General features: G+C 40.9%; 48 protein-coding genes, 1 pseudogene and 1 other annotated feature (2 of these 50 only partly in view). Of the genes and pseudogenes, 11 read left to right on the forward strand and 38 right to left on the reverse strand.

What is annotated here, in order from left to right:
* From B1K71_RS18710 to B1K71_RS20055, 3 genes are all read right to left on the reverse strand, one after another.
* Nucleotides 1–1,578, reverse strand: the 5' portion of a protein-coding gene (locus tag B1K71_RS18710; RefSeq protein ID WP_077329684.1) for a DEAD/DEAH box helicase. The gene continues 330 nt to the left of window position 1, outside the view; the window shows 1,578 of its 1,908 coding nt (coding positions 1–1,578); its start codon is at nt 1,576–1,578; the stop codon falls past the left edge of the window.
* Between the two features lie 8 nt (nt 1,579–1,586).
* Nucleotides 1,587–4,220 (reverse strand): class I SAM-dependent DNA methyltransferase, encoded by a 2,634-nt coding sequence (locus tag B1K71_RS18715; RefSeq protein ID WP_077329686.1) that lies wholly within the window; start codon nt 4,218–4,220, stop codon nt 1,587–1,589.
* Between the two features lie 118 nt (nt 4,221–4,338).
* A complete protein-coding gene (locus B1K71_RS20055; protein ID WP_175631973.1) occupies nt 4,339–4,497 on the reverse strand; it encodes a hypothetical protein in 159 nt (52 codons plus the stop codon).
* A gap of 676 nt (nt 4,498–5,173) precedes the next feature.
* Between B1K71_RS20055 and B1K71_RS18720 the strand changes: the two genes are divergently transcribed.
* Complete coding sequence (locus B1K71_RS18720) at nt 5,174–5,815, forward strand: amidohydrolase family protein (protein WP_077329688.1); 642 nt, start codon at nt 5,174–5,176, stop codon at nt 5,813–5,815.
* Between the two features lie 166 nt (nt 5,816–5,981).
* On the opposite strand, the pseudogene proA reads toward B1K71_RS18720, so the two are convergent.
* Nucleotides 5,982–6,372, reverse strand: a pseudogene (gene proA, locus B1K71_RS20430) (glutamate-5-semialdehyde dehydrogenase); the annotation flags it as partial.
* 79 nt (nt 6,373–6,451) lie between these two features.
* Here proA and B1K71_RS18730 point away from each other — a divergent pair.
* Complete coding sequence (locus tag B1K71_RS18730; RefSeq protein WP_077329692.1) at nt 6,452–7,135, forward strand: GntR family transcriptional regulator; 684 nt, start codon at nt 6,452–6,454, stop codon at nt 7,133–7,135.
* On the opposite strand, the gene B1K71_RS18735 is transcribed toward B1K71_RS18730, so the two are convergent.
* The 4 genes from B1K71_RS18735 to B1K71_RS18750 all read right to left on the reverse strand — a co-directional run bounded on the left by B1K71_RS18735 (nt 7,111) and on the right by B1K71_RS18750 (nt 15,541).
* Nucleotides 7,111–8,301 carry a saccharopine dehydrogenase family protein gene (locus B1K71_RS18735; RefSeq protein WP_077329694.1) on the reverse strand — a complete coding sequence of 397 codons (1,191 nt, stop codon included), beginning with the start codon at nt 8,299–8,301 and terminating at the stop codon, nt 7,111–7,113. The genes B1K71_RS18730 and B1K71_RS18735 overlap by 25 nt on opposite strands.
* 16 nt (nt 8,302–8,317) lie before the next feature.
* On the reverse strand, nt 8,318–9,727 hold the full coding sequence (locus B1K71_RS18740) for a Na+/H+ antiporter NhaC family protein (RefSeq protein ID WP_077329696.1): 1,410 nt from the start codon (nt 9,725–9,727) through the stop codon (nt 8,318–8,320).
* 281 nt (nt 9,728–10,008) lie between these two features.
* On the reverse strand, nt 10,009–14,244 hold the full coding sequence (locus tag B1K71_RS18745; protein WP_245799350.1) for a GH92 family glycosyl hydrolase: 4,236 nt from the start codon (nt 14,242–14,244) through the stop codon (nt 10,009–10,011).
* 103 nt (nt 14,245–14,347) lie between these two features.
* Nucleotides 14,348–15,541 (reverse strand): ROK family protein, encoded by a 1,194-nt coding sequence (locus B1K71_RS18750; protein WP_077329700.1) that lies wholly within the window; start codon nt 15,539–15,541, stop codon nt 14,348–14,350.
* A gap of 302 nt (nt 15,542–15,843) precedes the next feature.
* On the opposite strand from B1K71_RS18750, the gene B1K71_RS18755 reads away from it, so the two are divergent.
* The gene (locus B1K71_RS18755) at nt 15,844–17,241 is read left to right on the forward strand and encodes an MBL fold metallo-hydrolase (protein WP_077329702.1); all 1,398 of its coding nucleotides are present in this window, start codon (nt 15,844–15,846) and stop codon (nt 17,239–17,241) included.
* Nucleotides 17,242–17,262: 21 nt separating this feature from the next.
* Nucleotides 17,263–18,447: an NAD(P)/FAD-dependent oxidoreductase gene (locus tag B1K71_RS18760; RefSeq protein WP_077329705.1), complete on the forward strand. Its 1,185-nt coding sequence runs from the start codon at nt 17,263–17,265 to the stop codon at nt 18,445–18,447.
* A 151-nt stretch (nt 18,448–18,598) separates the two neighbouring features.
* Here the strand turns inward: B1K71_RS18760 and B1K71_RS18765 are convergent, their stop codons facing one another.
* The 4 genes from B1K71_RS18765 to B1K71_RS18780 form a co-directional block, all read right to left on the reverse strand.
* Complete coding sequence (locus tag B1K71_RS18765) at nt 18,599–19,831, reverse strand: glutamate-5-semialdehyde dehydrogenase (protein WP_077330384.1); 1,233 nt, start codon at nt 19,829–19,831, stop codon at nt 18,599–18,601.
* A gap of 26 nt (nt 19,832–19,857) precedes the next feature.
* Nucleotides 19,858–20,982, reverse strand: a complete 1,125-nt coding sequence (proB, locus tag B1K71_RS18770) for a glutamate 5-kinase (protein ID WP_077329707.1) — start codon at nt 20,980–20,982, stop codon at nt 19,858–19,860.
* A 40-nt stretch (nt 20,983–21,022) separates the two neighbouring features.
* Nucleotides 21,023–21,247, reverse strand: a binding site (T-box leader).
* Nucleotides 21,248–21,392: 145 nt separating this feature from the next.
* Nucleotides 21,393–21,971: a choline uptake/conversion transcriptional regulator CudC gene (gene cudC / locus B1K71_RS18775; protein WP_077329709.1), complete on the reverse strand. Its 579-nt coding sequence runs from the start codon at nt 21,969–21,971 to the stop codon at nt 21,393–21,395.
* Nucleotides 21,972–22,126: 155 nt separating this feature from the next.
* Nucleotides 22,127–23,005, reverse strand: a complete 879-nt coding sequence (locus B1K71_RS18780; RefSeq protein WP_077329711.1) for a glycine betaine ABC transporter substrate-binding protein — start codon at nt 23,003–23,005, stop codon at nt 22,127–22,129.
* Between the two features lie 334 nt (nt 23,006–23,339).
* Between B1K71_RS18780 and betB the strand changes: the two genes are divergently transcribed.
* Both betB and betA read left to right on the forward strand, forming a co-directional pair.
* Complete coding sequence (gene betB / locus B1K71_RS18785) at nt 23,340–24,797, forward strand: betaine-aldehyde dehydrogenase (RefSeq protein WP_077330386.1); 1,458 nt, start codon at nt 23,340–23,342, stop codon at nt 24,795–24,797.
* 304 nt (nt 24,798–25,101) lie between these two features.
* On the forward strand, nt 25,102–26,787 hold the full coding sequence (gene betA / locus B1K71_RS18790; protein WP_077329713.1) for a choline dehydrogenase: 1,686 nt from the start codon (nt 25,102–25,104) through the stop codon (nt 26,785–26,787).
* A 178-nt stretch (nt 26,788–26,965) separates the two neighbouring features.
* Here betA and B1K71_RS18795 read toward each other — a convergent pair whose 3' ends face one another.
* From B1K71_RS18795 to rlmH, 8 genes are all read right to left on the reverse strand, one after another.
* Nucleotides 26,966–28,405: a glycoside hydrolase family 1 protein gene (locus B1K71_RS18795; RefSeq protein ID WP_077329715.1), complete on the reverse strand. Its 1,440-nt coding sequence runs from the start codon at nt 28,403–28,405 to the stop codon at nt 26,966–26,968.
* Nucleotides 28,405–29,301, reverse strand: coding sequence for an ROK family protein (locus B1K71_RS18800; RefSeq protein WP_077329717.1), 897 nt, complete (start codon nt 29,299–29,301; stop codon nt 28,405–28,407). Before B1K71_RS18800 ends, B1K71_RS18795 begins: the two co-directional genes overlap by 1 nt.
* 23 nt (nt 29,302–29,324) lie before the next feature.
* Nucleotides 29,325–30,356 carry a LacI family DNA-binding transcriptional regulator gene (locus B1K71_RS18805; protein ID WP_077329719.1) on the reverse strand — a complete coding sequence of 344 codons (1,032 nt, stop codon included), beginning with the start codon at nt 30,354–30,356 and terminating at the stop codon, nt 29,325–29,327.
* A gap of 26 nt (nt 30,357–30,382) precedes the next feature.
* The gene (locus B1K71_RS18810) at nt 30,383–31,210 is read right to left on the reverse strand and encodes a carbohydrate ABC transporter permease (protein ID WP_245799352.1); all 828 of its coding nucleotides are present in this window, start codon (nt 31,208–31,210) and stop codon (nt 30,383–30,385) included.
* The gene (locus B1K71_RS18815) at nt 31,207–32,172 is read right to left on the reverse strand and encodes a carbohydrate ABC transporter permease (protein ID WP_077329721.1); all 966 of its coding nucleotides are present in this window, start codon (nt 32,170–32,172) and stop codon (nt 31,207–31,209) included. The genes B1K71_RS18810 and B1K71_RS18815 overlap by 4 nt, the downstream gene beginning before the upstream one ends.
* A 116-nt stretch (nt 32,173–32,288) precedes the next feature.
* Nucleotides 32,289–33,572: an ABC transporter substrate-binding protein gene (locus B1K71_RS18820; RefSeq protein ID WP_077329723.1), complete on the reverse strand. Its 1,284-nt coding sequence runs from the start codon at nt 33,570–33,572 to the stop codon at nt 32,289–32,291.
* A 451-nt stretch (nt 33,573–34,023) separates the two neighbouring features.
* The gene (locus B1K71_RS18825) at nt 34,024–35,103 is read right to left on the reverse strand and encodes a hypothetical protein (protein WP_245799353.1); all 1,080 of its coding nucleotides are present in this window, start codon (nt 35,101–35,103) and stop codon (nt 34,024–34,026) included.
* Between the two features lie 169 nt (nt 35,104–35,272).
* Nucleotides 35,273–35,752, reverse strand: a complete 480-nt coding sequence (rlmH, locus tag B1K71_RS18830) for a 23S rRNA (pseudouridine(1915)-N(3))-methyltransferase RlmH (protein ID WP_077329727.1) — start codon at nt 35,750–35,752, stop codon at nt 35,273–35,275.
* Nucleotides 35,753–36,043: 291 nt separating this feature from the next.
* Between rlmH and B1K71_RS18835 the strand changes: the two genes are divergently transcribed.
* A complete protein-coding gene (locus tag B1K71_RS18835) occupies nt 36,044–37,426 on the forward strand; it encodes an amino acid permease (RefSeq protein WP_077329729.1) in 1,383 nt (460 codons plus the stop codon).
* A gap of 91 nt (nt 37,427–37,517) precedes the next feature.
* Here B1K71_RS18835 and B1K71_RS18840 read toward each other — a convergent pair whose 3' ends face one another.
* From B1K71_RS18840 to B1K71_RS18860, 4 genes are all read right to left on the reverse strand, one after another.
* Nucleotides 37,518–37,817, reverse strand: a complete 300-nt coding sequence (locus B1K71_RS18840) for a hypothetical protein (protein ID WP_077329731.1) — start codon at nt 37,815–37,817, stop codon at nt 37,518–37,520.
* A 34-nt stretch (nt 37,818–37,851) separates the two neighbouring features.
* Nucleotides 37,852–38,541, reverse strand: a complete 690-nt coding sequence (locus B1K71_RS18845) for an LrgB family protein (RefSeq protein ID WP_077329733.1) — start codon at nt 38,539–38,541, stop codon at nt 37,852–37,854.
* On the reverse strand, nt 38,534–38,905 hold the full coding sequence (locus tag B1K71_RS18850; protein WP_077329734.1) for a CidA/LrgA family protein: 372 nt from the start codon (nt 38,903–38,905) through the stop codon (nt 38,534–38,536). Before B1K71_RS18850 ends, B1K71_RS18845 begins: the two co-directional genes overlap by 8 nt.
* 381 nt (nt 38,906–39,286) lie before the next feature.
* On the reverse strand, nt 39,287–40,531 hold the full coding sequence (locus tag B1K71_RS18860; protein ID WP_077329738.1) for an MFS transporter: 1,245 nt from the start codon (nt 40,529–40,531) through the stop codon (nt 39,287–39,289).
* A gap of 138 nt (nt 40,532–40,669) precedes the next feature.
* Here B1K71_RS18860 and B1K71_RS18865 point away from each other — a divergent pair, with 138 nt between their 5' ends.
* Entirely contained in the window at nt 40,670–41,098 is a 429-nt protein-coding gene (locus tag B1K71_RS18865; protein ID WP_077329740.1) for a MarR family winged helix-turn-helix transcriptional regulator, read from the forward strand.
* A gap of 79 nt (nt 41,099–41,177) precedes the next feature.
* Entirely contained in the window at nt 41,178–41,537 is a 360-nt protein-coding gene (locus B1K71_RS18870; RefSeq protein WP_077329742.1) for a Lin0512 family protein, read from the forward strand.
* A gap of 56 nt (nt 41,538–41,593) precedes the next feature.
* Here B1K71_RS18870 and dacB read toward each other — a convergent pair whose 3' ends face one another.
* The 3 genes from dacB to B1K71_RS18885 form a co-directional block, all read right to left on the reverse strand.
* On the reverse strand, nt 41,594–43,123 hold the full coding sequence (gene dacB, locus B1K71_RS18875; RefSeq protein ID WP_077329744.1) for a D-alanyl-D-alanine carboxypeptidase/D-alanyl-D-alanine endopeptidase: 1,530 nt from the start codon (nt 43,121–43,123) through the stop codon (nt 41,594–41,596).
* A gap of 207 nt (nt 43,124–43,330) precedes the next feature.
* Nucleotides 43,331–43,726: a helix-turn-helix domain-containing protein gene (locus B1K71_RS18880; protein ID WP_175631974.1), complete on the reverse strand. Its 396-nt coding sequence runs from the start codon at nt 43,724–43,726 to the stop codon at nt 43,331–43,333.
* A 394-nt stretch (nt 43,727–44,120) separates the two neighbouring features.
* Nucleotides 44,121–44,417, reverse strand: a complete 297-nt coding sequence (locus B1K71_RS18885) for a 4a-hydroxytetrahydrobiopterin dehydratase (protein WP_077329748.1) — start codon at nt 44,415–44,417, stop codon at nt 44,121–44,123.
* 192 nt (nt 44,418–44,609) lie between these two features.
* Between B1K71_RS18885 and B1K71_RS18890 the strand changes: the two genes are divergently transcribed.
* Complete coding sequence (locus B1K71_RS18890) at nt 44,610–45,188, forward strand: hypothetical protein (RefSeq protein WP_077329750.1); 579 nt, start codon at nt 44,610–44,612, stop codon at nt 45,186–45,188.
* 30 nt (nt 45,189–45,218) lie between these two features.
* Here B1K71_RS18890 and B1K71_RS18895 read toward each other — a convergent pair whose 3' ends face one another.
* On the reverse strand, nt 45,219–46,934 hold the full coding sequence (locus B1K71_RS18895; RefSeq protein WP_077329752.1) for an ABC transporter ATP-binding protein: 1,716 nt from the start codon (nt 46,932–46,934) through the stop codon (nt 45,219–45,221).
* A 152-nt stretch (nt 46,935–47,086) separates the two neighbouring features.
* Between B1K71_RS18895 and B1K71_RS18900 the strand changes: the two genes are divergently transcribed.
* The gene (locus tag B1K71_RS18900; RefSeq protein WP_077329754.1) at nt 47,087–47,467 is read left to right on the forward strand and encodes a DoxX family protein; all 381 of its coding nucleotides are present in this window, start codon (nt 47,087–47,089) and stop codon (nt 47,465–47,467) included.
* Between the two features lie 2 nt (nt 47,468–47,469).
* On the opposite strand, the gene B1K71_RS18905 is transcribed toward B1K71_RS18900, so the two are convergent.
* From B1K71_RS18905 to B1K71_RS18950, 10 genes are all read right to left on the reverse strand, one after another.
* The gene (locus tag B1K71_RS18905) at nt 47,470–48,300 is read right to left on the reverse strand and encodes an ABC transporter permease (protein WP_077329756.1); all 831 of its coding nucleotides are present in this window, start codon (nt 48,298–48,300) and stop codon (nt 47,470–47,472) included.
* Complete coding sequence (locus B1K71_RS18910) at nt 48,300–49,265, reverse strand: ATP-binding cassette domain-containing protein (protein WP_077329758.1); 966 nt, start codon at nt 49,263–49,265, stop codon at nt 48,300–48,302. Before B1K71_RS18910 ends, B1K71_RS18905 begins: the two co-directional genes overlap by 1 nt.
* Nucleotides 49,249–49,737 carry a MarR family winged helix-turn-helix transcriptional regulator gene (locus B1K71_RS18915; protein WP_077329760.1) on the reverse strand — a complete coding sequence of 163 codons (489 nt, stop codon included), beginning with the start codon at nt 49,735–49,737 and terminating at the stop codon, nt 49,249–49,251. The genes B1K71_RS18910 and B1K71_RS18915 overlap by 17 nt, the downstream gene beginning before the upstream one ends.
* Nucleotides 49,738–49,995: 258 nt before the next feature.
* Entirely contained in the window at nt 49,996–51,204 is a 1,209-nt protein-coding gene (locus tag B1K71_RS18920; RefSeq protein ID WP_077329762.1) for a S1C family serine protease, read from the reverse strand.
* 66 nt (nt 51,205–51,270) lie between these two features.
* Nucleotides 51,271–52,056, reverse strand: coding sequence for an MBL fold metallo-hydrolase (locus B1K71_RS18925; RefSeq protein WP_077329764.1), 786 nt, complete (start codon nt 52,054–52,056; stop codon nt 51,271–51,273).
* A complete protein-coding gene (locus B1K71_RS18930) occupies nt 52,053–52,982 on the reverse strand; it encodes a two-component system regulatory protein YycI (RefSeq protein ID WP_175631975.1) in 930 nt (309 codons plus the stop codon). The genes B1K71_RS18925 and B1K71_RS18930 overlap by 4 nt, the downstream gene beginning before the upstream one ends.
* Nucleotides 52,963–54,300: a YycH family regulatory protein gene (locus B1K71_RS18935; protein ID WP_077329768.1), complete on the reverse strand. Its 1,338-nt coding sequence runs from the start codon at nt 54,298–54,300 to the stop codon at nt 52,963–52,965. Before B1K71_RS18935 ends, B1K71_RS18930 begins: the two co-directional genes overlap by 20 nt.
* Nucleotides 54,297–56,138 (reverse strand): cell wall metabolism sensor histidine kinase WalK, encoded by a 1,842-nt coding sequence (walK, locus tag B1K71_RS18940; RefSeq protein WP_077329770.1) that lies wholly within the window; start codon nt 56,136–56,138, stop codon nt 54,297–54,299. The genes B1K71_RS18935 and walK overlap by 4 nt, the downstream gene beginning before the upstream one ends.
* Nucleotides 56,139–56,144: 6 nt before the next feature.
* Complete coding sequence (yycF, locus tag B1K71_RS18945; RefSeq protein ID WP_077329772.1) at nt 56,145–56,849, reverse strand: response regulator YycF; 705 nt, start codon at nt 56,847–56,849, stop codon at nt 56,145–56,147.
* A gap of 164 nt (nt 56,850–57,013) precedes the next feature.
* Nucleotides 57,014–57,671 carry the end of a M23 family metallopeptidase gene (locus tag B1K71_RS18950; RefSeq protein ID WP_245799355.1) on the reverse strand. 821 nt of this gene lie beyond the right edge of the window, so 658 of the gene's 1,479 nt are visible here — the last part of the coding sequence; its start codon lies beyond the right edge, outside the window — the gene reads right to left on this strand; the stop codon is at nt 57,014–57,016.

Raw genomic sequence — 57,671 nt, forward strand, 5'->3', positions numbered from 1 at the left:
GACCTCTGACTTTGATCCTTTCATCACAGTATCTACGACAACGTGTTCCCTAACTTCTTCAACTTCATCATCCGAAAGGTTTGGGTAAACTTTTTGTATTACCTTTGGTATCAATACTTTGTTTAGAACCTTAGGATCAACTTCACCAGTATATGATTTCTGTACTTGTGAATCTTGCATTATTTTTGCCTTTAAATCATTAATATCATTTTCAATTATCTTTTTCACGTTATCAGTTGACGGCTCTTTCATCCCTTTAACAAACAATTCACCTGCTGTAGATGATTGCTCACTATCATTTCGTCTACGCTTAAATTTAAAGTCAGGTGTTAGAACCTGTTCCATTAGTAGGGAAGCGGAAATAGCTTTTAGCATAGTATTTACAGTATATGTTACTACTTCGTCCTTTGCATCAGGTTGTGCAATTAGGTTAGTGAATTGCGCATAATTTTTGTTGTAACTGTCACGAGTACAACGTCCAATAATTTGCACAATTTCTGTAAGTGAACCACGATAACCAATTGTCAAAGTATGTTCACAGAATGGCCAGTCAAATCCCTCTTTTGCCATTCCAAGAGCTATAATTATGTCTAAATCATCTGGTACCTTAATATTGCCCAAATACCTAGAGACCTTTTCCCGTTCAGCTTGATCATCAACTAAATCTGCAATTTTTAGTATTTCACCATCAATATGTCGTTTAACATAAATGATTCCAGTTTCTTCATCTTGATATTCAACTTCACCAATCAAATCAATAATCTGATTAACTTCATCATATTTATCCTTTGTTGATTCCCCCGAATTCACATTAGGAATGTGAATTATTGTCTTCTTATTTGTATCCAAAACTTCTTTTATTGCAGATGTGTATTTTCCTTGATAGAAATGATATCCAACCCCAAAACCTTTTAGATACTCGTATCCATCTAGTTGTTCATAATACGTATATGTGACCTTATCGAACAATTCCTCATCTTCAGGTAAAAGAATTGGCACGGAATCACCTCGGAAATATGAACCGGTCATCGCAACTATATGTGCTGAAGAATTTCGAATGATATTACGGAGTAAATCACCTAGTCTAGAATTACTGTCTGCCGAAACATGGTGAAATTCATCAATGGCAAGCAAGCAATTATCAAATAATTTATCATCAACCTGTTCGAACGCATAACGTAATGTCGAATGAGTACATATTAATACATTGTCGTCAGATTCAATGAAACGAAGAAAAGCATTAACTTTCGAGCTACCTACAGTTGTTAAATTATTTCTAAGATCAACCTTCCAATCCGCAAAAAAACCATTACTCTTTAAATCAGTATTCTTAAACGAAGAACCAATAGAGCGTTCAGGAACAGCTACAATTACCTTTTTTAATCCTTGGTTTATTAACTTATCCAATGCGATAAACATTAAAGCCCGAGATTTTCCGGACGCTGGTGGTGCTTTAACTAATAAATATTGAGAATTACGCTTTTCAAATGCCCGTATTTGCATTTCACGCATACCGTATTCATTTATTTTTTTACTTTTACCCGTTTGATGGTAATTAATTTCAACTATATTTTCCATGCTTACACCTATCCTTCAGTTAATTCTTGATACATTCTAAGCAATACTTCTAAACGCTCCATATCTGTTTCAAAAGCTTTTTGACGATAGGCTCTATCTACAATTCTGTCTAATTTATCATGGGCTTCTATTAAATCCATTGGCATTGTTTTAGGGTTATATAATTCCGCCAATGTATCCCCTTTCTCTTCCCTAGTATCGATAATTTCAAGTACAGCTTCCTTAATTTCATTCTTTCTTCTTGTTGATAACTCTGGAAGTGGGAATGTATTATAGCAAAGCCCCGCTGAATAATTATAATCAGTTTTTAATCTGCCACCGACTGCCTTAACCCATGTCATGTGCATCCTAGACATTAAAACGCCTAAAATATATATATCTGCACCGTAAATAGCATACACTCGATTTGATAAAATGGTTTTTGAACTTACGATTCCCATTGGTATATAAAACCGATTTTCAGAAGAAACAGCAGGAATAACTATAGCATCCATGTTTTGGTGTCTAACTTCACCAAACGAATAAGGCTTTTCAGCTAATTTTTTCGTTGATGAGCGCTTACTATTTAGTCTTGTTTCCCAAACCTTTTCAACCCTTTTCTTAATTGAAGGATACTTCATTGCTTCAGTGACCTCATTAGGTTCTATCCAAATACAATATCTATAATTCCCTTGAATAAATTCTACTGAACCAACAAACTTTCGTATGAATTTTTCAGCACCTGAATTTTTCAAAAGAAATTCAGGATATTCTTCTTTTGTCAATATCAAATGCCCTCCATCATTAGGCATATTTCCAAAATTCAGCTTAGGTAAATTACTTATAGAAACTTTGGAAGAGTACACCAGAATATTCGATCCTTGGGTTAGGTATGGTGTTATGTTATCAACCATTTGAACTGAATTCTCTAAAAAGAGTTTCTTCTGTTTCTTGACAATGATTTTTGCATTTAATCCAATAACAACAACTGTAACCCCAGCATTATTTTTTGCATTGTTATTCCACTTAAACGACTTATGTGCAAAAGAAATTTCTACCTTTTGTGCAAAAAGTAAAGGCCATAATATTGAAACTTGTTCGCCCTGAGAAATGCTATTAGTTGATACAAATGCTAGCTGTGCATTTGATTCAGTAATGTATTTACTCCCTAGGAAAAACCACCCTGAAATATAATCAAGCATTTTATAGTTTTTTACATCTGAAAATATGGTTTCTAAATGTTGCTTATGTTCCTTATTCTGTTTTTTTGCTCCTAAATATGGAGGATTGCCAAATAAATATACTTCATCATCTTTTTCATGTGGACAAACTTGATTCCAATCTGTCTGCAAAGCATTTTTACAGCATATAAAACCTGCTGTACGAAGGGGTAACGTAGGACGTACTGCGTTATGAACTTCATTATTTAATTCTTCATTCATCTGATGATCTGCAATCCAAAGTGATAGTCGAGCAACGTCATGAGCAAATTCATCAATTTCAATCCCATAAAATTGAGAAAGTGTTATTGACGGTACATAAAGATAACTTCCTAGTAGCTCTTGAAGTCGCTTAATAATTTTAATTTCCAAACGACGCATTTCTTTGTAAGTAATAATCAAGAAGTTCCCTGAACCACAAGCCGGATCAAAGAATTTGATTTTGCTGATACGCGTGAGAAGCTCTTCAAGTTTTTTACCATCATCGTATGCGTCAATATAAGCCTGTTTAAGCTTATCTAAGAAAAGAGGCTTAATAACCTTCATAATGTTAGGAACGCTCGTGTAATGCATTCCTAAGTGACTCCGACTGTCTTCAGTTGCAACAGCTTGAATCATGGAACCAAAAATGTCTGGGTTAATTTTTGACCAGTCGAGCAATTCGCCAGCCTCGACAATTAGTTTTCGACTTTTCTTCGAGAAAACCAAATCACGATGTGGCTCCTTAAACAATTGACCATTAACATAGGGGAATTGTTTCAAATATTCAGGTATGTCACTTGGACGTCTGCTTTCATTCATATCCATAACTTCAAAAGCTTTCTTAAAAAATAAGTTTAAATCCTTTCCATCTTCTCGTGTCAAGGTTTTCACAGCATTTGTAAAACTTATACGCGGGAAAATCCCAGTATCCTCTGCAAACAAACAGAAAAGCAAACGTACTAAAAATAAATCAATTTCATTATTTTCTTTACTTAATACATCATAAAGACGGGCAAAACGTTCAGCTGCCTTGATGTCTGCCGGGTTTTCTTTTTCATACTCAGCCCTTTCAATACCTTTCCATGCAAGAAAAAAATCAAAATGCTTAGGAAGTTCGTCAAAATTAATATCAAGGGCTTCTTCTGTCTTTGTATCCTTCGCCAATAAGCCACTAAAATCAGTAACCAATATATAACGGGGCTTAGCTGACAGCTCAGCCACCTGTCGTTCTACTTCAACATATCCATCAAAAAGTTTTCCTTTATTAACTTCTTTAAACCACACCTTATTTTTTAAGTGAACTTCCCCATCTCGTTTTGTCATATTCTGATTCCCTTTTTTTAACCGAGTAATCGTTGCTCGTGGAATATTATAGGCATCGAGTAATTCATACAAAAAATATGAATGCTTTTCCCGGTTTACAATTTCAACAATTTTATCTTCTAATTCAATTATCTCCATATCTTTTTTCCTCCAACACTCTTTAGTTATTATCTAGGTTATTTAGATTTTAAACCATAACGATTTATGTCTTGCTAAGCAAACACAGAGACGGTTATTCTCAGCTGGGCGGATAAATTTAAAAAAACAAAGGAACCGCACCTGTTCTTTTAATAAGTTGTTCAACCACTTCAAGACTACAATTTTCCACATTATTGACGATGTATTGTTTATATTCCCCTTCTTTCATAAATTTGCTTTTATTTGTGGCATACTTCGTTTGGATAGGCTCAATCATCCTTGATTCACCAATCCCATCTTCCGATATTTACCATTAACAAAATTAATAAATGTTGCCAAATTTCTTTGTGTCTTTTAAAAATCTTAATGACATGGAACCATCTCGCTCTTCTAACTTTTTATACTTTATTTTTATTTTATATGTAGTTCTTTGGTAATACAATAGGGAAAGGAAGACATAATATATTTCCCCAGTCACATGACACACACATGTTTTAGAAGGGGATCCATTTCTTTTACTATCCAATGCAGTATAATTAAATTTGAAAATCTTTTTTTCATAATTTCCAGCAATAACAGCATGAAATGAATGATTTTAAGGTAATTTCCATTATAGTACATATGTCATACAAAAAATTGCTCACCCTTAAAATCACTTTAAATATCAATAATCATACTCCTTGACACTGATACTATATGTGAACGTTAGATTGGGCTCTTACCAAGTTTAATGATTAAAAACCCATACGAACCAATTGAATTAGACCGAAATGCAAAATAAAAAACTCCCTGACGTACAACCACATCCAAATTCACCCAATCTAATCTCCACATAGGCATACACACATTTCCCCCATGAACATAGCCTATACCAAACGTCTAAACATATGGGAGGTATGTTCTATGGTTGATGAAGAAAAAAGTGAATCGGAAGTTCCTCAGAATCGATCGAAATGGCATCTTTACGGGCAGGAGAAATCATCTACACCCTTGATGAACTGAAAGAAATAGTCGGGATCTTCCACCAAAAAGGGAAGGAAATCGGTGTGCATGCTGCCGGTGGAAAAGCAATTGATATGACACTGGATACAGGTGTCGACGTTCTGCATCATGCACATGGTATTACCAAAGAACAAATTGCAAAAACAAAATTACAAGGCACAAAAATCGTCGCAACTCCAATGGGCGGAACACATTTAGAACCGAATTCACCAGAAAATATAGTTAAGTTAGTTGAGAATAATATTGATATCTCCAACGCAACCGACTCCTATTTACCACCTTACCCCGAAGTTGACTGGCTGCCATTTAAAACACAAGCATTACAGGGAGCGGATGTTTTCATGCTGATTGCCCAACCCGGAATGAAACTATTACATGCAAACGGGTATGATGAAAATCAAACACTGGCAATGTTGACCGCAAACCCAGCAACTATTTTAGGAAAAGGGAATCAGTTTGGGAAGCTACAAAAAGGCATGAATGCCAACTTTTTGGTAGCAAACGGCATCCCTGGATTACAAATCACGGATGTAGAGAGTATTCAGCGAGTTTATTTTCGTGGGAAGCTTGTTGTTGATCGTATATTTGGATAGCTTGGTTGAAGATAGTCACTTGCCCGCAGTAATTCAGCGTTATAAACAGGAACTAGCACATTGACGCTGTCCCATGAAGTACTGGGACGGTTTGACTGCTTCCATCCTGTTTTATAAAATGAAGAGGGCCCATGTCCTGTTTCACCTGCCCACTCCTTCTATCTACTTATTTAGTCGATGTCAAAGCTTCCAATCCCATCGGCCCCATGAGCATGATGCTTCTGTGTACTTATCCCAATCTCAGCACCAAATCCAAATTTAAAGCCATCTGTGAAACAGGTTGAAGCGTTGTGATAGACAGCTGCTGCATCAACTTCCGTGAAAAGTTGTTCTACATTTTCTGTCGTGGAAGAAATAATCGCTTCGGAATGTTTTGTTCCATATTGATTAATGTGCTGAATTGCGTCCAACCTTTATTGCAATTTCCACCCCTAAACATTCTGACCATAATCTTCTTTAGTTGCTGGAGTGATATTTGTTCCTGCCTTCTGTACCGTTCCATCTCCATGAATTTGGACTCCTTTTTCCTGCCGTGCGGTTATTAAATGATATAAGTGTCTCTATATGATTTCCTTCCCAATTCTTATATAATAGATATATAATATTAAGAAAATACATTAAACTAGGTGTGTCATTATGAAAAAACAACAATCAATGATTGATTATGTTTACGAATCATTAAAATCTGCTATTTATGAACAGAAACTGGTGCCAGGACAAAAACTGGTGGAGAATGATATTTCAAATTCACTATCAATTAGTCGAACCCCAATTCGTCATGCATTTTCACGGCTGAAGGAGGAAGGATTTCTTACTATACTACCTAATAGAGGAGCCATGGTGATAAATCCCTCAGTCGATGAGATTGCCGATGCTTTTATTCATCGTAAACAGCTTGAATTATTGGCATCGGAAAAAATAATGGAATCCATTTCCGCTGATGATATTACCCGATTGAAGGAACTTATCCAGTTGGAAAAAGAAACGCATACACAAAAAAATCTTGTGAACTATATTAAAGTGAACAAGGAATTTCACTATTTATTAATAAACAGTTGTAATAATAGATTTTTAATAAACCATGCGAAAAAAATGATTGATCAAACACATATTTATCTTGCTTTATATGATCGTTTTTATTTCATCCCTGAAAAAAAAGACATCCGTGGCCCGAATGAGCACCAGATGTTAATTGAGTATATTGAACAAAATAAAGCGGAGGCATTCTTTTCTTTATTAGCAACACATATTACCTCCGCTATTGATGAATATAAAAACAGGGTTCAACATTTTCATCAGGCAAAGGATTTATTTAATTGACGCTTTGTTTCCTTAATTGTAATGCCGCGTTTATTAATTTCGTCAATAAACAACTTATGAGGTATATCTGTAGTTGGTGAAAGCACACCACGTCTGGATATAGTCCCATTCGCAACCATTTGAGCCACGATGCTGGCTGTATAACCAACCGTTCGATTCATGGCAAATAACCCTGTATGCGAATCTCTTTTGTCCAGCATCTCATAGATTATTTCCTGGCTCTGCCCATTCTTTTTACCTCTAATAATATTTTTCATTAGTACAAGATCTTTCTCATCCTTTTTATATTGCAGGCGAGGTTCCAGATGTTTTTTCATAAATTCATACGGTGTAATATGATCTTCTATTCCCTCAACGGGTTCTGTTTCCAATAATCCCAATTCTTTTATATCACGCAAAACCTGAGCGTGCCCGGACCACCGAATAGACCGGCGCTCCATATTAATCACTTCATGATCAATTCCCAATGTTTCCGCAAAACTCATTGCATCACCATTCGGAATTGATTCAAGTCCTTGAATTCCGGATACGGTAATATTGTTTATCCAATCCTTATTATGTTGCTCCTTGGCAGTAATATTAACAATCTCACCATTTCGTTTCATTACAGACGGACGTTTATATGACATCATGATACTATCTAAATTCCAGGAAATTTTATATTTTAATATGTTATCAGCTGCGTTGGCCTCTGGTACACCACCACAATAGGAATACATCTCATGAACTTCATCTAATTGGTTGACACCATAACCACATAGCACCAAATCAATTCCCGGATCTAAACCGGACTCAGGCATTATAGATACCCCTTTTTCCTTTGCTTTCTCAAATACTTCATCTGATAACCCATTGGCATATGAACAATTAACCAGTGACACATCTGTTTTAATGGCTATTTTTGCAATAAAGTCATTAAATTGTTTTGGAAGTAAATCAATCACAATATCAATGTCCTCTGCGAAAAGTATTTCTAATTCTTCCGCTGAGGTAGCATCCACTTCCCTTTTTTCTATTTTCTCCATATTCAAGTGACGACTAAACGAATCTAAGTCTTCAAAAGATACGTCAGCACATATAACTTTCTTTACATCCTCGCTATTACCTAGATCCTGCAATGCTGCCCTGCCTTGTAAACCAGACCCACCTAACACAACAACTTTCATTAGAAAAACCTCCCTCTTAAATTAACAATCCAAGTGCTAAATATATACATAAACCGATAACCCCAACTACCACTGCGTAAGGAATCTGTGTGCGGCAATGGTCAATATGATCAACAGCTGCACCTGTCGAAGCTAGGATTGTTGTATCTGAAAGTGGGGAGCAATGATCGCCAAAGACTCCTCCACCTGCAACTGCAGCAATAGTTGCTAGAACAACCGTATTAACGTCACCCCCTGCAAAACTAAATGCTAAAGGAACTGCAATTGGAATCATGATTCCAAAAGTTCCCCATGATGTCCCAGTAGAGAATGATATCAAGGCTGCAAGCAAAAACGTTATTGCCGGTAACAGCCCCGGGTTAAGCCATGATTCAGTTACTTGAACCAAATAATTGGCCGTTCCCATTTGTTCACTCAGTTCGTTTATCGTATAAGCAAAAACCAGAATCATAACAGCCGGCATTATACCTTTTATCCCATTCATAGCGGTATCCATAATATCTTTCACCGGTATTCCCTGAACCCGCATTACAATGCCTAAAAAAATGGCTGCTGCGAGAAATGCTTCCATTGTTTTTGCAGACCCTAAACCAATATAAGTACCCACTGCAATAACGATAATAAGCAACACGGGCATAAAAAAGTTCCATGTAATGCTTAATAATTTATCCTCGAAATATGGAGCAATATTAGTTAATTCTTTCGAGATTAATGGATCTGAATTATCCCGTATTAATTTCCCCTCCGTAATTGCTCTTTTTTCTGCCTTTTTCATTGGACCAAAATCTTTGATGATGCCGGATGTAATGAGCCCAACCAATAATACAGAGAACACGGCGTAGAAATTGAACGGAATAGATTTAGTAAAAACGTCCAAGGCGGCAGCTTCATTTTGTATCGGACCCATTCCAATTAATAAACCAGATATAAACACAGCCCAGCCGGTAATCGGGACAATGACACTTACCGGTGCAGATGTGGAATCACAAATATAAGCTAACTTTTCACGAGAAATTTTCACCTTATCGGTCACCTTTCTCATCGTGGATCCAACAAACACCGGGCTAAAATAATCACTAAAGAATACAAACAGTCCCATAAACCAAGTGGACATCCCAATACGCTTCCTTGAGTAATTTTTATTACTAATAATGTCGGTAAAACTTTGAATTGCTCCTGTACGTTGAAAGAAAGCAATTAAAATGCCAATAAAAATTTCCAACAAGAAAATCCACGAAAAACTTGCATTTCCCAACGCTTCCTTCATTAAATTCGGAAACCCAAGTAATCCTTCCCCCGCCATAAGAACTCCAACAACACAAGCAATTGCCAAGGACAAAATAGTATCCCTAGTCCAAAAAGCAAGTACAATAGCAATTAACGGAGGCAGTATTGACACAAACCCCACTGTCGTAGCGCCGTCCATCTTTTTTCCTCCTCATCAAAGTTTTGGTAAGCGTTTACATTATTATATTTTGTACTACAAAATTATAGTACAATTATTTATTGAAATTATACATTATTTCTGAATCTTTTCAACCCCCCCCCTCATTTTTCACATATTAAAATAACCAGCCTATAATGGAGCCTAACCATCCAGCCAATGTCAGGTATTACAATACGGTTTTCCAAAAACAAAAGGGTTAAAATACCACCATGTCGGATGGTATTTTAACCCTTTAACGTTTACCTTTTTACTTTTTAATACTATTTCTCAGTTTGCCTCAAAATCAACTCCATCAAAGCATGAATATCTGCACTTAGTTGATCCTCGGCATCATCGGAGACATGACCCGGGTTCTCTTTATTTAAGTGTTTCAAGAATCCCCGCAACTTCTTAATAGCTTGTGGAAAATGTTCTTTATCATATTGGTCTCTTGCTTGCTTCAATTTTTTTGTCAATTGCTTAACCCGCGGTCCCGAGATATCTCCACTTTTTATAAATTCATTCAAAACGTTGTGCACTTTTTCGAATTGGTTACCCATATCTCCATAACCAAGTAATTCAATTTCGGCAAATGAAGTGGAAGAAGCACCTCCATTTTCGTTCACGCTGAGTCTGTAGTACGTATACTTACCTGGATTTTCAATTAAAAAAGGTTTTGTGAACTTTCGCCATTTAAATGATATATCTTCTCTTCTGTCGAGAACCGTCCAATTTTCACCATCATTGGATCCTTGCAATTCCCAACTCCTTGGATCTTGTGATGAATTACCAGCCGTTGTGATGGTATACAGCTGGGCTCTATTCATTTCATGCTTATACTTAAATTGGATCCAAGGCTGGTCACCATTTAAGGTCAGATCTGTCTCTGATGTATTGTCAAATAAATGGGCCGCATTTGATTTATCACTTGTTAAGGTTTTTGCTTTATCCTTTTCAAGTAAGTGATCCGTCAAGTCTCTTAACGGAAATGGGAGCAATGATGACCCATCCGTTGAAGCAGGGGTTATGGAAGATGGTAACGCATTTTCACTTGTTCCCCATTTCGATGGTTCCTGTCCCATTTCAAATTCCAGCGTTGCTCCTTTTGTTAACATCTCGTGGGAGATGGTCAGCTTGTTATATGACTTCCCATTTACTTTTAATCCCTGTACATATTTATTTTTATCACTTACATTCGGTGCTTTGATAACAATATCGTTGCCGTTTTCAAGATGGATTGTCATTTTTTCAAAGTATGGTGCACCAATCGCATATTCCGGTTTCCCCATTTGCAATGGATAAAAACCTGCTGCACTGAAGATATACCAGGCTGACATTTCCCCATTATCCTCATCACCCGGATAACCTTGTCCAATTTCACTGCCGATATACAGTCGCGACATCACCTCACGAACCTTCTCCTGCGTTTTCCAAGGTTGTCCGACATAGTTATACATGTACGCGATGTGGTGCGATGGTTGATTACTGTGCCCATACATGCCCATTCTTACATCTCTTGCTTCGCGCATTTCATGGATTAAACCACCATAATGACCTGGATGTGATGCTGTCTCCGGAGTGGAGAAAAATGTATCCAGTTTATCCGCCAATTTATTTCGTCCGCCATATAAATTTGCTAATCCTTGTCCATCCTGGGGAACATGGAAAGCCATATTCCAGGCGTTCGTTTCCGTGTAGTCGCCTCCCCATTCACGCGGATCGAATTCCTGAGGTGTTGTTCGCCATTCTCCTGATGGTTTCCTACCCATAAAGAAATCCACTTTTGGATTAAACATTTCTACGTAATTTTGAGCGCGGTTCCTGTAATATTTATAGTCAGTCCTGTATTGTTCATAATCAGGATCACCTTTATCCGCTTGTCCGGCGAGTGCCTTTGCCATATTGGCTATAGCAAAATCATTAATATAGCCATCCAAAGCCCATGACATGCCTTCGCCTGTTTGCGTATTTGTAAAGCGGTCAAAGATTGACGTTTCAAGCCCCTTTCTTCCGACAGCTTCATTTTCGCTGACAACTGCAGCATTTTTCAATGCAGATTCATAAAAAGCCTGGACGTCAAAATTGGTTACGCCTTTCAGATATGCATCCGCAAATGCAACATCAGAACTGGTTCCAACCATGAGATTCGCATATCCTGGTGATGACCACCGGGAAATCCACCCCCCATCTTTATACTGTTGCACAAATCCATCAATCATTTTACCCGCCTGTGTTGGAGTCAATAATGAATAAGCCGGCCATGTCGTTCTGTACGTATCCCAAAAACCATTATTCACATATGGTTTTCCTTTTACAATTTTGGCCCCGGTTTCGGTCGGGGTCGATTCACCTGCATGCTTCGAAAACGGACTGGCATATTTGTATTCCGGCTTCTCTGATGTTCCCGTATTTTCGTAGGCTTTATTCGGATACAGGAAAAGACGGTACATATTGGAATATAGTGTAACAAGCTCTTGCTCGCTTGCCCCTTTAACTTCAATGATACTCAATTTTTCATTCCATTTCTCTTTTGCATCTGCTTTTAACGATTCAAATGTATCTTCCGGGCTGATTTCCTGTTTCAGATTTTTCTTGGCCTGTTCAACGCTAATCAGTGAAGTTGCGATTTTCATCGTTACCGTTTTATCTTCTTCTGTTGTATTAAATCCAATATAACCGGAAACATTATCCCTATTCTCGCCTGTTAACTTCCCGCTTTCCGATATCTTTTGGTCAAAAGTGGCATAAATAAAAATTCGGGATGCCCCTGCCGAAAGACCACTTTTAACATCGGAATATCCGGTAATAGCCTGCTCGTCTGGTTTCAGCGACAGACCTCCATTGTTATTAACATTATCAAAGATGAGATTCGAGTTACCATCATTAAAGGTAAATTGAAACATTGCAGCATGGTTAGTTGGCGTGATTTCCGTTTTGATCCCATTTTCAAATGTTACCGAGTAGTAATGTGGTTTTGCTGTTTCATTTTTATGTTTAAATGCTAATGCTCTTTCGTCCCGATTTGCACTCGGCTGTTCAGCGGATGACGGCATTACCTGAAACGTCTGTCTATCTCCCATCCATGGACTCGTTTCATGACTGAGTGAAAATGCTTCGATTTCCGGAAGATTCTTCTCATTATTCGCCTGTTGGTAACTGTATAACCAACTTGTTGAACCTGCATCGGTCGCCGGAGTCCAAAAATTAAATCCATGGGGAACAGCTATCGCCGGAAAGTTATTACCTCTTGAAAACGTGCCATTGGAATTGGTTCCTCTTAAAATATTCACATAATCAACAGGACTTGCGTAACTTTCTGTCTTGGGATTTCCGTCAATTTTGATATCATCAATACTACCTTGAAATAAACCAGGTCCTTCAGGATTATCATAAGCAACCAGTATTCTTTCAATCGTTTTTCCGGCAGCAACTTTTCCTATATCAGCGACTTTATAATTCCATTGATTTGGATATAATGTCTCTGATTTTCCCTGTGCCTGCGGATTCAATTTTATACCGTGTTGATCTTTCGCACCAAGTTCACTGAGATAGGTCCCATCAGCAAATGCCAAGTCGACAGAAACAAAGATGCTGGAATAATCCATGTTCGCTTCACCCATCAATTGCGGATGGATGAAATAGGAAAGCTCCGTTTCCGGCGTAATTTCAATATCTACATCAAAAACTTTGTTATACGAATAGGCTCTTCCTTCCTTTAAATGCGTGCCCGCATAATGGAAAGCCTTCATTCCAGTCCAGCCGGCATTTGTTTTTCCTGTGTAACTGCTCTCGGGGCCATCTCCTGTATGTGTTTTCATATCAGATGGCGGTGGCGGCGGAACATCGATTCCATTTGATAAATTTATCTCAGCCAACTGTGTTAAGTCATCACCGGCATTTGCATTTATTTTAATGCGGTAATATTTATAGGCGGTATCGTTTTCGAATTCATAGATTTTTCGCTGATAACGTTCCGTGAAGTTTTCACCGCTTCTTTCATCCAGCTTTGACCAGTCCTCACCATTATTTGACCCATAGACTGTCCAATTTTTCGGATCACGTCCAGGTGCATCATTTCCGGAAGTGAAGGCGTATTTTATGACAGTTTCAGGTTCGGATAACTTCATTTCAATCCATGCTGTTGGCTCAAAAGCAAGCCATTTCGTTTGATTATCACCATCAATTAGCTTCGAAGCTATTTCACTTGGAGGATTTTCGGCGCTCACCGTAATTTCATCAACCAATTTTGTTATGTCTCCCTGGATACCATCGTAAGGAATATTCCCATCTATTCCTGATTCCATCTTAGTACCATCTGGTGTCGTTTCAACCGTATTCTCCCAATCCGGTTGTGGATCATTTTTTTCAAATGAAGTAAAAAAATCAGTTTCCTGTGTATGATCGGAGTCATCCGTTTTGGCTGATGCTTTCTGAGGTGTCGGTATTTTAATGAATCCTACCGTTAAAACAAGGCATAGAAAAATAGAAAAGTGTTTCATAAACCTTTTTTTCTTCAAGCTATGCAACCTCCCGAATTTTAATTATCTTAACTTCACTAAGAAAACGAATGCATTATCTAATCAGGAAAACGGCCACCTCCTTCAATATACTCAGGTTAAGCTAGTAAAAGGTACGGTGAATGACAAGTGCAGCAGCACCCAATACCACACCATTTTGTAAATCGGACTGAAAAACCTTTGTATTTCTACTTCTTTTACCAGTCACCCTTGTTTGTAAAATCTCTTCCGTTTTTTTAATAATCAATGGATGCGATGATCCTATTTTTCCCCCTATAATAACTGTTTCAGGTGCATATAAATTAATTAAATTAGCTATACCAACACCAAGGTATAAACCTGTCTCTTCTAAAGTCTGGGAAGCTATAGTCGACCCTTTTGCGGCTGCAGATAAAATATCTTCAAACGTAATGAGGTCGGTATTTTGTTGAAACATGGAACGCTCTGCTTTTGTTGACAGTTTTAAACGCTTCTTAAATCTGTTAAGAATTGCAGATAAAGAAATAAATGTTTCCAAACAACCATAGTTACCACACGTACATTTCTCTCCAAACACATCAATGGTTGAATGTCCAATCTCACCTGCTTCCCCATTTATTCCACGATATATATCATTGTTAATGATTAAACCCGAACCTACCCCTACGTCTGCCATGATATAAGCAAAATTTTCAACCTCCATGCCTTTTCCAAACCACTTTTCAGCGAGCGCAGCGACATTTGCATCATTATCGATCGTTACCGGAAAAGATAATTTGTTTTCCAAAATGTCTTTTAATGCAATATTGTGCCCCCCATAAAAGTTTGGTGGTGAAAGACGTCCATCCCCTGTTTCATTTAAAGGACCGGGCATCCCCACCCCAACACCTAATACATATGGATCATCAATCTTTGTCTCATACAATATCTTCTTTAAACTATCATCTACCAATTGGACGATGTCTTTAATCGTATATTGCGGCATAGTTTCTTCCATTATGAATGAAAGTAAATTGCCCTCCATATCTGTTAAAGCAACTTTGATATCTGACCTTCCCAATTCAACTCCAATGGCATATGAACAATTCTTATTGAATTCCAACAGGATCGGGCGTCTGCCACCGGAAGAAGTCCCAAGCCCTGTCTCCTTCAAAATTTTAGCATTTACTAATTTCTCAATGATTCTAGTCATTGTTGGCTGCGAAATATTCATTTGTACAGATAAATTTGCTCTCGAAATTGGTCCCTTTTCACGTACATATTTAATAACGCTTCTTGTATTTTTGGAATACCGGTTTATTTTATTTTGTTTTATCATTTTTCATTCGCCTTTCTACTTTAAAGCGCTTTCATAACTTTCTATAAATTATATAGGACAGACAACATAATTTCAATATGAAATTAACTAAAAATTAAGGTTTTCATGAACCAAAATCCTGCCTATATCTTCATTAAAATTTCACATCACTATTTTATTTTCCATCAAATGTTATTCCCCTGCTATTTCTGCATTCTTTTTTCCAACAAAAGCTCCCGCCTATCTGTTGGAAGCGTTTTACAAACCTCATATTGGGTACTAGGCTAAATAGTAAGGAAACTTTTTAACAGGGGGGTAACCACATGTATCTTAAATATTTTTATGACAGTTATTTGGCACAAGCATCATACCTGGTAGGGTGTCAAGCCACAGGAGAGGCTGCGATTATTGATCCGTCCCGAAACATTGAACCATATGTATCTGTAGCCCAAGATCAGGGATTTACCATTCAGAAGGCATTGGAAACACACATTCATGCCGATTTTGTATCCGGGGTAACGGAATTGGCCCGGCGTACAGGTGCGACCATTTATCATTCAGCTGAGGGCGGAGTAAATGATGGATATGACTTTGACCCAACCCTTCCCCAACAAGGACTCCACCATGGAGACATTGTTTCAGTTGGAAATGTGCAATTAAAAGCAATCCATACACCAGGACATACACCGGAACATATCTCCTATGAATTGACTGACTGCCCTAATGCGGGTCAGCCAATTGGGATATTTACCGGTGATTTCATTTTTGCAGGTGATGTGGGGCGGCCTGACTTGCTGGAAAGGTCAGCGGGAATGAAAGGTACTGCCGACAAGGGGGCACGCCAGATGTTCCATTCGTTACAGCATTTTAAGGCGTATCCTGATTACCTGCAGATATGGCCGGGGCATGGCGCGGGCAGTGCATGCGGTAAGGCATTAGGGGCCATTCCGACCAGTACAGTTGGATATGAAAAAATGTACAATCCAGCTTTACAACATACAAATGAACAGGAATTTTGTGATTTCCTGCTTGATGGTCAAAAAGAACCGCCAGCGTATTTTGCCAAGATGAAAGAAGTAAACCCCACAGGAATGACTCCATTGTCGGAAGTTCCAGCAGGTGTTGTGATGGACCTCAATGGAGATGCAGTTGCTGAACTTGCCAAGTCAGACAACAAGATGGTCGTGGACACGCGGGATCCATTTGACTTTGCGCATCAAAGCATTCCCGGAACCATTAACATTCCATTCCCGGATTTATTTTCCGAATGGATGGGTCGATTGGCAGCCTATAACCATGACATATACATCATCATAGAACCTCACCATATCGATGACATCCGTACCATTCTGATAAATATGGGGCTGGATCACGTGAAAGGTTTCTTTTCCCCTTCCGTTGTCAAATCAGCTAGTAACATTCAATCCTATTACAACCAGACACCAATAGAAATAAAGCGAGACGATCTGCAAATCGTGGATGTGCGTTACCGGGATGAGTGGGAAGTTGGACATATTCCCGGCGCAACACATATACCGCTCCATAAATTCCCTAATGGGCTGGAAACATTAACCAAGGACCAGCCGATTGCAGTGCATTGTGCATCCGGTAAGCGTTCAGCCATCGCGTCTAGTATCCTATTAAACCATGGATATACCGTTATCAACATGATCGGTGGATTTAACCGATGGAAAGATGAACAACTTATAACATCCAATTAATTATATGAAGAGGTGAAGGATATGAATTTTCATCAAGTAGTCATTGTCGGCGGCGGAACAGCAGGTATTACCGTCGCATCCCGATTAAAGAAGTTAGCCAACTATTTGGATATTGCCATTATTGACCCGGCGGAAAAACATTATTACCAGCCATTATGGACACTGGTTGGGGCAGGCATTTTTGATAAACAGAAATCCGAGCGTTCCGAATCCACATTAATTCCTGAAGGTGTAGCATGGTATCAGGAAGCCGCCCAAACCTTTCATCCGGAAGAAAATGCCGTGGTCACAGAGGAAGGAAACAAAATCCATTATAAATATTTAGTCGTTTGCCCCGGCCTGCAACTGGACTGGGATCAAATCGAAGGCCTCGAAGGCAATGTAGGCAAGTATGGGATCTGCAGCAACTATTCGTACGAACATGTAGATTACACATGGGAAACAATCCGAAATTTCGAAGGCGGACGTGCGATATTTACGCACCCGAATTCCCCGATTAAATGTGGAGGAGCACCACAGAAGATTATGTATCTGGCAGATGATGCTTTCCGAGATCAAGGCATTCGGGACAAGTCAGAGGTGATGTTCCAGTCAGCGAATGCGTCTATTTTTTCCGTCAAAAAATATGCGGATACTTTGAATGAGGTGATTGAACGGAAAAATATCCAAGCTAACTACAGGAAAGACCTCGTAAAAATTGATGGTCCAAATAAACAAGCGACATTCCGGGATCTGGATACAAATGAAGAGGAAACATTTGATTATGATATGATTCATGCGGTCCCGTATATGAGTGCGCCAGATTTTATCAAACATAGTCCATTGGCAAATGCGGATGGTTGGGTGGATGTTGATGCATATACTCTTCAGCACAACCAGTACGATAATGTTTTCAGTCTGGGGGATGCTTCCAGTCTGCCAACGTCTAAAACCGGCGCAGCGATTCGTAAACAGGCACCCGTGGTTGTATCGAATCTGTATGCCATGATGAAAAACAAAAACCTATGGCGCAAGTACAATGGGTATACCTCCTGCCCGCTAGTCACAGGCTATGATTCACTCGTTATGGCAGAATTCAAATATGATAATGTACCGTCCGAAACATTCCCCGTCAACCAGGGAAAAGAACGAAAAAGCATGTATTTCGTAAAAAAATACGGCCTCCCAGCCATGTATTGGCATGGCATGATGAAAGGGCGCATGTGATTGTTATACTACTACTCCCCGAATTATGTTTGGGGAGTAGTAGTATATGGGATTAAATAGCGTTGGTAATGCAACTTTTCGTGTGGCTGCTCGCCATATGGTTGGTGAGTGGGTTAAGATGAAAGTTCCCATATCCTGCCACCCAAAAACCCTACTTCACCTGCCCATCCCCTCTCACAACATACTTAGTCGAAGTCAACGCTCCCAACCCCATCGGCCCACGGGCATGAAGCTTCTGCGTACTGATCCCAATTTCAGCTCCAAATCCAAATTCAAATCCGTCTGTGAAGCGGGTTGAAGCGTTGTGATAGACAGCTGCTGCATCAACTTCCGTGAAAAATTGTTCTACATTTTCTGTTGAGGAAGAAATAATCGCTTCGGAATGTTTGGTTCCATATTGATTGATGTGCTGAATTGCATCCTCAATGTTTTCAACAACCTTTATTGCAACTTCCAGCCCTAAATATTCTGTGCCATAATCTTCTTCAGTTGCCGGAGTGATAGTTGTTCCTGCCTGCTGTACCGTTTCATCTGCATGTATTTGAACTTCTTTTTCCTGCAATGCGGTTATTAAATCAGCTATATGGTTGGATGCCCAATCACGCTGTACGAGAATGGTTTCACACGTATTGCATACAGATGGGCGTTGTGTTTTGGCATTAATGGCAATAGCAACAGCCATTTCTGGATCAGCTTTTTCATCAATATAAACATGACAATTGCCTGCACCGGTTTCCAATACAGGGACTGTGGCGTTTTCAACTACGGTCTGAATCAATTTTGCACCGCCACGCGGGATTAAAACATCGAGATATTCGTTTAATTTAAACATTTTGGATGTCGTTTCCCGCCTCGTGTCTTCCAGCAGTTGTACAGAATCCGTTGGCAGATCACTCAATTCAAGTGCATGCTGGATGACGTTGACAATGGCTTTATTGGAATGGATAGCTGTTGAACTTCCGCGAAGCAATACGGCATTTCCAGTTTTTAAACAAAGACTGGAGGCATCAACCGTCACATTTGGTCTGGCTTCATAAATCATTCCTACCACCCCAAGCGGAACCCGGATTTGTGCAATCTTAAGGTCATTCGGACGTTCCCATTTTTCTAACACCTTCCCGATTGGATCATCGAGTTTTGTTAACTGAATAAGGGCATCTGCTATGTCCCGTATACGTGCTTCATTTAACTTTAAGCGGTCCAGTAATGCTTCGCTCATTCCATTTTCTTTTCCAGCCAGTAAATCTTTGTCGTTTTCTTCTAAAATAAATGCCTGTTCGCGGATCAGCTGTTCTGAAATCGTATAAAGTGCTCTGTTTTTCTGTTCTGTAGTTGCTTTTGCTAATGCGGAAGAAGCTGTTTTTGCTTTTCCGGCCTTTTGCATTAACTCACTGTCTTGTATAACTTCGGTCACGCTTCATTCTCCTTTCGTTTTTTACTCACCCAGTTATCCCTGTGTATCACAACGCGTTGATTGCTGTTTATTTTTATCATTGCTTCTGCGCTTGATAGTCCTTTAATAGCCAATAGTTGATCGGAAGAAAAATTCACTTTGCCCCTACCGATAATATCGCCCTTTACGTTGGCAACCCTGACGACATCATCTGCCTGGAATATCCCAACGATGTTTGTTACGCCGGCCGGAAGCAGACTTTTGCCATGTTCTAAAATAGCACGTGCAGCACCATGATCGATTTCAATTTTCCCGTTCGGAATGGAGTGGAGCGCGAGCCACTGTTTGGATGTGTTCATACTGGGTATGGAGGTGTCTCCCATATAGGTTCCATCTCCCTTTCCGGCAAGGACATCAACAAACTTTTCTTCGCCAACGGGAAATCCGATAAACACTTTTACACCTAATTTCAAGGCTGTTCTTGCTGCCTCCAGTTTTGATTTCATTCCGCCGGTACCAACCTTCGTGCCGGTTCCGGACGCACGGCTTATTAACGTATCATCAATTTCATGAAGGAAGTTATACCGTTTTGCATTTGAATGTATTCGTGGGTTTTGATCATAGATACCATTGATATCGGTCAGGATCATTAGATAATCCGCATGAACAAAGCCGCTTACAAGTGCTGATAACATGTCATTATCGCCGAAAGTTAATTCTTCTACTGCCACGGAATCATTTTCATTAATAATCGGCAGCACATGACGTTTTAAAAGCTCGGATAAGGTTGCATTGGCATTGTTATATTGACTTTTATGCAAAAAGTTTTGCCTGGTTAACAGTAATTGTGCTGCAACGATACCATGCTGTTTAAATTCTTCCGTATAACCTTTTAATAATAATCCCTGCCCTACTGCTGCAGCTGCCTGTTTGCCGGCAATTGTCCTGGGACGTGAACGATAACCCAAATCGGTAAATCCGGCGGCAACCGCTCCTGACGAAATAAGAATCACTTCATGTCCAAGCTGTTTTAAACGGGCGATTGCCGCTACATGCTCCTGCAGCTTCTCATTATTTAATCCGCCATTTTTCGTTGTCAGGGAACTGCTGCCTATCTTGACCACAATTCGCTGCTTTTTCATGATCATTCACCTCCCAAAAAAATGCGCTCCCATCCTTATAAAAAAGGACGGAAGCGCATTGTATCCGTGGTACCACCTTCATTGACACCGGATTTGATTCCAGTATCCACTCCATAACCCTTTAACGCAGGGAAGCGGTCGGATTTTTGCCCAACAGTTCAAGGGACAGGTTCAATAGCATTGCGGGTTGTAAAATCTTTCAGCCGATGAATTTTACTCTCTTGCACCCGGGGACTATTTACTGATTCCCGATCATTACTTTCCTTGTATAAAGTTGCACGTTTCTGTTTATTTATAAATTAGCAACATTATGAACTAATTTTAGTGTTATGTCAATGGGTAATGATTCAAAAAGTCCTTAATAAAAATAACCATCCTTGCTAACTGCAAGAATGGTTATTATTAAACGATTAACCCTTTTTATCCGCATCATCCAGAGGAATATAATCGTATATTTCACCGGATTTCGTGAGTTTGGTAAGCTTCTCCAGCCAATGATAATAGATCATGGCGTCATCAAGTTGTTGTTTGTCCAACATAGCTCTCTCACGTAGTGTTTCATCTGTTTCTTCATTTTCAATCACTTCGCTGAGTTGTTCTTGGGACTTTCTGATGCTAACCAAAAACATATCCACTTCACGTTCCCACTTCTTACCAAAAAATTGGGTGAAGTAATTAAAGAAGTTCTTTTCAGCGGTGTAGGAATCTTTTCTTGAGCCTTTCTGCCATACCTTTTGAACGATATTGATATCCTGAAGTTTCCGAACAGATGTACTCATACTTGGTTTGCTCATACTGAGGGCTTCTTTCATTTCATCCAGGGTAATCGGCTCGTGTTTAAAATACATCATTCCATACAGGCGTCCCACTGAAGGGGTAACACCATAAAGGTCCATCGTTTCTGCAATCGTATTAACCATCAGACGTTCAGCTTGGTCGACTTTTTCCTGGGCTTTTTCGTTATTAAAATTATCCCGATTTCCTTCCATTGCGGCACCTCTTTAGATACTCTTTATTGTTAAATTCGTTCATAATTAATTAAACGTTGCTTCTATCTTATAATGAATAATATGGATATGCAACTCAACATTGGTTCATAGAAAAAGGACGATCTCTTACCGAGAATCGTCGCTTTCCCTTCTATTTATTTCAACCAGCCGTTAACAAGATCCTGATTTTCTTCTACCCATTTTTGTGCGCCTTTAAGCGGATTATCTTCATGTTCTTTAACACTGAGCATTAAATCACCAAGCTGCTTGTCGTTCAATTTGAAGTTTTTCAGCCATTTACTGACTTTTTTATAGTCGGAGCCAAAATCTTCACGGGTTGCCATATAGATTTTTTCTACCCCGCCATAGGTTTTTTTAGGGTCATCCAAAAACTTTAAGTCCACCTCAGCAAACACATAATGTGGTTTCCACAGCGGCGCAACGATAGGTTCTTTGTCTGCTACAGCTTGTTTAATAGAAGTAACCATTGCTGCTGTACTGCTCTCCACCAATTCATAATCAAGACCGTACTCTTTAATTACATCTTCCGTTACCAGCATTGTTCCTGCCCCAGGTTCAAAACCTACTATTTTACCATTGAATTTCTTTTTATTTTCTTTCAAATCTTTAATGCTGTTTATATCTTTCATATACGTCGGAACGGCCAATCCAACCTTCCCATTCTTATACCAAGGATCTTCGAAAAAATTCGCTTCGTCCTTATACTCTTTATAATAACTTTTATCCTGTACCGGCAGCCAAACTTCCGGTGCCACGTCTAATTCTCCTTGAGCTAAAGCGGACATCTGCGGACCCATCTCAATAAGCTTTAATTCCACATCATAACCCTTATCCTCCAGAATAGCTTTCCACATATTTGTAACGGCAATATTTTCAGGCCAATTAATTTGTCCAATCGTAATTTTCCCTTTACTTTCACTTGAACCATCACTTCCACTATTTGAACCGCATGCCGCTAATGTAACGAGCAAAACGGTGAATAAAATCAATTGACTAATTCTGCGAAAACTCATTAAATGATATACACCCTTCTGAATTATTATTTTGGCAAGTTTTTGCCAAGCATGTTATTCCTGTATTATTCCTATTGAATCGTGAATTCCGTCCTCCTTTGTTAATTAAAATAAATACATTAAATATTTTTTAAACAAAAAGTCTACACAATTTATGATAACGAAAGATATTGTTTTGTCAAACTACTTAATCCAGTGCATCTTATTAATTTTTCAACGTTTGACAAACAAACAGCAATGCTGATAGCATGAATATATTAACAATATTTAATTTAAATTTAACAAACTTAACGTTTCATAATAAAAAAGGAGTGATCATTTGAGCTTACAACAAATGTTTATTAATGGCGAGTGGGTGAATGCCAAATCCGGGGAAACACGCGATATTATTAACCCTTATAATCAAGAAGTCATTGCAACTGCCGCTGAAGGAAATGAGGAAGACACCCGAGCAGCCATTCAAGCAGCAAGACAGGCATTTGATGAAGGCAGCTGGAGCACATTGCCTGCCAGTGAACGCGGGGAGCTCGTTTACAAAATAGGTACATTGATTCGCCGGGATTTACAGGAACTGGCTGAATTGGAAACATTGGATACAGGTAAAACAGTTCAGGAAAGCCAGGATGATATGACAGACATTGCCAAGGTTTTCCTTTATTTCGGCGGTTTAGCGGATAAAGATGGCGGTGAAGTTATTGAATCACCGATACCAGATAGTGAAAGTAAAGTTGTTCGCGAGCCTGTTGGTGTTTGCGGACAAATTACACCATGGAATTATCCTTTATTACAGGCCGCATGGAAGATAGCACCAGCCTTGGCAGCAGGTAACACCATTGTCATGAAACCAAGTGAAATCACACCGCTAACAACCGTTAAAGTTTTTAAACTAATGGAAGAGGCAGGTATACCAAAAGGTGTGGCCAACTTGGTGCTTGGCGCCGGAGCATCCACAGGAGCAGAATTATCAGTTAATCATGACGTTGATTTAATTTCATTTACCGGCGGCATTGAAACCGGAAAGACAATCATGCAAGCATCCAGTCATAATGTGAAAAAAATTGCGCTTGAGCTTGGCGGAAAAAATCCGAATATCGTCTTTGCTGATGCCGATTTTGAAACAGCGGTGGATCAGGCTTTAAATGCTGTATTTTTCCACGCCGGACAAGTTTGTTCTGCAGGTGCCAGACTTTTAGTTGAAGAAAATATTCACGATGAATTTGTGGAAGCACTTATTGAACGAACGAAACGAATCAAATTAGGCAATGGTTTTGATGAAAGCACACAGGTTGGTCCGATGATTTCCGCGGAACACCGTGCAAAAGTTGAAAAATATGTGGAGATAGGCAAACAGGAAGGTGCTGCATTAGCAATCGGCGGTCAGCGTCCTGATAATCCTGAATTGGAAAACGGTTTTTTCTATTTACCTACCATTTTTACAAACTGTACTAACGATATGCGCATTGTCCAGGAGGAAGTGTTCGGACCGGTATTAACAGTGGAAACTTTCCAATCCAAAGAAGAAGCTGTCAAATTAGCGAATGATACAATATACGGTTTGGCCGGTGCCGTCTGGACGCAAGATTTGGATAAAGCTGAATTTGTTGCAGCACGTTTGCGAATGGGTACGGTTTGGATTAATGATTTCCATCCTTATTTTGCACAAGCACCTTGGGGCGGTTATAAGCAATCAGGCATTGGCCGTGAACTTGGCCGTGAAGGTTTGGATGAATATACCGAAGTAAAACATATTTATCGCAACAAACGACCTGAGCCAATTCATTGGTTCAAATAACATTTGAGGAAGTTCCCTTAATAATAGCTCTGAGCCTTTTATCGAAGGTTTAGGGCTATTTTAGGGTTTGACGGCATGTGTCTTGCAGGGTTCCTATACTTAAAATACTGCCCCGGGATTTACAAGGTTTAAAAACAATGTTATATTTATATTGTTTCATTTGTTAAAAATATATTTAACAAACTTAAAATAAGCGAAGATACAATAGCTTGCAAGATTGCTGGATTTCTTTACACAATCCTGTCAATCCGTGTTAGTACGAAAGATGATGTTTACCTTTTAACAATCTGAGGAGGTTTTTCATATGAATCAATCATACGATTACGTAATTATTGGAGGCGGCAGTGCAGGTTCTGTACTCGGCAACCGTCTGAGTATGGATAAGAATAGCAGTGTTCTTGTACTGGAAGCGGGGCGCAGTGATTATTTTTGGGATTTGTTTATTCAAATGCCGGCAGCTTTAATGTTCCCGTCAGGTAATCCGTTCTATGACTGGATCTATTCATCGGATGCGGAGCCTTATATGAATGGACGACGTGTCGCGCATGCCCGGGGGAAAGTACTTGGAGGATCAAGTTCCATAAATGGCATGATATACCAGCGCGGCAACCCGATGGACTATGATCAGTGGGGATCTGACCCGGGTATGGAAAGTTGGGACTATGCCCATTGTCTTCCATACTTTAAACGACTGGAAACAACCTTTGGAGCGGACCCATCTGATGAATACCGCGGTCACCATGGTCCGGTTAAATTAAAGCGCGGACCTGCGACAAATCCTTTATTTCAGGCCTTTTTCGATGCAGCCGTTGAGGCCGGTTACTCGAGAACACCCGATGTAAATGGTTTTCGTCAAGAAGGGTTTGGTCCGTTTGACAGCCAGGTGCATAATGGAAGACGGGTTTCTGCATCACGCGCCTATTTACGTCCAGCAATGCGACGCAAAAATCTTACAGTAGAGACGCGTGCTTTTGTTACCAATATTAATTTTGATGGTACTCGGGCCGATAGCGTGACATACCAAAAAGGTGGAAAAACCTATCATGTTAATGCGGGCGAAGTGATTCTTTCCGGCGGTGCATTTAATACGCCGCAGTTACTTCAATTATCCGGGGTGGGAGACGCTGACCATTTGCGTTCTCTGGGCATTGATCCAATCGTTGATCTGCCAGGTGTAGGCGAAAACCTTGAGGATCATCTTGAAGTATATATTCAGCACGCTTGCCCGCAGCCGGTTTCTGAACAACCTAGCTTAAATAATGCAAAAATGCCTTGGATCGGCTTGCAGTGGCTGCTCGGACGCACCGGCCCGGCAGCATCGAACCATTTTGAAGGCGGCGGATTCGTCCGTTCGAATGACAAGGTGGATTATCCAAATCTGATGTTCCATTTCCTTCCGCTTGCGGTTCGCTATGACGGGCAAAAAGCGGATACCGATCATGGATTTCAAGTACACGTTGGACCGATGTACGCCACCTCCAGGGGAAGTCTGAAGATCCGTTCGCGTAATCCTTTTGAACATCCAAGCATCGTGTTTAACTATTTGTCTACCGAAAATGATCGGCAGGAATGGCTTGAGGCAGTGCGCGTTTCCCGGGATATCCTGTCCCAGCCGGCGTTAGCACCTTACAGCACAGGCGAAATTTCACCTGGCCCTTCTGTACAGACAGATGAGGAAATCCTGGAATGGGTCAAGAATGACGCGGAAACAGCCCTTCATCCATCCTGCACAGCAAAAATGGGCCCTGCTTCCGATCCAATGGCTGTCGTCGATCCATTGACGATGAAGGTCCATGGCTTGGAAAATGTACGGGTAGTTGATGCATCCGCAATGCCGCGTACGACGAACGGAAATATTCATGCACCGGTATTGATGCTGGCAGAAAAAGCAGCGGATATCATCCGGGGACAAAAACCAATGGAGCCTGAGTATAAAGATTTTTACCGTCATGGCGTTCATGCAGCAGAAGCAGGAACTGTTAAGGGGTAAGTTTAAAACATTAATATGTATGGAAACAAGGGTCGGTTCCCACAACGGGGACTGACCCTTTCAGTTTATTATTATAGAAAGGCAAAACGAGGTTGGAACATATCAGAAACATGTTAATTGGAAAGACGAACAATTGGATATTTCCGGAGCGGCTATTACGCCTCCATCACCGTTACGCCTACAATGTATCACCGTTAGATTCAATTACTTTTTGGTACCAGTAGAAGCTTTTCTTTTTAATCCGTTTCATGTCTTTTTCATCCAGTTCATCCCGATTAATATAAACAAAGCCATAACGCTTTTGATAGCCGTTCAGCCAGCTTAATAAGTCCGTAAACGACCATGTGCAATACCCAAGTAAATCTACGCCATCTGTAACAGCAGCTTGTAACTGCTTTATATGCTTACGAATATAATCGATACGGTAATCATCATTTACAACATCATTTTCTTCCAGTTTATCGAATTCGCCTAACCCATTCTCTGTCACTAGTACCGGCAGTCTATAACGGCTCGTGATTCGTCTGAGTCCTATCCGCAAACCAGTTGGATCAATTTCCCAATCCCAATTCGTCGTTTCCAATGCTTCATTGCGTTTCCTCTTGTACAAACCAGCATTGCCGCTCTCAACAAAATTGCCTTTTTTGCCGTCATGATTTTCTTTAACATCACCAAATTCTTCATCCAATGGACTGGCTGTAAATGTACCCGTTTGATAATAATTTACTCCCATAAAGTCAGGTTTCCCCGCCTTTAACAACGCTTCATCGCCAGCTTCCATTGTTGGTGCCAAGCCATATTTTTCAAGGTGCTTCCAGACTGTTTTAGGATATACTCCCCAACTATACACATCCATCCACCAGTAATTGTTAAATTCCTCTGCATTTTCCGATGCCAGGACATCTTCCGGTTTGCTGGAGTATGCATAAGCAGGTCCATAAGCAAAGCTCGGACCAATTTTTCCATTCGGAATGATTTGTCTAAACGATTGAGTTGCTTTGGCATTTGCCAAATTAGCGATATGGTTTGCTTCATACATTCGCTTTCGGTCGCGTACACCAGGCGGATGTGAAGCATGTTCATACCCATGACTGATGAATACATTTTGTTCATTTAATGTCACCCAGTAGTTCACTTTATCTTTAAATCGTTTAAACAATGCAACACTATAATCATTAAAATCCTGGATGATTTCTCTGGATTCCCAGCCGCCATACTCATCTTGCAGGGCTTGTGGCAGGTCCCAATGATATAAGGTCACAATTGGTTCAATCCCATAACGGATCAGTTCATCTATTAAACGTTCATAGAACTGCATCCCTTCTTCATTTATTTCACCTGTACCTGTTGGAAATATGCGGCTCCACGATACCGAAAAACGGTATGCCTTTAATCCCATTTCAGCCATTAATGCCACATCTTCCATATAACGATGGTAATGATCAACCGCCACATTACCGTTGGTCCCTTTAAATGTTTTTCCGGGAATCTGTACAAAATTATCCCATACGGAAGGAGCTTTTCCATCTTCATCCCATGCACCTTCAATCTGATAGGAAGCTGAAGCAGATCCCCATAGAAAATCATTCGGAAAACGATCTAGTTTAGTATGGTACATTATCTCAACTCTCCTTCTCTTTCACGAATGAATCCATATACAGCGCCGAGCAGATTAGAATGCTGACGATACTTACAGGTGTTGATATTCGGTTTCACTTCAGATCCGTCCAAATCGTTTAACAGATCAACCAGTTTCCGATTTATGTTATCAATCAGATCTTCCCTTACACTGATACCTCCGCCGATTAAAATAACTTCCGGATCATAGATATACTGTAAATTATAAATACCCAAAGCCAATAGGCGATAAAATTCATTGACTTCTCTGCTGCAAATTTTATCCCCGGCAATTGCCATATCAAAAATCGCTTCACCTGTTAACGCGTCGTTACTAACATTTTTCTGAAGCGCTGTCTTTTTAATCAATGCACCGGTTGAAGCAGTGGTACTCCATGTATTCCAGCCATTTTCTGAACCATCCGGAAGTAACATATATCCAAACTCGCCACCATGAAGATTGGAACCTTTATGGATTAAACCATTTTTGATTACTGCACCGCCAATACCTGTTCCAATAACTACAACGAGAACATCCTCTTTCCCCCGCGCCTTTCCTTTCCAAACTTCAGCATAACCTGCACAATTACCATCATTGTCCATATAGACTGGTAATCCCAATCGCTCTTGAATCAATTGTTTGATATTCGGCCCGTGAAGATATGGGAGTGCACTGGATCCATAAATGACTCCGGATTCGGAAACAGCACCGGGACAACTGATTGCTATACCTGTTATATTCGGATGTTTTTGATATTGATTTTCCACCAATTCCAGTATTCCACCCAAAGACTTTGGCGTTTTTATCTTATCCATATCCAATATAGAAGCCTGTTCATCGACTATTCCGTATTTAATAAATGTACCGCCTATATCAACAGCCAAATATTGCTTCATACTTCCACCTCTTACTCTGCTTGTTATTCACTGATTGTTGCAGTATCAATTAAGCATGAATCACGAATGATTAATTCAGGATCAACATTTACCGAACTGGGGTTAGCTTCTTCGTTAATTAAATCGTGAAGCATATTTGCTGCCAATTTACCCATTTTATCCTTATCCTGCCTTATGGTCGCGAGTGTCGGATCACTATAACGGCATGCTTCAATATCATCACAGCCGATCACTTTGATATCTTCGGGCACACGTATGCCTTTTTCCTTGAGCGCCCTTAATACACCAAGTGCCATCATATCTGAAACGGCAAAAACAGCTTGGGGTAAGGGCGAATTCTTCAATATGCTGTTCATCGCATTATATCCGCTTTCTTCAAAGTAATCACCATATTGGAACCACTCATCCTTTGTGTTCATGCTAAACTGATTCATATGGTGAATAAAACTTTCTTTACGAATATTGGATACGACAGAATATTCAGGCCCGCCGATAAAGGCAACATCTTTAATGGAGTTCAAATAAAGATGCGTCACAATTTGTTCCGAAACTTTTCGATTATCGGTAGTCACATAGCTTGAATTCGGACCATTTAAATGAATATCAATCCCAACACATGGAACATGACTTTTATCCAGTTCAAGGGTGGCTTCCTCAATTCGATCCCCAGCAACGATTAAACAACCATCTAATTGAAAATGCATGCACCGGGCCAAATAATCCTGCTTGTCTTTGCTGAATTTGTTGTTGGAAAAAACAAGGATATCATAGCCAAGGTTTCCAACCGTGTTTTTAAATGAATTCACAACATCATTAAAGAACGGGTGGTTCATTTCAGCATTAATATTTCCGGCATAAATGAGTCCAATCAAATTTGACTTTTTTGTTGCCAGTGATTTCGCCGAAAAAGTAGGCTGATAACCTGTTTGTTCGATGATTGTATTTACTTTATCAATCGTCTGCTGACTAATGTTCCCCGTACAGTTAATGACTTTTGAAACTGTTCCGGGAGAAACACTAGCAAGCTTTGCAATATCTTTAATCGTCAGTTTCATAACATTCCCCACCATGTCTATGTTATCTATTTAAGTGAACCCTCTGTAATACTTGAGATAAATAATTTATTAAACATTAAGAACACAACCACCAGAGGAATCGTTGCCCAAAACACACCGGACAGAACCATTCCAAAGTCTACATTACTTGTTGTATTCATTGAAGAGAGGGCTACTTGTATTGTATACACATCCGGGTCCCGGAGAACAGTAAATTGCCATAAAAACTCTCCCCATGTCGCCGTAAACACAATTATTCCTAATGTGGCAAAGGCTGGCAGGACAATTGGGAGAACAATACTTCTGAAAATACGGAAGTTTGAACACCCATCCAATTTGGCCGCTCCAATTAACTCATCCGAAACAGACTGTGAAATGTACTGTCTCATTAGGAAAATTCCTAAAGGATTCAGGAAAAAGATAACCATTGCACCTAATAATGTGTCCAGCAGTCCGAACTTTGCCACTAAAAAATATTGTGGAATCAATCCAAGCTGGGGCGGAATGACCATCGTTAATAATATTGAAATAAATAATATATTCTTACCTGGAAATTTAAATTTCGCAAATGCAAACCCTGCTAACGAGCTTATCAATAATACAACTAAGGTAACGACCAGACATAGAATTAATGTATTAAGCATGGCCCCGAAAAATGGTATTTTGTCCAATACTTTTTGAAAATTTTCCACCAATTGATCCCCAGGAGTTAACGTTGGGGGAATTGAATTGTATGCCGCACTTGGTCTTGTTGCCATTACAAACATCCAGTAAAACGGGAATACAGAAAGGAAAGCTGCAACAATTAAAAACAGATACACGAAAAATCGGCTGATCCTTAATTTCGTTTTCATGATTTACTCCCCTTTCCCTTTTTGCGAATTCCCGATGTAAGGTACGTATTAATGGCCGACGCAACAACTATAATGATAAGTAAAATTACCGCTGTGGCGGAACCCGTTCCAAAGGATTGCAGACTAAACGCATCACGATACAAATACATAACAACTGTCATCGCTTCGGTTCTGCTGAATGCACTGGAACCTAAGAATACGGTTGGTTCGGTGAACAATTGCAGCGCCCCAACTGTAGAAAAGAATACAGTTAACACAATAAATGGTTTTAAGAGGGGGACTGTAATGTATCGCAATTGCTGTAAAGTACTTGCACCATCAATTCGTGCAGCCTCATATAAATCTTTCGGAATGCTTTGCAGCCCTGCCAGATAAATAATCGTATTGTATCCTATCCAGCGCCAAAAAACCATAATGGAAATAGCGATCTTCGCACCCCATTCGCTCGTTTTCCATGCAACCGAATCCATACCAAAAAGATTTAATATATAATTCGCCAACGCTGTATCATTGCTGCTGAAAAACACCCCAAATACAAGTGCTACAGCAACCATGGATGTAATATATGGCAAGAAAATCATTGCCCGAAATGTATTTTTAAATTTGAGGTAAGCTTGATTTAAAATAAATGCCAGGAAAATCCCAACAATAATCTGTGGTGCTGTGCCCATAATCCCCATTACAATAGTGTTGTAAAGAGACTTCCAAAAGATTGGATCCTGCAGCACAACTTTAAAGTTATCCAGCCCGACAAAGGACATTTCGCCCAAGCCATTCCATTCCTGAAATGCAAGATACAAACTGAATACAGCAGGGTAAAGTCCGATAATGGCAAAAATGATAAAGAAAGGCGAAATATACAAATACGCACTTATTTTATCTTTTGTTGCTTCCGAACGATACTTTCTTTTGCGTGCAAAGGCCATCGACTTCCCTTCCTTTCTTGGCAGAAAACTTGGCATTCTCCTGGCCTTCACGGTGAATACCTTTCATACTATTCACATGCTGCCTTTTGACAGCCATCAGTTAAATGGCAGTGATGTGGCAGTAAGAACTGCCACATCAACTATTAAACATATTATCTATTGACTATAGCCTTAATCCGTTCGACTGCAGCATTCCATTCTTTTTCAGGGTCTGCCCCTTGCTGCTGAACATTATTCATCGCATTCAGGATTTCGTTATGGGCCGACATGTATTTCGGGCCTTTGTAAATAACACTGATATCCTGTGCTGCATTTGCGAAGTATTGTGCTGTCTTTTGACCGCCGAAAAATTTATCTTTTGTATTCTTGAATTTATCCATTTTATATACTTCAGATGATGATGGGAACAATCCCGCTTCACTTTGGAATGATTTTAATTGATTTTCAGGAGAAACCAGCCATTTTGCAAATTTATACGCTTCTTCCTGGTGTTCTGTTTCATTCGGAATAGCTATATATGAACCGCCCCAGTTACCTGCAAATTCTTTCGGTAATGTTGCAACCCGGAACTTACCTGATGCATCAGGAGCGTTGTCCAACATCCAGCCTTTTAACCACGCCGCACCCAACTCAACGGCAAAACCGCCATTATTTACAGCATTACCCCATTCAGGAGTCCACATTTGATACTCTCCGACAAGACCTAATTCATTTAACTTAACAGCTAAATCGTATGCTTTACGAACAGCATTTCCTTCATTTTCAATTAATAAGTTACCCTCTTTATCAAAAAAACTCTTCTCCGCTCCATCAATTACTGCACGGTATGCCATTTCCATACTATCCAACATCGGTTTACCGGTTTTTTCTTTGATTTGCTTACCAACTTCAATGAAATCTTCTTTTGATTGGATTAATTCCTCTACCTTATCCGGATCAGTAGGCAATCCAGCTTCTTCAAATAAATCTGTGCGGTAAAACATTGCCTTTGGTCCAATGTCCGTTGGTAATCCAAACAGGAAATCCCCTTCATTGTTTTCGCCTATTTCCCATTTCCAATCCAAATACTTATCTTGAACTTCTTCAGCGCCCAGATCATATAAGTTTACGAATCTATCTTGTGCTTGCTTGAATCGATCTAACTGATCAATTTCCAACATGGCCAGGTCGGGTGCTCCGCTTCCGGCAGATAACGCCGTGAATAAGCTGTTGTGATGGTCTTCTGTTTCTGATGTTTTTACCTGGATCTTTACTCCAGGATGTTCTTTTTCATATTCCTTAGCTAAATCTTTATAATTTGTTGCCCCAAACACCCAAAAATCCAATTTAACTTCCCCGTCTTTTCCGCTTGCTTCTTCATCACCACTGCAGGCAGCAAGTGAAAAGACCATTGCAAATACAATACTTAACAAAAATATTAATTTGCCTTTCTTCATTAAAAGTTACCCCCTAATTCGTTTTAGTTTAAAACTAGCAACCCGGTGAACCCTTGATTGTTTGTTGTAAGCACAGCACAGGCTTTTATACACCTCCCTGATTTTTATGCTTATAGCAGTAACACGTTAGGAAAACGGTTTCGTAAAATGGTAAATATAAAAGCGCCCTCTGTTTAAGGAAACCGCTTTCTTTATATCATTATATTTCTTTAACCTGTAAAAATCAATGAAAGATTCCAAAAATTTCTCAAATTGACGAAACCGATTTCCCTAAATCATTTCCATCACAGCTTTTTGATGAAAAAGAACCCACGGAAAAATTTCTCCGTGGGTTCTCTCTTAATAATTGGTTATACCGCTTGAAGTAAATGCAGGTCTTGGTCGCGAAATTGATATGATGCATTTTATGTAAGAGCCAGTCATCCTGCGCCCAGTTCTATGCGAATTACATCTATTGATAATTAATCACTGCCGGTGCGGGATCCAGCTTGAGGACTTGCTTCGGTTTCATTAGAGGGGTGTCGTTTTTATAAAACAGCTTGAATCCCCCGTATTGCATGCCTTGTTCCCTGACCAGTTTCCCATAAGCCGCCATTTTAACGGCCGAGTCGCCAAATCCGTCATAATTCAGCACTACTTCCACATGTTCGGTTGGATTGATCTTATCTTTATTTTGAACAATGCCATTGCCGAACTGGTGAACAAGCACTATTTTATCCGGCAAATTGTTATCTTCCACGAGATTATTGACATATTCGACTGCTTTTTGTATTTCGGCGCCATCAACATGACCAAGATCTTCCCCCGGAATTTCACCTTCACTTACACTATATTCAGTGTCAATCGCCAAGTGGACGTAGGGTAATTTCAAATACGGCTTTAGCTTCTTAACCTCTTTCATAACAGGGGCCTGCCCCAGTTGAACATCAAGAAGCAATAAAGCATTATGTTCTTTAGCCAACTTCGCATAGCGCTGAATATCTTCGTCGGGTGTGTCCCTTATGTAGTCACCGCTCGGGCCTGGCGTTCGCTGGGCCACCGTCGCAATCAATTCAATCGTCGGGATCGCCGGATGTGAAGGATCCACTTCCGAATAGACCCTCGCTTTCTCCTTCAGCTCTTCCATCATTTGCTCCGGAGGCATTTCACCCAGTATGCCCATGTTTTCAGAATTGGGTGTGCCATAATATGCCACCAGCCGATGATTCTTCAAGGGACCGTTTGTTTTATCTTTTTTACCCTTAATCAATGTTTCGCCAAGTGGTACCGTCCGCTCCGGCTCGCCGCCATGCGCTTCTGCACGCGGCATAAGCTTTTGCACCTTTTTTGAGTACTTTTCTTTAAGTGGCTCCGCATTCTCTGGCGGATCAATCGCCTGATAAGGTGGTATCACCCATTTCGACTTCGGCACTGTTTTCCTCTCAATTTTTTTCGCGTTGCTTGTTGCATTCGCCGTTGATGTTTGATTGACACATCCCGTTATCAGCGTAAAAATAAGCAAGACAGCCAACCCAGCTAGAAACTTTTTCAACAATACTTCCCCCATACTAATTAAAATAGACAAAACAATTATGTAACATCCTATTTTCAACCGTTCACACTGAAATAATAATTTCAAAGAGATATGTATGTATAGTATATATTTTAACAAATTTCGAACCTAAAAAGAATGTCTCAATTGTTAAAGGTCATTGATTTTGTCATTTGTGGTACGGTTCATTTCTGATAATCCGAAAAGCCCGATAAACCTGCTCCAACAAAATCAGCCGCATAACCTGATGGGGAAAAGTCATTTTGGAAAACGATAACGCCAGATCACTGCGATGTCGCACGTCCTTGCTAATTCCAAGCGACCCGCCAATCACAAAAGCAATCTTGCTCTTCCCGTATGTGGCCAGCTCGTCCATTTTAGCTGCCAGTTGTTCGGAAGCCAGCATCTTCCCTTCGATTTCCAATGTAATCACATACGTATCCTGTCCAATATTGCTGAGAATCCGCTCGCCTTCCTTACGCATCACTTCCTGCATTTCCGCTTCGCTCATGTTCTCCGGTGCTTTTTCATCGGCAACTTCCACAATGTCAACCTTTGCGTAGGAGTTAAGACGCTTCAAGTATTCCTGTATTCCCTGTTTGAGATATTTTTCCTTCAGTTTTCCGACCGCTATGATTTTAATGTTCATATATGTCCTCCGATTCTATATGCCCGTATTAAATGGGGTTGGGTTGGTGCTTAAGATCGTAAGAATGGCTCGAATTGGGGTTGATTGTCGCGCGTTTTCGTGCTAGTCTGACTTTCGTTTTTAACAAAATTGCTGTCTGTCCTCTTTACCATACATTCTGTTAGGTTTATTGTATCACAGCAATGGGAATCACACTCACCCAATCAATTTTCTGTTTTTTTAGTCAGTTGAACGAGCGCTCAGTCTGCGGTAAAATTGAAAACGGTTTAAAAAATAGAGAGGTGGCATCACATGAACGAGCAACAATTATCAAGAGGCTTAAAAAACAGGCATGTTCAGCTGATCGCAATTGGGGGAGCGATTGGAACGGGGCTGTTTCTTGGAGCGGGAAAATCTATTCATCTAGCAGGGCCGTCCATTTTATTCGCCTACATGATAACAGGGGTTTTTGCGTTTTTTATTATGCGTTCGCTCGGGGAACTGCTGTTAACCAACCTAAAGTATAATTCGTTTGTGGACATTGTAAAAGATTATTTAGGCAATATGCCAGCATTTATTACGGGATGGACATACTGGTTCTGCTGGATTACCATCGCCATGGCCGACTTAACGGCTGTCGGTGTCTATGTTCAATATTGGCTACCAGGGGTACCGCAGTGGATTCCGGGGTTAATTGCGCTGGTTATTTTACTTGTTATGAACCTTGCGACTGTAAAATTATTTGGTGAAATGGAATTCTGGTTCGCATTGATCAAGATTATCGCCATTCTGGGATTGATTGCAGTTGGTATTTATATGATTATCAGCGGCTTTTCCACCAGCTCGGGACCATCCAGTTTTACGAATTTATGGAGCCATGGAGGTATGTTTCCAAACGGCATGACAGGTTTTGTCCTGGCTTTTCAAATGGTCGTGTTTGCTTTTGCCGGCGTTGAATTGGTAGGGCTTACAGCAAGTGAAACATCGAACCCGGAAAAAGTAATTCCGAAAGCCATCAATAACATTCCGCTCCGCATATTGATTTTTTACATAGGGGCACTGGCGGTTATTATGAGTATTTATCCGTGGAATGCCGTAGAACCTGCCGAAAGCCCTTTTGTTCAGGTCTTTGTAACAGTGGGGATTGCAGCTGCTGCCGGTATTATTAACTTTGTTGTGCTGACATCCGCAGCATCAGCATGCAACAGCGCGGTTTTCAGTACAAGCCGGATGCTGTATTCGCTGTCCGAAGAAAAAAATGCACCTGAACCATTGTCAAAACTGAATAAGCGAAATGTACCGTCCAATTCATTGTTTCTTTCAACGGTCGTCATTTTTATTGCCGTTGTATTGAACTATATTATGCCGGATGGAGTATTTACACTCGTATCAAGCATTGCAACAACGTGTTTCATTTGGATTTGGGGAATTTTAGTCGTTTGCCATTTGAAATACCGGAAAACCAGACCGGAACTGGCAAAGAAAAGTAAATTTAAAATGCCTTTGTATCCGCTGTCAAATTACCTGACACTTGCATTTCTAGCGTTTATTCTTGTTGTTCTTGGAATGGCGGAAGATACACGTGTCGCCCTGATCATAACTCCTGTCTGGTTTATCGCTTTGGTTGTGATTTATAAAATACAGAAATCAAAAGCGGAAGGGCAAGAAGAGGAAACGGTACCTGGAACGCATTAACTGCCAGGTTTTTAAAAACAAGTGATGAAATGGTATGCCATGAAATGTGGCATGCCATTTTTTCAGAACCTCTGCAAAACTACCGCAAGTTTTACGGCTTATACTCTTCACTATTATGTATGTAATAAGCAATAAAGGAAAAGGCATCATCTAAGGTTAAGATGTCCCAATTTTCCTTTCGCTGATTCCTGTCACCTGGCACATGATGATGGTGATGGTGATGGGGTTCTGATTTAATTTTGTATTCCTCCGGGGTCCATGTTGCATCATGTGGCTCGTTTTCCCAAGCCGAAAGATGATGATATACCTTTCCCATTTTCGGAATGATAATTTTCCATTGGTAATGGTATTCTATAACAAATCCATTTTTATATTTTTCAGTTGCATGCAATCCTGTCTTCCCGTGTACGGGGTGTCTGCTTTCATCACAACAACAACACCATCAACCCCGGTGTCACAATCGATACAATCACAGCGCTGGAAACCATGGCAATCGTACTGACAGATCCTTCTGTCTGGCTATTTTCCATTGCTGTGGCGGTTCCGATGGCATGGGAGGCGCTGCCGATGCCGACGCCGCGGCCGAGATAGTGGTTGAGTCGAAACAGTTTAAAGACCCGTTTATGCAGCAATACACCGCCGATTCCTGCAATCATGACGAAGACAGCTGTCAGGGATGTAACGCCTCCCACCGTATTGGAAACGACCATGGCGACAGGGGTTGTGACGGATTTCGAGACGATTGAGTTTATAATTAACGTATCGAACCCGGCTGCTTTGGTCAGCAGAATACCGCTTGATATACCGGCTACTGCACCGATAAATGTTCCGACAAGTAACGGCAGAAAGATGGCTTTCAGGATGTCTCGCTGCAGGTACAATGGATAAGCAAGCGCTACTACAGCCGGCCCAAGCAGCTCATCAATCCATTTTCCGCCTGTCATGTACGTATCATAGGATGCTTGAAAAAGCACCAGCACGATTATAATCGCGATTGTTGACGTCAGTACCGGAATGCTGAACGTATGCTGGACTTTTTGATGTATGGTAAATGCAATAAGATAAATGATGCACGTGCCAACGATGGCAGTGACTGCGATTAAAACACTATTCATGGTTCCATTCCTTTCGCTGTAACATCCATTGGCTGATCAAGCCGGCACTTCCCATAACAAGGATAGTGCTGAGAAGAACGATAACAATCAGCAGTACACCTTTTCCCGCGAACACATCATAATATTCCATAACGCCCACGGTTGCCGGGATGAAAAACAGTGTCAGATGACGGACAAAAAAAGACGCCCCTTCTTCAATCCAGCGGACGTTAAACAGATTGGTCTGCAAGGCGATAAACAGCAGGATAAGTCCGATGACACTGCCGGGAACAAACAGGTTCAGAACATCCTGAATCCACTCGCCGATTAAATAGATTCCATATAAAACTGCTATTTGCAGAATGAGTTTGATAGATTTTTGCATGGGTGAACACTTCTTTCTTCGCTGTCTTAAAATACTATCATAGATTTTCCGAACAGGTTTGAAAAGTATTTCGCTTGAATGGGGAGGTATGCGGTGCAAGAAAGTTTTTGGACAAAAGAATGAGAAGGCAGTCGGGGTGTGGAACATTATGCTTCATAATACCAAGATAGATAGAACTTCCGATGGCCATTATCAACCTTCGCAGGCACAATTCAACCCTTATATGCAGTTATCAACCATCACAGGTAATATATCGACCTTCAACCAATGTTAATCAACCTTGCCAGTATAGAATTCAACCATCACTGGCTGAAAATCAACCTTCACAAACTTGATCATTATAAAATTAAAAAGGACTGTCGCAATGGACAGCCCTTCATATTAGTGTGCGTTTTCTACTGTGTCCACGTGGCGAATATGTTTGTCATTCAGCCAAATACACAGCACAGATAGCGCGACAAATGCAGCACCGACATAAAACGGTACACTGGAATTATAGATTTCCGACAGTTTCCCGGCGAGATACGGCGCGATGGCACCGCCGATAAAACGGAGAAAACTGTATGCCGCGGATGCAGTTGATCGCTGGACCGGGCTGGCGTTCATAACCGCGGTCGTGATTAGTGTGTTGTTATTGCCGAGCAGTGCGCCGGCTACAATGACTGCTGCAATGACAACCCACTGTGTCGACGTCCAGATTCCCATCGACAACAGGAGAAGGGCGAACAGGCTGAGCATCAGGCACATCGATTTGACGGTTCCAAATGCTTTCTGCAGTTTCGGCGCCATGAAAACAGATGTGATTGCCAAAAGCAGCCCCCATCCAAGGAACACAAGTCCAAGCCCATGTTCACCGAGCCCAAGCACAAATGGGGCAAATGCGAGCAGCGTGAAAAAACCGAAATTATACAGAGCTGCCGAGATGCCAAATACGAGCAAAGATCGATGCTTCAATGCCCGGAACGGATCCAGCAGAGATGTTTTCTGTTTTGCCTGTGATGCGGATGCAGCTGACGGCATTAATGTCATCAGCCCGAAAAAAGCAATGGCCATTAATGTTGCGACACCGAAAAATGGGCCTCGCCAGGACATGGCACCGAGCCATCCGCCAATCAGCGGGCCGACTGAAATACCGAGTCCGATAGCTGCCTCGTATAAGATAATCGCTTTTGCATTACCACTGTTGGATAAGGTGACGATTGCGGTAAGCGCAGTAGCAACAAAAAGGGCATTCCCGAGTCCCCAGCCGCCGCGTAATGCAACAAGTTCCCAGATTCCGTTTGATGCTCCGCCAAGTCCGGAAAAGACCGCAATAATAATAATCCCGGCGATGAGTGTGCGTTTGATACCGATGCGCGATGTGATGGCACCAGTAACGAGCATCGCAACGGCCATAACGGCATTATAGCTCGTAAACAGCAATGTTGTTTCACTTTTGGTGGCATCGAGCTGCTTGGAAATGGCGGGTAAAATCGGATCGACCAGCCCGAGCCCCATAAAGGCAATAATTGAGGCAAAGAAAACTGCCCAAACGGCTTTCGGCTGGCTGAGAATGCCGCTTTTTTCCGCAGCAGCCGCGTCAGGCACACGATGTTCAATTGGTTTCGATACAGTTGATGATGGCATATGCGTAACTCCCTTAATTTTAAAAATACCAGTTGATTGTATCATACAACTAAGTAGTTGTATAGTACACATAATAAATTGACATTTCCACACAGAAAGTTATGATTGGCTTATAATACTGGATGAGGTGTTAGCATAATGAATGACGAAACAATCGCGGGTATTGAAAAGGAAATCACGAGCTTTATCCGCCGTATTATTTTATCGGAAAAACGATTAAACGGACTGGATCGTTCCACATATGTCATCCTGAGGCAGCTGGAAACATACGGACCTGCGGGAGTGAAGCAACTCTCCGTTGACTTGCAATTGGACAGCTCCACCATAAGCAGACAGGCTGCAACCCTTGTGGAAAAAAATTATGCCGTGAAGGAACCGAATCCTGCTGATGGCCGCTCCTACTTTTACCGGATTACCGACCTTGGCGAAAAAGAATTGGAGGCCAACAGGGAGCGCCGGTATGAGCGACTAAGGTACATGCTTTCAGAATGGCCGGAAGCAGACAGGAAAATGTTCGGCCAACTGCTGCAGCGCTATAACGAAGGCGTGGAAGAATTGCACGAGTAAGTAAGGTTCGGGGATAGTTTATGCTTGTACTCCAGCGGGTAATGCATTTATACGACAATCCAAAAAGGAGTGTTACCTGATGGAGCAGATTCTCTTCATCCAGACGGGAACCGGAATGGATGTACATGGTCAGGATGTGACAAAAGCATCTGTCCGTGCCGTGGAAGATGCCATCTATCGAAATTCAATGCCGGGTGTTGAAAAAAGCCTGCCCAGACAAAAACTGGATAATATGAAAGTAAATGTCCGTCTTGCTGTACCGCTCGATCGTTCCAAACTGGATACGGACAAAATAAAGGAAATCCTCCCATACGGATCGGTTGAGGTGGATGTAACAGACGGTGGCATGGCAACATCCAGTGGTATAATACTGGAAGACAAAGATGATGAGAATGACTTGATGTATATTGTAAATGCAGCCGTTGAAGTTGGCTATTAAATGTTAAAAAGGGAGTGAACAACCTAATTTGGCTGTTCACTCCCTTATTTTTGTATCTATTCAAATTCATGTTTGGCGAGGACTGTTGCTATATTATCCTCAATCGCCCGCATATTGGATGACGCACCAAGGTAATTATTAATCAGGATGGAGAAAATTAATTTCTGCCCGTCTTTTGTCGTCACATATCCGGATAGTGTATTCATCCCTGTCAAAGAGCCGGTCTTGGCCCTGACGTTTCCTTTTGCGGGTTCTTCCGTCATCCGATGGCGCAATGTCCCTCCGACAAATCGTTTAGACATACCTGCTAATGGCAATGATTTTTTAAATACAGGGAACCAGCTCTCATCCTGGATGGCGTAAAGCAACTGCGAAATTCCATTTGCCGGAAGCATATTTTTATGCGACATTCCGGATCCATCACGAAGCCGGAGAGTTTCCGTATTCATTCCAAACTCAGCAACTGTATCTTCAATAACCCGCAGCCCTTCGTCCCAGCTGCCTTCCCCTTTAAGCACCTTACCCATTTCTTTCGTCAATATTTCTGCATGCCCATTATTACTCAATTTCATGAACGGAATATATAATTCGCTTAATGGCATCGATTTTCTTGAAGTGAGAACAGTGGCATCATCAGGCGTAGCACCCATCTTCACTTTCGAATTTCCGACAAGTTTTATGCCGTGTTCCTGAAGGGATTTATGGAATACATCGAGTGCATAACCAGTAGGCTCCCAAACCGACACCCACGACCTCGCCCTGGAACCATCAAGCGGGATCGCACCTTCAATCACAATATCATTCGAACCATGCTCACGTTTGATGGAAATATCGTTTCGTCCATCCTTGGCTACTGTTTCCGCTTTATTGACAATCGTCACATAATCCGTATTCGGCGTCACCTTTACTTCAGGATTCTCACCGGCATCTTCGGCAGGATATACTTCCACAATGATTGTTCCCGCGTCATAGTCTTCATTTGGCGATAAGGTTAGAGCAGACACCTGGGCACCAGTATAAAATGGTTCATCTGACCAGTTCAAGTCCTGGGACAATCGGACATCATCATACCAGCTGTCATCCGCAATCAGATTCCCCTTAATATTCTTTATCCCCATTGCTTTCAGTTCTTTTGCAAATTGATCCAAGTCTTGCTTCATCAATGTTGGGTCGCCTTTACCTTTTAAGTAAAGATTTCCGTGGAGCGTCTTTCCTTTAATGCTCCCGTCAGTTAATACTTCGGTTGTGAATTGATAATCCGTGCCTAACGTCTCAAACGCCGCTGCTCCGGTTAGCAGTTTCATGTTGGATGCAGGGTGCAGCCGGAAATCACCGAACTGATCAAACAGAATCTCCCCTGTATCGGCATTTCGAATACTTACTCCTGTAGTCGTCCCATCCAAATGTTCATTTTGAAGAATTTCTTCAATCTTGTCCTGCAGTTGAACCGATTCGGCTGAAGCAACTTGAGTAGATTCTTCGGATGTTGTAAAAAATGGTGCCTTTCCCCCGTTCACAAATGCAATAGAAATCATCAATGCAAGAACAAGGAAAATGGAAGCTTTTTTTACAAAACTTCTTTGCATAAATAAGTTCACATCCTTTATTAAATTATTTTATCGTGGTGGTTATGTTCATATGTATGTGGTGAAGTAAAGCCATTTGTTGCATGGTAATGAAGTAAATCAGCTGAAGGATTGTATTTTTTCGTGAAGGACCGTATTTTCCCCAAAGAAGTAATATACGAACAACTTATTGTGGTTACATTTAAGAATATCATCACTGCCAAAATATTACAACCACTGTTTTGCGTTCGTGGCAAATCTGGCAGAATGCCCTTTTACAAATTTCAGAACTTCCAATAATCCATCCACCTCCAATCGTTGCGCTTTCCTATCGTTATCCTTGCAAAGGTCAACCTGTATTTCATTAAGTTTTTCAGTCAGCTGAACAACCATATCCGGCGTTGTGCACCTGTTTGTCCGCTTAATTTCAAAAATAACTTGCAAGTCTTCCAGTGATAGCCCAATCATAACCATTCGTTCAATGAATCGAATATTTCCGCAATCCTGTTTTGAATATATACGATGTTTATTTTTCCATGCTGGCTGAATCAGCTGTAACTGCTCATAATAGTGAATCATATCCATTGAAATTCCCGATTTGTTAACAAGTTCAATTAAACCCATGACCATTCCCCCTCATTCATTCTGTTCCGGGGACTGGGACAAAAATGTTTTATCCAAAGAAAAACTCGAATAAATAATTAGAAAGTAGTGGGTATAAACCGCTTCGGAAATATACTTCGCTTTCCGCGGGCGGCTGGTGAGCCTCCTCGTGCTGACGCACTGCGGGGTCTCACCTATGCCTTTCCTCCCGCAGGAGTCTACGTATATTTCCTCCGCTAATTCCCTAATTGTTCGTCTTTTGAATTACACGTATTGATATGTCCCAGCCTCTTGTTTACCTTATAATCGAATCCAAGGCTGGAAAGGTGGCATTAAATGTTAAAAATAAAACACCCCTCATGCATCTGCATAAGGGGTTCGATATTTCCCGGGAAATATCGACAATTTTCCGGTGTCATTTGGTTGTTTTGTCGTAAAGTTTATCAAAATGATTAACCATTTCAAAGTCCAAGTCGGTCAATCCCTTCATTTGCCATGAGGAAATTTTCAGAGTTACGACCTTGTAATCAATTGAAATGAACGGGTGATGCTGCTTTTCTTCAGCATACGCGGCAATTTGATCAACAAAGCGGACACCATTCAAGAAATCTTTGAATCGATATTTTCGGGTAATCCACTTCTCGTCCAAACGCTCCCAATCCGGTACTGCCTTCAGTTCCTGCTCAATTTGCTCTTCACTTAGGCGTTCCATCTTATCTCCTCCTCAAATAATTTACAGATATAACCACTTGTCAACACTTTATCCACAGAAAAATGTGGATAAACATCACTTGTCTCCATTATATATCTGTTCCCATTTAAAAGAAATATGAATCCACCCGTTTTAACGAATATACTTCATTCCCGCAACAAATACTATGCTACAGTATGGGAGGATATTCAGATGAACAAAGAGGAATTATACGTTGAGATTCAACATTTAAAAAGTGAACTTGGCAAGCTGCTGGATCAGCACTGGCATAGCTATTCAAACGTGGACAGTATGTATTTTTGGATTAATCTTGCGGTCTTAATTATCCCATTGATTGTATTATATTTTGCTGCCGACCGATCACGGTTATTTGAGGTCTGTTTTTTCGGATACACTACTCATGTCATCTGGATCAACGTGGATAATTATTTAACCGATCAGATTTATTTAAATCATGTACACAGTCTAGCCCCATTTCTCATGCAGGGGTTTACGGTCTCTGCCGTATTGTTTCCTGTAACATGCATGCTTCTCTATCAGTACTGCACCAATCATGATCGAAACTTTTATTTTTACGCAATCCTTTGGGCAGCTGTCATGGGATTCGGTTACAATTATCTGAGTGAAAAGCTAGGCATGATCAAGTTGCATCATAACATGCATTTTTTCTACCTGTTTCTGATTAACATTGCTGTCAGTTACATCTCACTCTGGCTGACAAAGCTGTTTCTTTTCGTAAAGCACCATACCAAAAAGGATGCTTCCCATTGATATTTCATGGAAAGCATTCTTTTATTATTTTTAACGCAATTGTACCTTATGCAAATGGGCGAAAATCCCGTCACGCTTTAACAATTCTTCATGACTTCCTTCTTCTTCTATCCCGTCTTTTGTCACAACCATAATTCGGTCGGCATTCTTAATGGTGGCCAGCCGATGGGCAATGACAAGGGTTGTCCGGTCTTTGGACAGTTCGGTCAATGCCTTTTGAATAATGGTCTCTGTTTCGGTATCTAGTGCCGATGTTGCTTCATCCAAAATAAGAATCGGCGGGTTCTTCAAAAACATGCGGGCAATCGCAATCCGCTGTTTCTGACCGCCAGACAATTTTAATCCGCGCTCCCCGACTTGTGTTTCGTATCCGTCCGGCAGTTCCCGGATGAATTCTTCCATATGGGCCTGACGGGCGGCACGTTCAATCTCTTCTTTCGTTGCATCGAGCTTTCCATATGCAATATTTTCCCGTAGTGTGCCGGTGAATAGAAAGACATCCTGCTGCACAATGCCGATCTGCTTACGAAGCGATTCCTTTGTCATATCGCGTAAATCCATTCCATCGATCATGATGCTGCCGCGGTCAACATCATAAAACCGGGGAATCAGCGAACATATCGTTGTTTTACCGGCGCCGGACGGACCAACAAATGCGATTGTTTCCCCTTTATGAATCGCAAAGCTTAAGTCATCCAACACCGAACCTTGTGTTTTTTCATAACCGAATGACACGTGATCAAACGTTATATTACCCTTCAACACCGGTACATCAACTGCATCCTTATGATCGACAACATCCGGCGCCACATCAAGCATATCGATAAACCGTTTGAATCCGGCCATCCCCTTTGGATACAATTCAAGCAATGCAGTAATTTTTTCAATCGGTTTAAACAGAACATTGACATAAAGCACAAAGCCAACAAGTTCCCCGGTTGTCAGGCTATTATTAAACTCCAGCCATGCCCCGTACACGAGTACAATCAATATAATCAGCCGCATCATCATGTAAATGTTGGAATGAACAAATGCCATCACTTTATATGCGCCAACTTTTGCTTTGCGAAAACTGTAATTATCCTTTGTAAAACGTTCCATTTCAAATGGTTCATTCGTGAAAGACTGAACAACACGGACACCCGATACGGAATCTTCCACCCGGGCATTCACCTCTCCAATATCCTGATACATTTTATGCCATGCCTTATTCATTTTAATATTGCAATAAGCAATCAGGAAAATAAGAAATGGAACGGCAATCAGAATAATCAAGGCAAGCTGTGCATTCTGATAAAACATAATCCAAAATGCACCTACAAACGTCATAATGGCAATAAAGAAATCTTCCGGTCCGTGGTGGGCAAGTTCACCAATGTCAAAAAGGTCGTTCGTAATCCGGCTCATTATGTGCCCTGTCTTTGTATTGTCAAAAAAACGAAACGACTGCCGCTGGACATGCTGAAACAAATCCTGCCGCATATCCGTCTCGATATTTACCCCAAGCTTATGGCCGAGATATGTAACGACATACTGCAAAAACGTACTCAGCAAATAAATAAGCAGCAGCCCGATACTGACAAGCACAATTAAATCCCAATTATTCTTTGGCAAAAGCTGATCGATAAATGCCTGTACCGCAACTGGAAAAGCAAGTTCCAGCAATGCCACAATGACTGCCGATGTGAAATCAACAATAAACAGCCGGCGGTGCGGCTTATAATAAGAAAAAAATCGTCTGATCATGATTGGCACTTCCTTTATTTCATATACAAAAGAAATTATACGTTTAACGTACCGGAATAGCAACGAAATAAAGCCGTGTTTTGAAAAAGGTTGGCAAGGTTGTCCACACATCCGCATATATATGTAGCAGAATGTCTGTGGAGGTGTGTTTTATGAAGAAGTTACCGATGGAAAAATGGATTTGTTATGCTGTTGGTTTTGTGTTTATTTCAACCGGTGCATTGAAGCTGGTGGAACAGGATTTTAAACTGGTTTTTACCGATTTGGGATTGCCATATCCGCATACAGTGCTGTATCTGGTTGCTGCTGCAGAAATTGTGTGCGGTGCACTCGTTGCTGCCAGACTCTATTTAAAACGAGCGACCGCACCCTTGATTTTTATTATGCTGGCAGCCATTTTCCTTACTAAAATTCCCGTATTGACGATGAACGAAGGGATTTTACAATTCCTGTTTCAGGCAAGACTTGATATTGTCGTACTTATTCTGTTGATCCTTATCTGGCAGCAGGCACCAGGCAAACTGCTGAAATAGACTTAAGCTTCTGCTTTTGAAAATCGTATCGTCGCAAATACAACAAAAACGGCTCCGATAATGCCAACTACAATAGCTTCCTGTGCAAACGTGATGACATGATCGAATATTTCCAGGTCTAGCCCCATCGCCTGGCGCATTGCAGCACTCATTGTTTCCGGCTGAAGGATGATATCTTTGAACATATCAACTGAATATGTGAGCGGGTTTATTTTTACGATAATATCCATCCACAATGGCAGTCCGTTCAGCGGGAACATGGCCCCGGATAAAAACAGCATCGGGAACAACAGAATTTGAATGACCATTTGAAATCCTTGTGCTGTTTTTAATGTGCTGGCAATCAACAGACCGATGGACGAAATCGTAAATGCAACCAAAAACATGACCGGAATCAACTGCAAAATCATCGATATGGAGATGGATACGCCGATAAACGGTACGAATATGAGCATCATCAATCCCTGTATAACAGCAACCGTTGTTCCGCCAAGCACTTTTCCGATGGCAATGGAGACACGTGACATCGGTGAAACAAGAATTTCACGCATATAGCCGAATTCTTTATCCTGTACGACCGACAGTGCTGAAAAGATGGCAGTATTAAAAACAGTCATCCCAATGATGCCCGGGAACATAAATTCCACAAAGTCAAAATCAGCGAGCGGACCGCTTCCGGATGAACCGCCAAGCATCGCCTGCATAGCACCGCTCATTCCGCTCCCGAATAAAATCAGAAACATAAACGGCATTGCAAACGAACCGATTAAGCGCCCACGGTCACGGAAAAACTTAATAATATCACGCTGCCAGACAGCAAATACCGCTTCCATTAACGTCCCCTCCTCATCATGGCTTTATTTTTCTTGGAAACAGTTTCTTCCCGGATTTCACGACCGGTCAATTGCAGGAACACATCGTTTAACGTTGGCCTCCGCAAATTAACTGTTAAAATTTCAATCGGAAACTCTTTCACAAATTGAACCAGAAATGCACTTCCCTGATCCACCTGAAACGTTAATGCACGATCAGATTCCTTCACTTCACACCCATACATTTCCGCAATAGCTGTTTTGGCATCCTCATTATCGGCGGTGCTGATTTCGATAATATCGCCGCCAACATTGGTCTTCAGATTATCCGGTGTATCGAGTGCAATCAGCTGACCATGATCCATTACCGCCACTCGATCACATATTTCCGCTTCATCCATATAATGAGTCGTCAGAAAGATCGTAATCCCTGCCTTTTTCTTCAGGCGCAGAATATATTCCCAAATATGGTTTCTCGTCTGCGGATCAAGTCCAACTGTCGGCTCATCAAGAAACAACACACGCGGATAGTGGAGCAGTCCGCGGGCAATTTCCAGCCGCCGTTTCATACCGCCGGAAAAGGTTTCAACCACTTGTTTACGCTTGTCAGCAAGATCCACGATTTCCAATACTTCCTGAATACGTGCTTCCCGTTTTTCTTTTGGTACTTTATAAAACCGGCAATGGAGCATCAGATTTTCATTCGCTGTTAACTTTTCGTCCAGCGTTGATTCCTGAAAAATAAGACCAATGCTTTCCCGAACGCGGTTTTTCTCTTCTACAATATTAAATCCGTTGATTAGTGCTTCCCCGCCGGTTGGTTTTATGATGGTCGATAACATGTTGATTGTTGTACTTTTTCCGGCTCCATTTGGTCCGAGAAAGCCAAATATTTCGCCTTCCCCGACAGTCAGGTTTACCCCTTTTACCGCCTCAAAATTCTTATAGCGTTTCTTCAGCCCATCTACCTCAACAATCGGTTTCATTCCCCGTGGTTCCTCCCTTTTCATTATCATTCCGGTTCAAAACATCCTGGAGCAATTCCAGACCGGTAGTAATCCGGTTCAATTCTTCCGCAGTTGCTCCATTCGTCATATCCGCCATAAATCCGGTAATTGTACTGCTGACGGAATCCTTTAATTGCAGTGCTTTATCTGATAACGAAATCTGTACAATTCGTTTGTCTTCCATTTTCCGCGTCCGAATGATCAGTTCGTTTCGTTCCAGCCGGTCCAAAATACTCGACACCGTACTTGCAGCCAGGCTGAATTCGTTGCTGATGTCACTTACCTTGCAATCCGGATGCTTCGATACATACGTTAAAATCATAATTTGCGGCGGGGTCAGCCCCATGCCGCGAAGTGATCTTCGCAGCCGTTTGTTAATCATTGCATTTATTTGACGGAGCATATCTGCAATATGTCTCCCTGTTTCTGTAGAATCATTATGCATAAGCATCTACTTTCCTTTCGCATTCGAATATTTCGTATGCTAAATAATTTATCATACTCCGGTTCTCATGTAAATGGAATATTATCCACAAAGTTATCCACATATGCACAAATGTTCGCAGTTATTTTGTTATAGAATATTCGTTCCGTACTAGATATTGTTTTTTATAAACATTTTATTCACAGGTTGGGGATAACTATAGGTTCGCTGTGTATAAAAATGAAAAATTCATTCACAAAAAAATAAGCTACCCAATTGGATAGCTTATTCCTGAATACCTAATTTAATGGTTGTCTGTTTCTTCTTGCCATCACGATAGAATGTTACTTTTAAGGTATCACCGACTTGTTTTTCCTTGTAAAGGATCTTTCGCAAATCAATCATGTTCATGACTTTTTTGCCGCCGATTTCCGTAATGACATCAAGCCGTTTCATTCCGGCCTGATCTGCTGGAGAAAGTGGATCGACTGTCCAGACATAGACACCGCCTTCCACATTATCCGGAAGATTTAATGTCTTATCCCATTCCGTTTGCGGAACTTCATCAAGGGAATAGATTTCAACCCCCATGTACGGTCTTGTAATTTTCCCTTTTGTCTCCAACTCCTGAATGATCGGTCTTGCTGTATCAATTGGAATGGCGAACCCGATACCTTCCACAGATGTTTCATTAATCTTCATGGAGTTGATTCCAATCAATTGCCCTTTAATATTGATTAGTGCACCGCCACTATTTCCGGGATTAATTGCTGCATCGGTTTGGATTACTTCCGCCTGCCAGTCTGCACGGCCATCCTGGTTAAAATCCTGTGGAATCGTTCGCTGTTTTCCACTGATTACGCCGGTGGTAACCGATCCGGAAAACTTCATTCCGAGAGGATTTCCAATTGCGATTGCCGGTTCACCTACTTTGACAGAATCCGAGGAACCCATCTTTATCGTATTTGTCACGTGCTTCCCTTTCATACGCAATACAGCTAAATCGGAAAAAAGATCGCTTCCGAGAATCTCAGCCTGAACCCGGGTGTCGTCCGAGAGTACTACTTCCACCGTATCCGCGCCTTCTATCACATGGTGGTTAGTGATAACATACGCATATCCGTCTTTTTTCTTGTAAATAATACCGGAACCCGTTCCAGCCTGATCATCTTCCTGCTGTTCCCAAAAGTTGCCTTGATGCTGAATATTAATGACACCGACGACAGCCTTTGAAACTTCATTCACGACATCGGTAATTTGTGTCGATACATCAAGTGAAACCTGTTCAGTTGCTTGAAATCCGTCATTGCCGTCACCGGAACCAGCTGAGTTCGTGCCCCCTAACCATGAACCAGGTAATATATCTGACCTCAATATGCTCGGCAATGCGACTAATACAATAATCATGCCAATGATAATACCGGAAAGAACCGGAACCAGCCACCTGCGATTCTTTTTCGGGTTTGGCACATAATCCTCATCAAAATATCCCATTGACCCATCTCCTTCAGTTAAAAGGATTGTACAGTTCTATAGTATTACCGGTTTCCGGAATTATCATTATACAACTTCATAAAGTGGTGTTGCTGTTTTTGGATCGGTATCATGTAAATCAAGCTTTATTCCGCGTTCCTCCAGCACATTGTTTACCGACATGCGTGCCAAATCTTTCATATTATTGTCCTGGCTTAGGTGTGCCAAGTAGATCCGTTTTGTTCTGTTGGAAATAATATCACCCAAGGCAAGTCCGCAATCTTCGTTGGAAACATGCCCGGAATCACCCAGGATACGACGTTTTACATTCCACGGATAACGGCCCATCCGCAGCATGCTGACATCGTGATTGGCTTCAAAAATGTAAGCATCTGCATCTTCCACGGTCTTTTTAATCCGTTCGGAGACATAACCCAGGTCCGTAACAAGCGCTACCTTTTTCCGGTCATGGTGAAAAGTGAAAAACATTGGCTCTGCCGCATCATGGGATACTCCGAATGACTCAATATCCATGTCGTGAAACGTTTGAACTTCCCCTGTTTCAAACGTAAATTTCTGATCCGGGGAAATCGACCCGATAGAATTTTCCATTGCATTCCACGTCTTTTTATTAGCATAGATCGGCAAATTGTACTTTCGGGCAAAAATCCCCAGACCCTTAATATGATCACTATGTTCATGTGTCACCAGAATACCGGACAATTCAGCCGGATTAACTTGAATTTCGCCAAACAGCCTGTCCATCTGTTTCCCGCTCAGCCCTGCATCAATGAGAAGTTTTTCTTGTTCTGATTCAATATAAAATGCGTTTCCGGTACTGCCTGAAGCTAGTACACTAAAACGTAATGTCATTCTGTCTCACTCCGTTTAGGTTCTGTCAGCTTTTTATCGATGTGATCCATCACAAATTCTTTTAGTCTGCTCTCTTCACCGGTTGTTCCAATTTTTTTCAATATAGAATTCCCAGCAGTTTTCAAAAATTCCAATTCATTACTGGAAAACACCCGATTTTCGATTGCGTTGACATAAAAATTCTCTTCTTTATTCACCGTGATGGTCCATGTTGGCGCAAACACCTGTTCACCGGTGTCAAGCGGAATTCTCGTATGGAAGCCGATATTAACATCGGTTATTTCATCCCCGGATTCCAGCAGATTATTATCGAATAATACATTAATCGCCTGTTTTGGCTTAATCAATGAATTCTGGTCTCCTGGTGTTTGCGTTTCGCCAAGCATTGTCTGTGTGTAAAAAATCATCTCGTTATCATCATTTAAGAAAACAAGAATAATGCCGCTTTCATTAAAGTATATCGGTCTTCCTTTCTTTTGCTGAAAAAGGATCAGTACATTCATTTCCTTGTTCCAATCCCAATATATATAACTGTCTGGAGACATAATGAATGGTTTTATCTGCTCTGCCATGATGTCTCCGGATGTATTTTCCTGAACCGGGACAGGCTCCTCAAATTTTGCCAGCATAAGTGTTTTGTTTATCGTTTCCGCTTCGAGATTTGTTTGATCATCCAATGCTTTTTCATCTTTTTTGGTAAAACTTTTTTGCTTTACAGAAATAAAAGATTCCTCCAGCTGCTGTGCAGGCAAATCCGCGGAAATCGTTATATCCTCATCCTCAAGGTCCTCATCGACAGTTGATATTTCTGTTTCTGCGATATCGAAATCCGCTTCCTTTTGTTTCTGAAAAAACATAACAAGCAAGTAGATATCCAGAACGAGGAAGCAGAGGATAAATAATATTTTAATTTGTTTCCATTGCATCCTCAGCTCCACCTTCCCGATGTTGCGTTGATTCATGAAACTCGATTTGCTTCCAGTCTCCATTGTATTCTACAAACCAGGCTGGCTGCAATTTGACAACATTATTGGAGTCAATGTCCTGATAGGATAAGTGGTAGCCAACTTGCAGATCACTTATTTCCTCCAGTTTATACGAAGATTTGCTCTCCATATAACTAAGTACTTCATCGACCGATTTTAGTGTTATTTCTTTTTCATTGATTAAGTCGTTTAACCGGAACAGTGGCCGCTCATAATTGTTAAGATCTACACTCAGCTCGGTTGGCTGCCATATTTGTCTGATCATAGAAAGTCCGGCATTGCTGTAAATCGGATAGCCATTGTAATACATCTGGTAGCGAATTTCATTCCCTTTTGAATCAATTCGCATCAAATTGTATTCATCTGTCCAGCCTTTACGGTCATTAATACTCTGCAAACTTCGTGTAATCAGTTCTTCGTCCGGCAGCGGTCTTTCGGATGACTCATACGGATTATCGAATTTCATTAGTTTCATATCTTCAATGACCCGCAATCCACGGACACCATCCGTAAAATACACTTCATTCTGATGGTTCTGATTCCGGCTGACAATTTCAGGTTTGGCAAATAACGCATTGCGAAATTTCAATGGGTCAATCGTGTTTATGGTCAGTACTTTCCGACTCATCGTAATTTGGTGCTTCGGAACATAATATGGATTGCTCCCGGACTTAACCAGTTTATACTCCTTTAATCCTTCAAAGGTAGTCAGGTAACGCCAAAGCAAATCATATTTTTTTGAGTTGTTGACAACAGCAGTTACACGCTGCTCCCCATTATCCGATACAAAAATAACATTCAATACAGAATCATCACGATTAAATGTGATGTAAATCTTTTTAAAACTCCACTCCGGTAAAAACTTTTCCTCACTGAACGTAAACAGGCTTTTGGCTGTTTGCATAGGCAGTGATACGGGGAAAATGATTTCCAGTTGTTTTTCCTCGTTCGGTACCCCCTGTTGATTAGAGGTCTGTACATTATTAAGCACCCAGGATTGCATATCCTGATATAACGATTGCTGTTCATTGGGATCCGAAAATCCATAGTACGTCTTGCCGTTATGAAAAATAATCGATTTCGGTTCGATAATTTCCTGTTTCGTTTGCTTCTTACCACCAATGTTAACCTGATCAACATACTTATTATTTTTGGAATCCTCGAAGTTCGGCTGATAATTCCACAGGCTGAAGGTAAGCACTAAACTTAACAACACCAAAATCCATAAAATAAATGACTTCACTGTCTCCAGGTTCATTTGTTACCCCTCCGCTTCTGACTCATCAGCGGAAGTGTAAAGAGAATCGTCGTCCCTTTACCTTCTTTACTTTTTGCCCAAATTTTACCGTCATGCGACTCAACCAGTTCCTGGGATATCGCCAGTCCAAGACCGGTTCCGCCTAATTTTCTTGTCCGAGCTTTATCAACACGGTAGAAGCGTTCAAATATTTTATCCACTTTATCATAGGAGATGCCCATACCTTCATCTTCTACGCTGATCATCAGATGATTTTTCTGTTTGGCTGCCCTGAACCGGATTGTTCCTCCCTCTGGAGAGTACTTCATCGCATTTGTGATGATGTTATCAAGCACCTGCATCATTTTATCCTTATCCATCCAGACGTAATATTTTCCTTTCGGCAGTTCACGCTCCAAATGGATTCCCTCTGTCACATTCATTTCAAAACGATCAATAACATGATGGTAAAATTCAATAAACTCCACTTTTTCTTTTTGAAGTGGGTGTTCCTTGCTGTCCATTTTCGATAATTGCAGCAGATCATTTACCATTCGGATCATTCGCTCTGTCTCGTTTTGAGCAACACCGAGAAAGCGCGGTGCAATTTCTTTATCTTCCCAAGCACCTTCTGTCAATGCTTCAATATAGCTGCGCATCGTTGTCAATGGCGTCCGTAATTCATGGGACACATTGGAAACAAACTCACGCCGTTCCTGCTCCACTTTCTCCTGTTCCGTGACATCACTTATGACGGTAATAAATCCGGTTATATCATCTTCCTCATCGGAAATCGTGGAGAAATTGGCACGAATCAGGAAAATATCATCATCTTCACTAAAGTCAATAATAATCGATCCTGTGTCAGGAAGATCTGTAATATCAACCGTCTTTTCATCCAGCTGTAAGAGGTCCATCAAATATGCCCCTTGTGCTTCATCAGGATTTACCCCAATCAGTTTTGCCGCTGCATCGTTCATTAACGATACGGCACCTGACTTATCAGTTGCGATTACCCCGTCAGACATATTGGATAAGACGGAACTGAGTTTTCGCCGCTCTTCTTCTGTTAATGCTCTGGAATGTTTTAATCGTACATTCAAATCGTTAAAGGTCTCCGCAAGCTGCCCGATCTCATCGGTGCCATAGACATTTACTTTTTGGGAGAAATCACCCCTTGCCATTGTTTGGGCCTGTCTGCGCATTTCCATGATCGGTTTTGTGATGGTTCGGGCCACCAGAATTCCCATGAAAGCTGACACTGCCAAAGCTAAAATAGACCCTTGCACAAATATTTTATTTATTTTTTGCAGCTGGTTATAGACATTCTCAAGCGACGCTTCCAAATACATGGTTCCGACATGAGTCTGGTCATCGTTGTATATGGGAACCGCTTTAACATACATCCGGTTTCCGGTTTTCTTGTTATATTGTCTTGCATCCAGTGATAGGCCGTATCGGACAGATTTAACAATTAAATCATTGGTCGTCTTTTTGCCGATAATGTCAAGGTTTGAATAATTGCTTGTCGCAATGACCCTGCTCTGTTTATCAATGACCTGCAGTTTCGTGATGGGATCGGTCTGACCCGTCTGGTTCGTTTGTACAATGGTTTGCACTTCCTCCTGCAATGTCAGTTCTTCCGGATCGTCTGTCCGCTCTTTATTAAAGGCCTGTTGCAGATTCAGTTTCAGTAAGTCCACGCGCTGGTCGATCTGCAGTATAAAACTGTCAGTCAGTTCACGTTCCAGTTCTCGGCTAAAATAAGAACCAATCACCTGAATTGCAACAAGCAGCAATAAAATAAATATAATAATGAATTTCAGTTGAATCGATCGGAAAAAACCAACTTTTTGCATACAAAACTACTCCTGTTCAGGGTTGCGTAAATAATAGCCGACACCGCGACGCGTAACAATCCACATCGGGTTGCTCGGATTCTCCTCAATTTTTTCGCGAAGTCTTCGGATGGTAACGTCAACTGTCCGGACATCGCCGAAATAGTCGTAGCCCCAAACCGTTTCGAGTAAATGCTCACGGGTCATGACTTGGCCGATATGACGGGCCAGATAATGCAGCAATTCAAATTCACGATGCGTCAATTCCAGCTGCTCCCCGTCACGGGTAACCGCATATGCATCCGGATGAATGACCAAACGACCGATTTCAATATTTTTGGTCGTCTTTACACCGTCGTCCGGAATTTGCTCCTGACGTCGTAAATTAGCCTTCACCCTTGCAATAATTTCGCGATTGCTGAACGGCTTGGTCACATAGTCATCAGCACCAAGTTCAAGACCAAGCACCTTATCAATTTCAGAGTCTTTCGCTGTCAGCATAATAATCGGCATCGATTGTGTCTTACGGATTTCCCGGCAGACTTCATTGCCATCTTTACCCGGCAGCATAATATCAAGCAGAACAAGGTCAGGATTCTCATCGTCAGCAAGTTTAATTGCTTCGTCACCATCATTGGCGATGACCACCTGATAACCTTCCTTTTCCAGATTAAATTTCAAAATATCAGCAATTGGCTGTTCATCATCTACTACTAGTATTTTCTGTGTCATGAAAGTCACATCCTTTTCAACGTTCCTTTGCTCTATTCTATCGTACTTTGCCGTAAATGTCTTTTTTTTCAATTAAAAAGACTGACCCAAATAATTTGTCTGTGTTGAGTCAGTCCACGGTTACTCGTATTTATTTATTTATCTGCTAAACGAATGATTTCTCCTTAGAAATAATCTTGAGGGTTTTCAAGTGATCCGTTTTTATATACTTCAAAATGAAGGTGAACACCGGTTGAATCGCCGGTTGAGCCCATTATTCCAATTTCACTTCCCTTTTCTACCGTCTCGCCTGGACTGACGCTGATGGATGAAAGGTGTGCATATACTGTTTTCATCCCATTATTGTGATTGATCACAATTTTGTTGCCATAACCGCCACTGTTCCATCCAGCCGATACAACTGTTCCATTATCAGCTGCCAGAATCGTACGGCTACTTGGCCCCGCTATGTCCATGCCTTTATGCATTGACCCCCAACGCATTCCCATATTGCTGGACACATGACCGCCTACCGCCGGCCAATGCAGTTCTCCCGTTCCATGAGATGGCACCACTTTTGTTCCCTTAACGATGATTTCCTTCGTTGGTTTTTCCGTTGTTTCTTCCGTTTTTGTTTCTTTATGTGTTACCGATCCGTTCTTTTCAGTTATGGAATACTGAATGACCTTTGTGCCTTCATGTCCTTCCTGTTTGACTTTTTTATCGCCCTTATAAAGCTCGTCCGATTCAATGACTTTCGTATCGTATTCAATCGTTTTCTCTACTTTCTTCTCTTCCTTAACGATCACATGAACAAATGATTTATATTCCATTACCTGAAGT

It is taken from the genome of Virgibacillus siamensis, assembly GCF_900162695.1.
Lineage (GTDB): Bacteria > Bacillota > Bacilli > Bacillales > Amphibacillaceae > Lentibacillus > Lentibacillus siamensis_A.

Bases quoted from the DNA above. Each gene is read 5' to 3' on its own strand.
- B1K71_RS18715 (WP_077329686.1), bottom strand. From the start codon at position 4,220: ATGGAGATAATTGAATTAGAAGATAAAATTGTTGAAATTGTAAACCGG.
- B1K71_RS20055 (WP_175631973.1), bottom strand. From the start codon at position 4,497: ATGATTGAGCCTATCCAAACGAAGTATGCCACAAATAAAAGCAAATTT.
- B1K71_RS18720 (WP_077329688.1), top strand. From the start codon at position 5,174: ATGGCATCTTTACGGGCAGGAGAAATCATCTACACCCTTGATGAACTG.
- B1K71_RS18730 (WP_077329692.1), top strand. From the start codon at position 6,452: ATGAAAAAACAACAATCAATGATTGATTATGTTTACGAATCATTAAAA.
- B1K71_RS18735 (WP_077329694.1), bottom strand. From the start codon at position 8,301: ATGAAAGTTGTTGTGTTAGGTGGGTCTGGTTTACAAGGCAGGGCAGCA.
- B1K71_RS18740 (WP_077329696.1), bottom strand. From the start codon at position 9,727: ATGGACGGCGCTACGACAGTGGGGTTTGTGTCAATACTGCCTCCGTTA.
- B1K71_RS18750 (WP_077329700.1), bottom strand. From the start codon at position 15,541: ATGATAAAACAAAATAAAATAAACCGGTATTCCAAAAATACAAGAAGC.
- B1K71_RS18755 (WP_077329702.1), top strand. From the start codon at position 15,844: ATGTATCTTAAATATTTTTATGACAGTTATTTGGCACAAGCATCATAC.
- B1K71_RS18760 (WP_077329705.1), top strand. From the start codon at position 17,263: ATGAATTTTCATCAAGTAGTCATTGTCGGCGGCGGAACAGCAGGTATT.
- B1K71_RS18765 (WP_077330384.1), bottom strand. From the start codon at position 19,831: ATGCAAAAGGCCGGAAAAGCAAAAACAGCTTCTTCCGCATTAGCAAAA.
- proB (WP_077329707.1), bottom strand. From the start codon at position 20,982: ATGAAAAAGCAGCGAATTGTGGTCAAGATAGGCAGCAGTTCCCTGACA.
- cudC (WP_077329709.1), bottom strand. From the start codon at position 21,971: ATGGAAGGAAATCGGGATAATTTTAATAACGAAAAAGCCCAGGAAAAA.
- B1K71_RS18780 (WP_077329711.1), bottom strand. From the start codon at position 23,005: ATGAGTTTTCGCAGAATTAGTCAATTGATTTTATTCACCGTTTTGCTC.
- betB (WP_077330386.1), top strand. From the start codon at position 23,340: ATGTTTATTAATGGCGAGTGGGTGAATGCCAAATCCGGGGAAACACGC.
- betA (WP_077329713.1), top strand. From the start codon at position 25,102: ATGAATCAATCATACGATTACGTAATTATTGGAGGCGGCAGTGCAGGT.
- B1K71_RS18795 (WP_077329715.1), bottom strand. From the start codon at position 28,405: ATGTACCATACTAAACTAGATCGTTTTCCGAATGATTTTCTATGGGGA.
- B1K71_RS18800 (WP_077329717.1), bottom strand. From the start codon at position 29,301: ATGAAGCAATATTTGGCTGTTGATATAGGCGGTACATTTATTAAATAC.
- B1K71_RS18805 (WP_077329719.1), bottom strand. From the start codon at position 30,356: ATGAAACTGACGATTAAAGATATTGCAAAGCTTGCTAGTGTTTCTCCC.
- B1K71_RS18810 (WP_245799352.1), bottom strand. From the start codon at position 31,210: ATGAAAACGAAATTAAGGATCAGCCGATTTTTCGTGTATCTGTTTTTA.
- B1K71_RS18815 (WP_077329721.1), bottom strand. From the start codon at position 32,172: ATGCCAAGTTTTCTGCCAAGAAAGGAAGGGAAGTCGATGGCCTTTGCA.
- B1K71_RS18820 (WP_077329723.1), bottom strand. From the start codon at position 33,572: ATGAAGAAAGGCAAATTAATATTTTTGTTAAGTATTGTATTTGCAATG.
- rlmH (WP_077329727.1), bottom strand. From the start codon at position 35,752: ATGAACATTAAAATCATAGCGGTCGGAAAACTGAAGGAAAAATATCTC.
- B1K71_RS18835 (WP_077329729.1), top strand. From the start codon at position 36,044: ATGAACGAGCAACAATTATCAAGAGGCTTAAAAAACAGGCATGTTCAG.
- B1K71_RS18845 (WP_077329733.1), bottom strand. From the start codon at position 38,541: ATGAATAGTGTTTTAATCGCAGTCACTGCCATCGTTGGCACGTGCATC.
- B1K71_RS18850 (WP_077329734.1), bottom strand. From the start codon at position 38,905: ATGCAAAAATCTATCAAACTCATTCTGCAAATAGCAGTTTTATATGGA.
- B1K71_RS18860 (WP_077329738.1), bottom strand. From the start codon at position 40,531: ATGCCATCATCAACTGTATCGAAACCAATTGAACATCGTGTGCCTGAC.
- B1K71_RS18865 (WP_077329740.1), top strand. From the start codon at position 40,670: ATGAATGACGAAACAATCGCGGGTATTGAAAAGGAAATCACGAGCTTT.
- B1K71_RS18870 (WP_077329742.1), top strand. From the start codon at position 41,178: ATGGAGCAGATTCTCTTCATCCAGACGGGAACCGGAATGGATGTACAT.
- dacB (WP_077329744.1), bottom strand. From the start codon at position 43,123: ATGCAAAGAAGTTTTGTAAAAAAAGCTTCCATTTTCCTTGTTCTTGCA.
- B1K71_RS18880 (WP_175631974.1), bottom strand. From the start codon at position 43,726: ATGGGTTTAATTGAACTTGTTAACAAATCGGGAATTTCAATGGATATG.
- B1K71_RS18885 (WP_077329748.1), bottom strand. From the start codon at position 44,417: ATGGAACGCCTAAGTGAAGAGCAAATTGAGCAGGAACTGAAGGCAGTA.
- B1K71_RS18890 (WP_077329750.1), top strand. From the start codon at position 44,610: ATGAACAAAGAGGAATTATACGTTGAGATTCAACATTTAAAAAGTGAA.
- B1K71_RS18895 (WP_077329752.1), bottom strand. From the start codon at position 46,934: ATGATCAGACGATTTTTTTCTTATTATAAGCCGCACCGCCGGCTGTTT.
- B1K71_RS18900 (WP_077329754.1), top strand. From the start codon at position 47,087: ATGAAGAAGTTACCGATGGAAAAATGGATTTGTTATGCTGTTGGTTTT.
- B1K71_RS18905 (WP_077329756.1), bottom strand. From the start codon at position 48,300: ATGGAAGCGGTATTTGCTGTCTGGCAGCGTGATATTATTAAGTTTTTC.
- B1K71_RS18910 (WP_077329758.1), bottom strand. From the start codon at position 49,265: ATGAAACCGATTGTTGAGGTAGATGGGCTGAAGAAACGCTATAAGAAT.
- B1K71_RS18915 (WP_077329760.1), bottom strand. From the start codon at position 49,737: ATGCTTATGCATAATGATTCTACAGAAACAGGGAGACATATTGCAGAT.
- B1K71_RS18920 (WP_077329762.1), bottom strand. From the start codon at position 51,204: ATGGGATATTTTGATGAGGATTATGTGCCAAACCCGAAAAAGAATCGC.
- B1K71_RS18925 (WP_077329764.1), bottom strand. From the start codon at position 52,056: ATGACATTACGTTTTAGTGTACTAGCTTCAGGCAGTACCGGAAACGCA.
- B1K71_RS18930 (WP_175631975.1), bottom strand. From the start codon at position 52,982: ATGCAATGGAAACAAATTAAAATATTATTTATCCTCTGCTTCCTCGTT.
- B1K71_RS18935 (WP_077329768.1), bottom strand. From the start codon at position 54,300: ATGAACCTGGAGACAGTGAAGTCATTTATTTTATGGATTTTGGTGTTG.
- walK (WP_077329770.1), bottom strand. From the start codon at position 56,138: ATGCAAAAAGTTGGTTTTTTCCGATCGATTCAACTGAAATTCATTATT.
- yycF (WP_077329772.1), bottom strand. From the start codon at position 56,849: ATGACACAGAAAATACTAGTAGTAGATGATGAACAGCCAATTGCTGAT.